General features: G+C 66.4%; 53 protein-coding genes (1 of these 53 running past the window's edge). 22 read left to right on the top strand and 31 right to left on the bottom strand.

Annotated features, from left to right (window positions below):
• The 5 genes from MKW15_RS19995 to MKW15_RS19975 form a co-directional block, all read right to left on the bottom strand.
• Positions 1-1,107 carry the 5' portion of an MCE family protein gene (locus MKW15_RS19995; protein WP_240861232.1) on the bottom strand. The gene continues 72 nt to the left of window position 1, outside the view, so only the first 1,107 of its 1,179 coding nucleotides appear in the window; its start codon is at positions 1,105-1,107; its stop codon lies beyond the left edge, outside the window.
• A 3-nt stretch (positions 1,108-1,110) separates the two neighbouring features.
• Positions 1,111-1,962, bottom strand: a complete 852-nt coding sequence (locus MKW15_RS19990) for an MlaE family ABC transporter permease (protein WP_240861230.1) — start codon at positions 1,960-1,962, stop codon at positions 1,111-1,113.
• A gap of 1 nt (position 1,963) precedes the next feature.
• Positions 1,964-2,728: an MlaE family ABC transporter permease gene (locus tag MKW15_RS19985; protein ID WP_240861228.1), complete on the bottom strand. Its 765-nt coding sequence runs from the start codon at positions 2,726-2,728 to the stop codon at positions 1,964-1,966.
• Positions 2,729-2,852: 124 nt separating this feature from the next.
• Positions 2,853-3,743: a 3-oxoacyl-ACP reductase gene (locus tag MKW15_RS19980; RefSeq protein ID WP_240861226.1), complete on the bottom strand. Its 891-nt coding sequence runs from the start codon at positions 3,741-3,743 to the stop codon at positions 2,853-2,855.
• A gap of 85 nt (positions 3,744-3,828) precedes the next feature.
• Positions 3,829-4,023, bottom strand: a complete 195-nt coding sequence (locus MKW15_RS19975; protein ID WP_240861224.1) for a ferredoxin — start codon at positions 4,021-4,023, stop codon at positions 3,829-3,831.
• Positions 4,024-4,158: 135 nt separating this feature from the next.
• On the opposite strand from MKW15_RS19975, the gene MKW15_RS19970 reads away from it, so the two are divergent.
• Genes MKW15_RS19970 through MKW15_RS19960 form a run of 3 tightly spaced genes read left to right on the top strand, consistent with a single transcriptional unit; the run spans position 4,159 to position 8,038 of the window.
• Complete coding sequence (locus MKW15_RS19970; RefSeq protein ID WP_240861222.1) at positions 4,159-5,361, top strand: acyl-CoA dehydrogenase family protein; 1,203 nt, start codon at positions 4,159-4,161, stop codon at positions 5,359-5,361.
• Between the two features lie 25 nt (positions 5,362-5,386).
• A complete protein-coding gene (locus MKW15_RS19965; protein WP_240861220.1) occupies positions 5,387-6,526 on the top strand; it encodes an acyl-CoA dehydrogenase family protein in 1,140 nt (379 codons plus the stop codon).
• The gene (locus MKW15_RS19960) at positions 6,527-8,038 is read left to right on the top strand and encodes a long-chain-fatty-acid--CoA ligase (RefSeq protein WP_240861218.1); all 1,512 of its coding nucleotides are present in this window, start codon (positions 6,527-6,529) and stop codon (positions 8,036-8,038) included.
• 298 nt (positions 8,039-8,336) lie between these two features.
• Here the strand turns inward: MKW15_RS19960 and MKW15_RS19955 are convergent, their stop codons facing one another.
• Positions 8,337-9,473 (bottom strand): NAD(P)H-dependent flavin oxidoreductase, encoded by a 1,137-nt coding sequence (locus MKW15_RS19955; protein ID WP_240861216.1) that lies wholly within the window; start codon positions 9,471-9,473, stop codon positions 8,337-8,339.
• A gap of 1 nt (position 9,474) precedes the next feature.
• Complete coding sequence (locus MKW15_RS19950) at positions 9,475-11,118, bottom strand: acyl-CoA synthetase (protein ID WP_240861214.1); 1,644 nt, start codon at positions 11,116-11,118, stop codon at positions 9,475-9,477.
• A gap of 69 nt (positions 11,119-11,187) precedes the next feature.
• Here MKW15_RS19950 and MKW15_RS19945 point away from each other — a divergent pair, with 69 nt between their 5' ends.
• From MKW15_RS19945 to MKW15_RS19935, 3 genes are all read left to right on the top strand, one after another.
• Positions 11,188-12,009 carry a crotonase/enoyl-CoA hydratase family protein gene (locus MKW15_RS19945; protein ID WP_240861212.1) on the top strand — a complete coding sequence of 274 codons (822 nt, stop codon included), beginning with the start codon at positions 11,188-11,190 and terminating at the stop codon, positions 12,007-12,009.
• A gap of 10 nt (positions 12,010-12,019) precedes the next feature.
• Positions 12,020-13,021, top strand: coding sequence for a TIGR03617 family F420-dependent LLM class oxidoreductase (locus MKW15_RS19940; protein WP_240861210.1), 1,002 nt, complete (start codon positions 12,020-12,022; stop codon positions 13,019-13,021).
• A 100-nt stretch (positions 13,022-13,121) separates the two neighbouring features.
• Positions 13,122-14,597: a cytochrome P450 gene (locus tag MKW15_RS19935; RefSeq protein WP_240861208.1), complete on the top strand. Its 1,476-nt coding sequence runs from the start codon at positions 13,122-13,124 to the stop codon at positions 14,595-14,597.
• A gap of 366 nt (positions 14,598-14,963) precedes the next feature.
• Here MKW15_RS19935 and MKW15_RS19930 read toward each other — a convergent pair whose 3' ends face one another.
• Positions 14,964-16,001 (bottom strand): LLM class F420-dependent oxidoreductase, encoded by a 1,038-nt coding sequence (locus tag MKW15_RS19930; protein ID WP_240861262.1) that lies wholly within the window; start codon positions 15,999-16,001, stop codon positions 14,964-14,966.
• 134 nt (positions 16,002-16,135) lie between these two features.
• Between MKW15_RS19930 and MKW15_RS19925 the strand changes: the two genes are divergently transcribed.
• The 3 genes from MKW15_RS19925 to MKW15_RS19915 are packed head-to-tail and all read left to right on the top strand — an operon-like array spanning position 16,136 to position 19,456.
• A complete protein-coding gene (locus MKW15_RS19925; RefSeq protein WP_240861260.1) occupies positions 16,136-17,215 on the top strand; it encodes a Zn-ribbon domain-containing OB-fold protein in 1,080 nt (359 codons plus the stop codon).
• Between the two features lie 16 nt (positions 17,216-17,231).
• Entirely contained in the window at positions 17,232-18,278 is a 1,047-nt protein-coding gene (locus MKW15_RS19920) for a thiolase domain-containing protein (protein ID WP_240861257.1), read from the top strand.
• On the top strand, positions 18,278-19,456 hold the full coding sequence (locus MKW15_RS19915; protein WP_240861206.1) for a thiolase domain-containing protein: 1,179 nt from the start codon (positions 18,278-18,280) through the stop codon (positions 19,454-19,456). The genes MKW15_RS19920 and MKW15_RS19915 overlap by 1 nt, the downstream gene beginning before the upstream one ends.
• 112 nt (positions 19,457-19,568) lie before the next feature.
• On the opposite strand, the gene MKW15_RS19910 is transcribed toward MKW15_RS19915, so the two are convergent.
• The 4 genes from MKW15_RS19910 to MKW15_RS19895 form a co-directional block, all read right to left on the bottom strand.
• Entirely contained in the window at positions 19,569-20,561 is a 993-nt protein-coding gene (locus MKW15_RS19910; protein WP_240861204.1) for a hypothetical protein, read from the bottom strand.
• A 159-nt stretch (positions 20,562-20,720) separates the two neighbouring features.
• Positions 20,721-21,272: a carboxymuconolactone decarboxylase family protein gene (locus MKW15_RS19905; RefSeq protein ID WP_240861202.1), complete on the bottom strand. Its 552-nt coding sequence runs from the start codon at positions 21,270-21,272 to the stop codon at positions 20,721-20,723.
• 30 nt (positions 21,273-21,302) lie between these two features.
• Complete coding sequence (locus tag MKW15_RS19900) at positions 21,303-21,752, bottom strand: nuclear transport factor 2 family protein (protein WP_240861200.1); 450 nt, start codon at positions 21,750-21,752, stop codon at positions 21,303-21,305.
• 2 nt (positions 21,753-21,754) lie between these two features.
• Positions 21,755-23,065, bottom strand: a complete 1,311-nt coding sequence (locus MKW15_RS19895; RefSeq protein WP_308221075.1) for a cytochrome P450 — start codon at positions 23,063-23,065, stop codon at positions 21,755-21,757.
• 274 nt (positions 23,066-23,339) lie between these two features.
• Between MKW15_RS19895 and MKW15_RS19890 the strand changes: the two genes are divergently transcribed.
• Positions 23,340-24,503, top strand: a complete 1,164-nt coding sequence (locus tag MKW15_RS19890) for a steroid 3-ketoacyl-CoA thiolase (protein WP_240861198.1) — start codon at positions 23,340-23,342, stop codon at positions 24,501-24,503.
• Positions 24,504-24,505: 2 nt separating this feature from the next.
• The gene (locus MKW15_RS19885; protein WP_240861197.1) at positions 24,506-25,015 is read left to right on the top strand and encodes a nitroreductase family deazaflavin-dependent oxidoreductase; all 510 of its coding nucleotides are present in this window, start codon (positions 24,506-24,508) and stop codon (positions 25,013-25,015) included.
• 6 nt (positions 25,016-25,021) lie between these two features.
• On the opposite strand, the gene MKW15_RS19880 is transcribed toward MKW15_RS19885, so the two are convergent.
• Positions 25,022-25,636 (bottom strand): TetR/AcrR family transcriptional regulator, encoded by a 615-nt coding sequence (locus tag MKW15_RS19880; protein ID WP_240861195.1) that lies wholly within the window; start codon positions 25,634-25,636, stop codon positions 25,022-25,024.
• A gap of 143 nt (positions 25,637-25,779) precedes the next feature.
• On the opposite strand from MKW15_RS19880, the gene MKW15_RS19875 reads away from it, so the two are divergent.
• Complete coding sequence (locus MKW15_RS19875) at positions 25,780-27,033, top strand: cytochrome P450 (RefSeq protein ID WP_240861193.1); 1,254 nt, start codon at positions 25,780-25,782, stop codon at positions 27,031-27,033.
• Between the two features lie 17 nt (positions 27,034-27,050).
• Here MKW15_RS19875 and MKW15_RS19870 read toward each other — a convergent pair whose 3' ends face one another.
• Both MKW15_RS19870 and fadD8 read right to left on the bottom strand, forming a co-directional pair.
• Complete coding sequence (locus MKW15_RS19870; protein ID WP_240861252.1) at positions 27,051-27,347, bottom strand: hypothetical protein; 297 nt, start codon at positions 27,345-27,347, stop codon at positions 27,051-27,053.
• A gap of 43 nt (positions 27,348-27,390) precedes the next feature.
• The gene (gene fadD8 / locus MKW15_RS19865; protein ID WP_240861191.1) at positions 27,391-29,028 is read right to left on the bottom strand and encodes a fatty-acid--CoA ligase FadD8; all 1,638 of its coding nucleotides are present in this window, start codon (positions 29,026-29,028) and stop codon (positions 27,391-27,393) included.
• Positions 29,029-29,209: 181 nt separating this feature from the next.
• On the opposite strand from fadD8, the gene MKW15_RS19860 reads away from it, so the two are divergent.
• Positions 29,210-29,866, top strand: coding sequence for a GNAT family N-acetyltransferase (locus MKW15_RS19860; RefSeq protein ID WP_240861189.1), 657 nt, complete (start codon positions 29,210-29,212; stop codon positions 29,864-29,866).
• 4 nt (positions 29,867-29,870) lie between these two features.
• Here the strand turns inward: MKW15_RS19860 and MKW15_RS19855 are convergent, their stop codons facing one another.
• Genes MKW15_RS19855 through MKW15_RS19845 form a run of 3 tightly spaced genes read right to left on the bottom strand, consistent with a single transcriptional unit; the run spans position 29,871 to position 31,951 of the window.
• The gene (locus tag MKW15_RS19855) at positions 29,871-30,242 is read right to left on the bottom strand and encodes a hypothetical protein (protein ID WP_240861187.1); all 372 of its coding nucleotides are present in this window, start codon (positions 30,240-30,242) and stop codon (positions 29,871-29,873) included.
• Positions 30,239-31,135, bottom strand: coding sequence for an SDR family oxidoreductase (locus tag MKW15_RS19850; RefSeq protein ID WP_240861185.1), 897 nt, complete (start codon positions 31,133-31,135; stop codon positions 30,239-30,241). The genes MKW15_RS19855 and MKW15_RS19850 overlap by 4 nt, the downstream gene beginning before the upstream one ends.
• 12 nt (positions 31,136-31,147) lie before the next feature.
• Entirely contained in the window at positions 31,148-31,951 is an 804-nt protein-coding gene (locus tag MKW15_RS19845; RefSeq protein ID WP_240861184.1) for an SDR family oxidoreductase, read from the bottom strand.
• A 79-nt stretch (positions 31,952-32,030) separates the two neighbouring features.
• Between MKW15_RS19845 and echA20 the strand changes: the two genes are divergently transcribed.
• Genes echA20 through MKW15_RS19825 form a run of 4 tightly spaced genes read left to right on the top strand, consistent with a single transcriptional unit; the run spans position 32,031 to position 35,575 of the window.
• Positions 32,031-32,819 carry a (7aS)-7a-methyl-1,5-dioxo-2,3,5,6,7,7a-hexahydro-1H-indene-carboxyl-CoA hydrolase gene (echA20, locus tag MKW15_RS19840; protein ID WP_240861183.1) on the top strand — a complete coding sequence of 263 codons (789 nt, stop codon included), beginning with the start codon at positions 32,031-32,033 and terminating at the stop codon, positions 32,817-32,819.
• Position 32,820: 1 nt separating this feature from the next.
• Complete coding sequence (locus MKW15_RS19835; RefSeq protein WP_240861181.1) at positions 32,821-33,723, top strand: CoA transferase subunit A; 903 nt, start codon at positions 32,821-32,823, stop codon at positions 33,721-33,723.
• Entirely contained in the window at positions 33,720-34,487 is a 768-nt protein-coding gene (locus tag MKW15_RS19830; protein ID WP_240861179.1) for a CoA-transferase subunit beta, read from the top strand. The genes MKW15_RS19835 and MKW15_RS19830 overlap by 4 nt, the downstream gene beginning before the upstream one ends.
• Positions 34,484-35,575 carry an NAD(P)H-dependent flavin oxidoreductase gene (locus MKW15_RS19825; protein WP_240861177.1) on the top strand — a complete coding sequence of 364 codons (1,092 nt, stop codon included), beginning with the start codon at positions 34,484-34,486 and terminating at the stop codon, positions 35,573-35,575. The genes MKW15_RS19830 and MKW15_RS19825 overlap by 4 nt, the downstream gene beginning before the upstream one ends.
• 12 nt (positions 35,576-35,587) lie before the next feature.
• Here MKW15_RS19825 and MKW15_RS19820 read toward each other — a convergent pair whose 3' ends face one another.
• Positions 35,588-37,180, bottom strand: a complete 1,593-nt coding sequence (locus MKW15_RS19820) for an acyl-CoA synthetase (protein WP_240861175.1) — start codon at positions 37,178-37,180, stop codon at positions 35,588-35,590.
• A 129-nt stretch (positions 37,181-37,309) separates the two neighbouring features.
• On the opposite strand from MKW15_RS19820, the gene MKW15_RS19815 reads away from it, so the two are divergent.
• Positions 37,310-38,362 (top strand): MBL fold metallo-hydrolase, encoded by a 1,053-nt coding sequence (locus MKW15_RS19815; protein ID WP_240861173.1) that lies wholly within the window; start codon positions 37,310-37,312, stop codon positions 38,360-38,362.
• 193 nt (positions 38,363-38,555) lie between these two features.
• On the opposite strand, the gene MKW15_RS19810 is transcribed toward MKW15_RS19815, so the two are convergent.
• The 5 genes from MKW15_RS19810 to MKW15_RS19790 all read right to left on the bottom strand — a co-directional run bounded on the left by MKW15_RS19810 (position 38,556) and on the right by MKW15_RS19790 (position 44,216).
• Positions 38,556-39,152: a TetR/AcrR family transcriptional regulator gene (locus MKW15_RS19810; RefSeq protein WP_240861171.1), complete on the bottom strand. Its 597-nt coding sequence runs from the start codon at positions 39,150-39,152 to the stop codon at positions 38,556-38,558.
• A gap of 96 nt (positions 39,153-39,248) precedes the next feature.
• Positions 39,249-40,772, bottom strand: a complete 1,524-nt coding sequence (locus MKW15_RS19805) for an aldehyde dehydrogenase family protein (RefSeq protein ID WP_240861169.1) — start codon at positions 40,770-40,772, stop codon at positions 39,249-39,251.
• A 168-nt stretch (positions 40,773-40,940) separates the two neighbouring features.
• Positions 40,941-42,098 carry an acetyl-CoA C-acetyltransferase gene (locus MKW15_RS19800; protein ID WP_240861167.1) on the bottom strand — a complete coding sequence of 386 codons (1,158 nt, stop codon included), beginning with the start codon at positions 42,096-42,098 and terminating at the stop codon, positions 40,941-40,943.
• 28 nt (positions 42,099-42,126) lie between these two features.
• Entirely contained in the window at positions 42,127-42,939 is an 813-nt protein-coding gene (locus tag MKW15_RS19795) for an SDR family oxidoreductase (protein ID WP_240861165.1), read from the bottom strand.
• Positions 42,936-44,216: an acyl-CoA dehydrogenase family protein gene (locus MKW15_RS19790; RefSeq protein ID WP_240861163.1), complete on the bottom strand. Its 1,281-nt coding sequence runs from the start codon at positions 44,214-44,216 to the stop codon at positions 42,936-42,938. The genes MKW15_RS19795 and MKW15_RS19790 overlap by 4 nt, the downstream gene beginning before the upstream one ends.
• A 60-nt stretch (positions 44,217-44,276) precedes the next feature.
• Here MKW15_RS19790 and MKW15_RS19785 point away from each other — a divergent pair, with 60 nt between their 5' ends.
• Entirely contained in the window at positions 44,277-45,863 is a 1,587-nt protein-coding gene (locus tag MKW15_RS19785) for a FadD3 family acyl-CoA ligase (protein ID WP_240861161.1), read from the top strand.
• Here the strand turns inward: MKW15_RS19785 and MKW15_RS19780 are convergent.
• Complete coding sequence (locus MKW15_RS19780; RefSeq protein ID WP_240861159.1) at positions 45,856-46,971, bottom strand: DUF2235 domain-containing protein; 1,116 nt, start codon at positions 46,969-46,971, stop codon at positions 45,856-45,858. The two genes, MKW15_RS19785 and MKW15_RS19780, sit on opposite strands and share 8 nt — an antisense overlap.
• A gap of 114 nt (positions 46,972-47,085) precedes the next feature.
• Between MKW15_RS19780 and MKW15_RS19775 the strand changes: the two genes are divergently transcribed.
• Positions 47,086-48,528, top strand: coding sequence for a bifunctional aminoglycoside phosphotransferase/ATP-binding protein (locus tag MKW15_RS19775; protein ID WP_240861251.1), 1,443 nt, complete (start codon positions 47,086-47,088; stop codon positions 48,526-48,528).
• Here MKW15_RS19775 and lysS read toward each other — a convergent pair.
• The 6 genes from lysS to MKW15_RS19745 form a co-directional block, all read right to left on the bottom strand.
• Positions 48,509-50,062 (bottom strand): lysine--tRNA ligase, encoded by a 1,554-nt coding sequence (gene lysS / locus MKW15_RS19770; protein ID WP_374247509.1) that lies wholly within the window; start codon positions 50,060-50,062, stop codon positions 48,509-48,511. The two genes, MKW15_RS19775 and lysS, sit on opposite strands and share 20 nt — an antisense overlap.
• A gap of 27 nt (positions 50,063-50,089) precedes the next feature.
• Positions 50,090-50,539 (bottom strand): rhodanese-like domain-containing protein, encoded by a 450-nt coding sequence (locus tag MKW15_RS19765; protein ID WP_240861156.1) that lies wholly within the window; start codon positions 50,537-50,539, stop codon positions 50,090-50,092.
• Between the two features lie 651 nt (positions 50,540-51,190).
• Entirely contained in the window at positions 51,191-51,994 is an 804-nt protein-coding gene (locus MKW15_RS19760; protein WP_240861154.1) for a type III pantothenate kinase, read from the bottom strand.
• Between the two features lie 14 nt (positions 51,995-52,008).
• Entirely contained in the window at positions 52,009-52,443 is a 435-nt protein-coding gene (gene panD, locus MKW15_RS19755) for an aspartate 1-decarboxylase (protein WP_240861152.1), read from the bottom strand.
• Between the two features lie 2 nt (positions 52,444-52,445).
• Positions 52,446-53,360, bottom strand: a complete 915-nt coding sequence (panC, locus tag MKW15_RS19750) for a pantoate--beta-alanine ligase (protein ID WP_240861150.1) — start codon at positions 53,358-53,360, stop codon at positions 52,446-52,448.
• Complete coding sequence (locus tag MKW15_RS19745) at positions 53,357-54,331, bottom strand: Rossmann-like and DUF2520 domain-containing protein (RefSeq protein WP_240861249.1); 975 nt, start codon at positions 54,329-54,331, stop codon at positions 53,357-53,359. The genes panC and MKW15_RS19745 overlap by 4 nt, the downstream gene beginning before the upstream one ends.
• A 281-nt stretch (positions 54,332-54,612) precedes the next feature.
• Here MKW15_RS19745 and MKW15_RS19740 point away from each other — a divergent pair, with 281 nt between their 5' ends.
• Positions 54,613-55,977: a serine/threonine-protein kinase gene (locus MKW15_RS19740; protein WP_240861148.1), complete on the top strand. Its 1,365-nt coding sequence runs from the start codon at positions 54,613-54,615 to the stop codon at positions 55,975-55,977.
• Between the two features lie 261 nt (positions 55,978-56,238).
• A complete protein-coding gene (locus MKW15_RS19735) occupies positions 56,239-57,624 on the top strand; it encodes an IS1380 family transposase (protein WP_240861146.1) in 1,386 nt (461 codons plus the stop codon).
• Positions 57,625-57,671: the final 47 nt, after the last annotated feature.

Raw genomic sequence — 57,671 nt, 5'->3', positions numbered from 1 at the left:
CTGATAGGGGTAGTTGGCGTTGTCGGTGACGTAGAACTTCGTGTGCTCGGTAGACGACGGGTTGCTCAGCCCGGTCTCGCACGTCGGGGGGCCCGCGCCGCGCACCTGCGGCAAGTCGTACGGGTACTGGTAGGGGTCCTTGCCGGGCAGGATACTGGCGTCGAGCATCAGGTTGCCGTTCTTTCCGCCCATGTACGGCGCGGCGATCTGTGCGGCCGACGCCGTCGACGTGATGAAGCACTTGATGCCGGGTGCGTTGTAGCCGAGCAGCCGGGCCACCGGACCGATGTCGGTGAGCGCCGAGATCAGCGTGGGTTTGGTGGGTGCGACGACCCCGTCGATCGTGTTGGCCATTCCGGTGGTGTTGATCAGCAGCGCGTCGAGGTTGCTGCTGTTGTCGACGAGGTTGTTGCCGATCGAGGTGAAGTTGTCGACGGTACGCAGCAGGTTCGGCATGCTGTCGGCGTACACGTTGGTCACGGTGGCGCCCTCGCGGAACAGCCGATTCAGTTCGGGCAGATGCGGATTGGTCTTGCCGAGCAGACCCGACAGCTGATCGAGCGCGACCCCGATCTCGGCCCCCTGGCCGGCGAGCGCGGTGTTGATGGCGCCGAGCGTGGCGTTGAGCTTCTCCGGCTGCAGGTCCGCGAGTACCGCGACGAGCTGCTGGTAGACGGTGTTGAGTTCGACGACGACCCGATCGGCGGAGATCTCGGCCCCGGCGGTCAGATGCCCCTGCGCCCCTTCCGGCGGGATGCTGAGGTTCACCGCCTTGGCACCGAAGATCGTGTTGGACTTGATGTCCGCGGTGACGTTGCCGGGGATGTGGGCCATCTGCGAGTCGTCGATGTTCAGGGTGAGGACCGCCTGGCCATCGGTCTCGGTGATGGTGTCGACACGTCCCACCTCGACGCCGCGCAGCTTCACCTTGGCGTCGGGATTCATCACCAAACCGGCACGCGGCGCCACCAGAGTGACCTGCTGGGTGCCCGAGAACCATCCGAGGAACTGCGCCGTCGCACCGACCACCAGGGCGACGATCACACCGACCATCACCACTGCTGCCGTCCGCCGCACCCCGCGGGAGCGCTCCTGCCTACGTGTCATCCCCTACCCCGCCAGGTTGAACTTGCCGTCGGCGCCGTAGATGGCGAGCGAGGTCAAAAGTGTGATCACGACCACAACAACGAGCGATGCCCGCACCGCGTTCCCGACCGCCACACCGACGCCCACCGGGCCGCCCGAGGCGTTGTAGCCGTAGTACGTGTGGATCAGCATCACCGCGACCGCCATGCAGATCGCCTGCACGAACGACCACAGGATGTCCGACGGTATGAGGAAGGTGTCGAAGTAGTGGTCGTAGACGCCCGGCGACTGGCCGTAGATGAAGACGGTCGCGAAGCGGCTGGCCAGGAACGAGGCGAGTGACGCCAGCGCGTAGAGCGGGATGATCGCCACGAGACCGGCCACGATCCGGGTGCTGACCAGGTACGGGATCGACGAGATCGCCATCGTCTCGAGCGCGTCGATCTCCTCGCTCACCCGCATGGCACCCAACTGGGCGGTCGCACCTGCGCCGATCGTCGCGGCAAGCGCGATACCGGAGATCACCGGCACGGCGATGCGCACGTTGATGAACGCGGAGAAGAATCCGGTGAGCGCTTCGACACCGATGTTGGCCAGCGAGCTGTAGCCCTGGACCGCGATGGTTCCGCCGGTGAACAGGGTGAGGAAGCCGACGACCACCACGGTGCCGCCGATCATCGCCAGCGCGCCGGTGCCCATGGAGATCTCCGCGATCAGCCGCAGCGTCTCCTTCTTGTAGAGGCGCAGCGCACGCGGGATCGCGACGATGCTGTCCCAGTAGAACAGCGCCTGATCGCCGATCTGATCCCAGTCCTCGCCGGCACGTTTGATGGCCACACGGGCCGTGTGGAATCGGGTGGTGAAGGGAAGGACCATCTCAGCCCGCCGTCGCCTTCAGACCAACGGCGGTCACGACCACATTGACCACGAACAGCGCCATGAAGGAGTAGACCACCGTCTCGTTCACGGCGTCGCCGACGCCCTTCGCGCCGCCCTTCACGTTCAGTCCCTGATAGCAGCCGACCATCCCGGCGAAGAGCCCGAACAGCGCGGCCTTGACCATCGAGATCATCAGCTCACCGAACCCCGTCAGCAAGGTCAGGTTGGCGACGAACGCGCCGGGGTTGACGTCCTGCAAGTACACCGAGAAGACGAAGCCGCCGCCGATGCCGATGGTGCAGACGAGGCTGTTCAGCAGGAGGGCCACCCCGGTGGAGGCGATGATCCGCGGGACCACCAGGCGGTGGATCGGATTGATACCGAGCACCTTCATCGCGTCGATCTCCTCGCGAATGGTGCGTGCACCGAGGTCTGCGCAGATCGCGGTCGCGCCGGCACCCGCGACGATCAGCACCGTGACGATCGGTCCGATCTGGGTGATGGTGCCGAGCGCCGCACCCGCTCCCGAGAGATCCTGTGCGCCGATCTCACGAAGAAGGATGTTGAGGGTGAAGCTCACCAGCACGGTGAACGGAATCGCGACGAGCAGGGTCGGCACCATCGACACCCGGGCGATCGCCCACGACTGCTCCACCGTCTCGCGCCACTGGAAGGGGCGATGGAAGAGCTCACGGGCCGACTCGACACCGAGAGCAACGAAATCTCCGATCCCCCCGAGTGGCGTCGCCAGCTTCCCTAACACCAGCACTCCTCACCGTCGCCGTAGGAACCGCCCCGTCGCTTCGCTCGCTCGTTGCAAGTACCCCGTCGCTTCGCTCGCCCAGACGACCACCGCGAAAATATCACGCAGATACCCGCCGGTTTGGTCAGTTGACCAAGGCGCTGGCCGAGAAGCCGCGCCCCGGGTCACGGCCCGCGAAGTAGCTGGTCAGCGTTTTCGACAGATCATCGGCATCCCACGCGTCACCGTCGGCGGCAAAGACCTCGTCGACGGTCGGTGCAGCCATCAGCGTCACCTGAGGACCGTAGACCACAAACACCTGTCCGGTCACGCCATCCGAATCCGGCCCGGCCAGATAGTTGACCAACCGCACCACGTGTTCCGGCGCGAGCGGATCGACGCCCTCGTCGGGCGCGTCGCCAAAGGTCGCTGCGGTCATCGCGGTCCGCGCGCGCGGACAGATGGCGTTGGCGCGCACCCCGTAGGACTGCAGCGCACGCGACGCCGAGATCGTCAGCGCGGTAATTCCCGCTTTGGCGGCACCGTAGTTCGCCTGCCCGGCAGGTCCGAGCAGGCCGGCCTCCGACGAGGTGTTGATCAGCCGCCCGTAGACCGGGCCACCCGCCTGCTTGGACGCCGACCGCCAGTACGCGGCCGCGTTGCGGTTCAGCAGGAAGTGACCGCGCAGATGGACATGGATCACGAGATCCCAGTCGTCGTCGGTCATGTTGAACAGCATCTTGTCGCGGACGACGCCCGCATTGTTGACGACGATGTCGAGCCCGCCGAGCTGTTCGGTGGCCGCGGCCATGATGGCGGTCGCGGTCGCCGAGTCGCCGATGTCGCCGCCGACCGCGATCGCCCGACCGCCGGCCGCGCTGATCTCGTCGAGCACATCACTGCTCTCGAGCGCGGCGGGCAGGTCGTTGACGACAACCGACGCTCCCTCGCCGGCGAGGCCGATGGCCTCGGCTCGGCCAAGGCCCGCACCCGCACCGGTCACGACCGCGACCCGTCCCTGGAGTGTTTGTCCCACCGCTGTTCCTCCCTGAGCTGAAAACTAGAACCTGTTCTAGCATGTTCGCTCCCGAGATGGAACCGAATGGACAAATGTCCCAGGTTCAGTCCTCCTCGATCGACAACGCAGACTTGGGACAGTTGGCGACCACCTGACGCAGTTCCTCTTCGCGCCCCTCGGGGACTTCGTCTTTGAGAATCACCAGGTAATCGTCGTCGTCGAGGTCAAAGATGTCGGGTGCCATCCCGACACAGATCGCATTGGACTCGCATAGGTCAAAATCAGCCTTGATACGCATGGCAACCATCTCCTCATCGACTCACGACCGGTTGACGGGCTGTAGCTCAACAGGTTAGAACGTGTTTCAGAAGTTGACGATACCGGGCCGGGTTGCGGCCCACCAGATCAACAAATGTCTACTGACGGAGTACCGATGCGCATCGCCTACACCGAACAGCAAGCCGAACTCCGCCGTGAGCTCCGAACGTACTTCTCCGCGCTGATGACCGACGAGCGTCGCGCGGCGCTGACGAGCGGTGATGGCGAACTCGGCCAGGGTGACGCCTACCGTGACGTCGTCCGCCAGATGGGGCGCGACGGATGGCTGGCGCTCGGCTGGCCCACCGAGTTCGGCGGGCAGAACCGCTCGATGATGGATCAGCTGATCTTCACCGACGAGGCCGCGATCGCCGGCGCCCCGGTCCCGTTCCTGACGATCAACTCGGTGGCGCCGACGATCATGAACTACGGCACCGACGAGCAGAAGGCGTTCTTCCTGCCCAAGATCGCGGCAGGCGAACTGCACTTCTCGATCGGCTACTCGGAGCCCGGAGCGGGCACCGACCTCGCCGCCCTGCGCACGACGGCCGTGCGCGACGGTGACGACTACGTGGTCAACGGCCAGAAGATGTGGACGTCGCTGGTCGCCTACGCCGACTACATCTGGCTCGCCTGCCGGACCGATCCGTCGACCCTGGAACCCGGCGCCAAGAAGCACCGTGGGATCTCGGTGCTCATCGTGCCGACCACGTCGGAAGGGTTCGGCTACACGCCCGTCCACACGATGTCGGGCGTCGACACCAGCGCCACCTACTACCAGGACGTCCGCGTCCCGGCATCGGCACTCGTCGGCGAGGAAGGCCGCGGGTGGGCACTGGTCACCAACCAGCTCAACAACGAACGGGTGGCACTGTGCAGCGCCGCACCCATCCAGACCGCTCTTCGCGAGACCATCGAATGGGCACAGCACACCAAGACCGGCGACGGCCAGCGGGTCATCGACGCACCGTGGGTGCAGACCAACCTCGCCCGCGTGCACGCCAAGGTGGAGTTCCTCAAACTGATCAACTGGAAGATCGCGTCGATCGCGGCATCCGGCGAGGCACCCAGTCCCGCCGACGCCTCCGCGACAAAGGTGTTCGGCACCGAGTTCGCCACCGAGGCCTACCGCTTGCTCATGGAGGTCGTCGGGCCGTCCGCCACCCTGCGCGCGAACAGTCCCGGCGCGCACCTGCACGGTCGGCTGGAGCGGTTCGCGCGGACGTCGCTCATTCTCACCTTCGGTGGCGGCACCAACGAGATCCAGCGCGACATCATCGCCATGCTCGCCCTCGGCCTCCCGCACCAGCGCCGCTGACCCCATCTGAGTCGAAGGATCACCCATGGATTTCACGCTCCCCGAGTCCGCCACCGATGTGCAGGGACTGGTGCGCGACATCGCCACCACCCTGAGCACACCGGAGCGCGCCGCCGAACTCGAGGCCGCAGCCGCACCCATCGACGCCGACCTCTGGCGCGAACTCGGGACGGCAGGCTTGCTCGGTCTCGAGATCCCGTCGACGCTCGTCGGCGAGTCGGGCGGCGACCTGTCCGCCGTCGAGAACTGTGTTGCCGCTGAGGAACTCGGCCGGACGCTGGCGCGGGTACCGTTCGGTCCGCACGCCATTGCCGCGCTGCCCGTGCTCGCCGCCCGGGCCGATGAGTCGTTGCGCGAACGCATTCTGGCCGCCGCAGCTGCCGGCACCACCGTGCTGACCGTGGCGTTCGAAGAGGACCTCGGGCCCGACGCCACCACGCCGACCGCGACCCTGTCGGCCGACGGACGGCTGAGCGGGGTCAAGGTCAACGTCCCCTACGCCGAGGCCGCCGATCTCTTCGTGGTCAATGCGATCGGACCCGACGGCGCTGTCGCGGTGGCGGTTCCCGCCGACGATCCCGGTGTCCGCGTCACCACGGCCGTCTCCACCGGACTGCTCCCGATCGCGGAGGTCGAGTTCGCCGACGTCGCAGTCACTTCCGATGCCGTGCTGGCCGGCGGGGTCGACGCGGTCACCAACATCGCGAATCGTCTGGCACTGGCTGTGTGCGCCGAGCAAACCGGAATCGTTTCGCGCGCACTCGAACTCACCGCCGAGTACGCACGCGAGCGCGAGCAGTTCGGCCGGGCGATCGGCTCCTTCCAAGCCGTCGCACAGCGACTCGCCGACGGCTACATCGACGTTCAGGGTCTGTCACTGACCACCACGCAGGCGGCATGGCTGTTGGCCAACGCCGACGACGACACCCACGGAGTGTCCGACGCCGACCTGCGCACGGCGATCGCCACCGCCAAATTCTGGGCCGCCGAGACCGGGCATCGGGTGGCGCACACCACGGTCCACGTCCACGGCGGCGTCGGCCTCGACACCAGCCATCCCGTGCATCGATACTTCCTGCGCGCCAAGCAGAACGAATTCACCGCCGGCAACCTGCCGGCCTCGCTGCGCACCATCGGCACCGCACTCGCGGCCGCTCCCGTCTGAGTGGACACAATCGCAGGACTCCTGCACGGGATCGGCGACGTCGACAACAGGGGCGTTCGCTGTGGCGATCAGTTCATCTCGTGGCGAGAGCATCTCGGTGCCTCCCGTACCCGGGGAGCCGCGCTGCGCCGTGTGTTGAGCCCGGATCGGCCACCGCACGTCGGGGTTCTGATGGAGAACTCCGTCGAATTCAGCCTGCTGCTCGGCGCGGCCGGACTCGGTGCGTTCGTCCTGGTCGGGCTGAACACGACACGACGCGGCGAAGCGCTCGCCGCCGACATCGCCCGCGCGGACTGTCAGATCGTGCTCGTCCACGCCGCTACCCGTCACCTGCTCGATGATCTTGCGTTGGACGCAGTTCGGGTGATCGACGTCGACGAGCCGGAGTGGCAGACGTTGGTCGGTTCGAGCGTTTCCTCCGACTTCGGCGTCGTGACTCCAGACGATCTGATGATGCTGATCTTCACCTCCGGGACAACCGGCGATCCCAAGGCCGTCCGCTGCACCCAACGCACGTTCGCCGTGAGCGGGCAGATGCTCGCCGAACGTTTCGACATCGGCGCCGACGACGTGGTCTACCTGTCGATGCCGATGTTCCACTCCAACGCGGTGATCGCCGGATGGTCGGTCGCACTGTCCGGCGGTGCGGGTGTCGCTGTCCGCCAACGATTCTCCGCATCGGGGTTCCTGCCCGATGTGCGCCGATACGGCGTCACCTTCGCCAACTACGTCGGCAAGCCGCTGCATTACATCCTCAGCACGCCCGAAGCGCCCGACGATGCCGACAACACGTTGCGGATCATGTACGGCAACGAGGCCACCGCATCCGATCGCGACCGCTTCGCCACCCGATTTGGTTGCCGAGTGGTCGACGGCTTCGGGTCCACCGAGGGCGGGGTCGCCATCACGCGAACACCCGACACCCCGGCCGACGCCCTCGGTCCGCTCCGCGCGCCGACCGCCGTCGTCGATCCCGACTCGGGTCTCCCGGTGGCCGTCGGGGAGGTCGGCGAGATCGTGAACTCCGCTGGTTCGGGCCTCTTCTCGGGGTACTACCGCGACGAGAAGGCGACCGCCGACCGGATGCGCGGCGGGATCTACCACACCGGCGACCTCGCCTGGGTCGACGACGCCGGCTATCTCCACTTCGCGGGCCGCCTCGGTGATTGGATGCGCGTCGACGGCGAGAACCTCGGCACCGGACCGATCGAACGAATCCTGTTGCGTCACCCGCGGATCGCCCAGGTCGCGGTGTACGGCGTGCCCGTGGAGATCGGCGACGAGATCGAGGCCGTCCTGGTTGCCCACGACCTCGACCCCGCTGAGTTCGGCCAATTCCTGTCCGCACAAACCGATCTCGGCCCCAAGCAGTGGCCGCATCGCGTTCGGGTGGTCGACGCACTACCGACCACCGCGACGTTCAAGACCCTCAAACGCGAACTCGCCGCCGAGCGCACACCGCCGACTTGGGTGCGCACCGGCCGGACGTATCACGCCCCCACTGCTGGTTGAGCAGCGACCAGCACAATCCGTTACCGCTGCCCGATTCGAAGAGGCCCGATCCGCTCCAACCACTGCCTGAGCATGAATCCGTGGAACGGAGCCAACCTACGCTGCCTGAGGTGCGACGAGCCCTTGCGAGGAGCCTCGAAGGCCTGGTGACGTCAGCTCACCAGGCCCTTCGAGGCTCGTCGCTTGCGCTCCTCGCACCTCAGGGAGCGGAACAGAACTCAGGAGCGGAGAGGGCTCAGGTAGCGGTGGGCCCCTCAGCGAGCGGGATGGCGTCCCGAGTGCGGAACGGAGCCGCGGGCTAACCCAGCGTCGAATCCAACCGCTTGACCGCCTCGTCGTATTCGGCGACCATCCCGGCGATCATGTCGGCGACCGGCACGATGTCGTTGCAGCGTCCGACGATCTGGCCGGCCGGCATCGCGACGACTTCCGGATCGTCTGCCTGCGAGATACGTGCATGCGCCTCGGCGACGAGCAGATTCTGCAGCGGCATCGGCAGCGGCTCGGGTGCGCCGGACGCATCCCAGGCGTCGGTCCACTTGGTCTTGAGCAGCCGCGCGGGTTTGCCGGAATAGATGCGACGACGCACGGTGTCGCGGGAGGTCGCCGACAGGAGCGCCTTCTGCACCGTCGACGGCCCCTCGGCCCCTTCGGCTATGCCCAACCGGTATTCGGCGGCGGTGAGCCAATAGGTACCCATCCACACCCCTTGTGCGCCAAGCGCGATCGCGGCGGCGATCTGACGACCGCTGCCGACACCCCCGGCGGCCAGCACGGGCGCCGAATCACCCACGGCGTCCACGAGTTCGGGCCACAGGATCATCGACGTGACCTCACCGGTGTGGCCGCCACCTTCGTAACCTTGGGCGATGACGATGTCCACACCCGCCTCAACATGATGCAGCGCGTGATCTTTCGCGCCCGCGAGAGCGGCGACGAGCACACCGTGGTCATGCGATGTCTGGATGACGTCGGCCGGCGGCGATCCCAGCGCATTGGCAATGAGCTTGATCTGGCCGTACTTACGCGCATGCTCCATCGCGACGTCGACGTGGGAGCGGGCCACCGAGTGCAACCAGCCCAGCACCCCGGCGTCGACCCGATCGCCACCCGGCAGTGGCGGCACACCGAGGTCGTCGAGCGTCCGTTCGACGAAGGCCCGATGCTCGGGCGGGATCATCGAATCGAGGTCGACCTTGCTTCCCTCCGTGGGAATCTTGGCCGGCATGACGATGTCGACGCCGAACGGTTTGCCGTCGGTGTTCTCGTGCATCCACTCGAGAACCTCGTCGAGCTCGTCGGCCTCGTTGAACCGCACGCAGCCGAGGACGCCCAGGCCACCGGCACGGCTGATCGCCGCGGCGACGTGCTGGCTCGGGGTGAAGCCGAAGATCGGGTAGTCGATGCCGAACCGGTCGGCCAATTCTGTACGCATGTCAGTGCCTTCCGGATGGAGCGTGCGCCTCGTCGGCGGGCCGTTCCGCGGTGATCGATGCGCCCCACCGATAGTCGGGTTTCCCGGCCGGTGATCTCTTGATCTCGTCGACGAACCACACACTGCGCGGGCACTTGTAGCCGGCGAGTTCCTTGCGGACGACGTCGTTGAGTTCGTCGAGCGTTGGGCGTGCGCCGTCACGAGTCGCGATGACTGCGGCCACCCGTTGTCCCCATCGATCGTCGGCGATCCCGACGACCACGGTGTCGAAGACATCCGGATGCGCCTTGAGTGCTCCCTCGACCTCTTCGGGGAATACCTTCTCGCCACCGGTGTTGATCGACACCGAACCACGGCCGAGCATCGTGATGGTGCCGTCGGCCTCGAGCTGCGCGAAATCGCCTGGTAGCGAATACCGTACGCCGTCGAACTCCTTGAATGTCTTCGCCGACTTCTCCGGATCGTTGTGGTAGCGCAGCGGAATGTGGCCCGTCCGCGCCAGCACGCCGACCTCACCGCTGCCCGGTTCGATCCGAGTGCCGTCCTCGCGCAGGACGTGAGTTTCGCTGTCGGCCTTGACCCGTGGGCCACCAGTGTGCGGCGCGCCCTTCGCGACAACCCCGAGTCCGCCGAAGCCGGTCTCCGACGACCCGATCGCGTCGATGACGATCGCATTCGGGAAGCGGTCCAGGAACTGCTCTTTCACGCTCGGCGAGAACAGTGCGGCCGACGACGCGACCGTCACCACCGAACTGAGGTCGAGGTCGGGATTCTCCGCGAGGGCCTCGATCATCGGGCGCCCCATGGCATCTCCGGTGATGAAGATGACGTTGACGCCATGGCGGGCGACGATCTCCCACGCAGCAGAACCACTGAACTCGGGATAGACGACCGCTTTGCCGCCGCCGAACAGCGACTGGAAGATCGCCCATTGCGACCCGCCGTGGATGAACGGAGGAATCGGGAACCGCACCAACTGACCGCCGTCGGCACCGTCGCGGGCCAGCTTCCACTCGTCGGTCACCGGCTCGCTGTTGAACCAGTCGATACCCCCGCCGAGCACGCGCCAGATGTCCTCCTGGCGCCACACCACACCCTTGGGCCGTCCCGTGGTGCCGCCGGTGTAGAGCATATAGAGGTCGTCGGAGGAGCGTTCCTCGAAGTCACGCTCGCCCGGCGATTCGGCGATGGCGTCCTCGAACCGAATCGCATCCGAGTACCCCGCGCACCGCAGATCGGTCTCGGTGCCGTCGTCTATGACGATCCGGTGCCGCAGATCGGGCGCTTTCGGCAACGTGTTGCAGACGCGTTCGCAGTACTGCCGCTCGTGGATGAGCACCGACATCCCCGAGTCGGTGAAGATGTGCTCGAGTTCGGACTCCACGTAGCGGTAGTTGACGTTCACCATCACCGCACGAGCTTTGAAAATGGCGACCATCGCCTCGACCGATTCGATGGTGTTTCGGCTGTACAGACCCACTCGGTCGCCGGGTTTCACCCCCAGTTCGCGGAGTTTGTGCGCGAGCGCGTTGGATCGTTGCTCAAGTTCGGAGTAGGTACGCGACGTACCGTCGGATTCCAGTGCGACGCGCTCGGGCATCAGGTCGACGGCATGCTCGATGAGATCGGCAATCGTATAGGCCATGGCAACAAAATTAGAACGTGTTATCGTTTTCGGCAAGCTGCTGTTTCACGCGATTTCCAGGAGACGACGATGACCGCACTCACCGACTCCACCGCCGACACCGACCACGCCCCGCACTGCCTGGTCGAGAAGCGCGGCCACGTACTGATCGTCACCATGAACCGGCCGGAAGCGCGCAACGCGCTGTCGGCCGAGATGATGAGCATCATGGTGGAGGCCTGGGATCGCGTCGACAACGACCCGGACATCCGGGTCGCGATCCTCACCGGAGCCGGCGGCGCTTTCTGCGCGGGCATGGACCTGAAGGCCATGTCGAAGAACGCGCCAGGTGACACCGTCGATCAGGGCACCTGGAATCCGGCAGCGCTGCCGGCCCTGCTCAAGGGTCGTCGGCTCACCAAGCCGTTGATCGCGGCGGTCGAGGGCCCCGCCATCGCCGGTGGTACCGAGATCCTGCAGGGCACCGACATCCGCGTCGCCGGCGAGACCGCGAAATTCGGTGTCGCGGAGGCACGATGGGGCCTGTTCCCGTTGGGCGGCAGCGCCGTTCGGCTCCCTCGGCAGATCCCGTACACCATCGCCGCCGACCTGTTGCTCACCGGACGCCACATCACCGCGGCCGAGGCCAAGGAGTACGGCCTCATCGGCTACGTCGTCCCCGACGGGACCGCCCTCGACACCGCACTCGACATCGCGGAGACCATCGCGGGCAACGGGCCGCTGGCGGTCCAGGCCATCCTCAAGACCATGCGCGACACCGAGGGTCTCCACGAGCTCGACGCCTTCGAGATCGAATCCAAGCTCGGCATCGCGGTGTTCAAGAGCAAGGACGCCAAGGTGGGGCCGCGCGCCTTCGCCAACAAGGAAAAGCCGGTCTTCACCGGCGAGTGAGCACCGGGTCGTGCGACTCCTCACGGCGCTCTTCGGCCCGCAGAACGCCGCCGAACGCACCGCCGCACTCCATAGTGCAGGCATCGACGGCGTGTTCACGTTCGAAGGACCGCACGACGTCTTCACGCCCTTGATCCTGGCCGCCGGCGCGGCACCGGTCAGCCTTCTCACCAATGTGGCGATCGCATTCCCGCGCAACCCGATTCACGTCGCGCACCAGGCCAACGACCTGCAACTCATCTCCGGCGGGCGCTTCACGCTGGGTCTCGGCACCCAGATTCGCCCGCAGATCGAGAAGCGGTTCGGCGCCGAGTTCGACCACCCCGTCGACCGGATGGTCGAGTTCGTCGCAGCGTTGCGGGCCATCTTCGACTGCTGGAGTTCCGGTACCCGCCTCGACGTCGATGGTCGTTTCTACCGGCACCGCCTGATGACCCCGGCGTTCAACCCGGGCCCCAATCCGTACGGCCCGCCACCGATCTACGTCGGCGCGCTCGGGCCGCGACTGACCCGGGCGGTCGCCACGCACTGCGACGGACTGCTGATCATGCCGTTCACCAGCGATCGATTTGTCCGAGAGTCCGTCATGCCCCTCGTCGCCGCCGGCCTCGCGGCGTCCGGGCGGACGCGATCCGAGTTCACGGTGATCCCCGAGATCATCGTCGCAACCGGCCGCGACGAGGCCGAGTACGACGTGGCCGTCGCCGCGGCACGCCGACTACTCTCCTTCTACGGTTCGACGCCGGCCTACCGCCCCGTCCTCGACCTGCACGGCTACGGCGACCTGCAGCCCGAGCTCAACCTGTTGTCGAAGCAGGGCCGGTGGGCCGAGATGGCCGACCTCGTCGACGACGGCCTGCTGGACACCATCGTCACTCGCGGAACGCCCGCCGAGGTCGCCGCGACCATCGCCGCGCGAGCTGCAGGAATCGCCGATCGGGTGGCCCTCTATCAACCGTTCCCGATGGCCGACGAGTGCCTCGCCGAGGTCAGCGCCTCGTTTCACGGCTAATCTGTCCGCCACCAGCGGATACAAGTGGGGCAAACGCCCGGCATAATAGGGCCCGGTCTCGACAAGGTATCGGGGCCGCGGACGACACGGGGGCGCGACGGTGGCAGGTAGGTTGGCGCAGGCCGCGCGGACACACTGGCTTCGTAACAGCTGGTCCGGTCAAGAGTTCCCCCATCCGGGCAAGCGCCGGCCGATCGTCGGTGACCTTGAGGTTTCCGATCCGCGCAACCCGATCCTCAGCGTCCTCACGCTGGGCAAGGAACTCGGCGAGATCTATGAACTGAAGATCTTCCGGCAGAAGTTCGTCTTCGTCGCCACCGCGGAACTCGTCGCCGAACTGTGCGACGAGACCCGATTCCAGAAGACCTTGCCGCCCGCGATCGACGCGCTACGCGAGTTCGGCGGAGACGGTCTGTTCACGGCGTACAACGACGAGCCGAACTGGCAGCTGGCCCACGACCTCTTGATGCCCGCGTTCACCAAGGCGTCGATGCGGTCGTATCACGAGATCATGCTGGCGGTGACTCGCGAACTGTTCGAGTACTGGGACGGACTGCCGACCTCGCGTGTCGACGTCACGCGCGACATGACGAAGCTGACCATGGAAACCCTCAGCCGGTCGGCCTTCAGCCGTGATTTCGGGTCGTTCACCAGCCCGACTCCCCATCCGTTCGTCGGCGCAATGATCCGCGGTCTGGCCACCGCGCGACGCAAAGGCGGTATCCGCACCGCACCCGGCGGGAAACTGGCCGGGAAGTTCCTCAGTCACAAGATGGCCAAGGACCAGGAATGGGCCGACGAACTGCTCGACGACCTGATCGCCGCCCGGGCCGATGACCGATCCCAACACGATCTGTTGGGCATCATGCTCAACGTCGCCCATCCGGAGACCGGGGAACGGCTGTCCCCGATCAACATTCGCTACCAGATCCTGACCTTTCTCGTCGCCGGCCACGAGACGACCTCGGGCGCACTGTCGTTCACCCTCTACTTCCTGGCCACCAACCCGGACTGCCTTCGCCGCGCACAGGAGGAAGCCGACGCGATCCTCGGCGACGACCCCGACGCGGAACCGACCTTCGATCAGGTGTCGAAGTTCCGTCATATCCGGCGGTGCCTCGACGAGTCGCTGCGCATCTGGCCGACGGTGCCGGCGTTCTCCCGAACCCCGTTGTCCGACACCGTACTCGGCGGACGGTACCCCATGCGCACCGACGACTGGGCACTGATCATGCTCGGGCAGGTACACCGCGATCCCGCGGTGTGGGACGAACCCGAACGCTTCGACCCCGACCGCTTCCTTCCCGAAGAGATCAAGAAGCGGCCGGCGCACAGCTACAAACCCTTCGGCACCGGCATGCGCGCCTGCATCGGACGGCAATTCGCGCTCCACGAGTCGGTTCTCGTCCTCGCCCGACTCGTACACCGGTACGACCTCACCCCCGACGCCGACTACGAACTCGACGTCACCGAACGACTCACCATGGTGCCCAGAAGCTTCTTTGTGACCCTCCGTCGACGCCGCGCAACCACACAGCCTGTCGAATCACACAGCCACGCAACCCATTCCGGATAGCCGACCGCTCCCGAGGCGCCCTTCCGCTGCCCGACCCGCCTTCCACTGCCCACCTCCGCGGCCTGGATTACCCCGCCGCCCACCTCCGCTGCCTGGATTACCCCGCTGCCCACCTCCGCTGCCTGGATTACCCCGCTGCCCACCTCCGCTGCCTGAGGTGCTCGAGGCGCTAGCCGAGAGCCTCGAAGGCCTGGTGACCTCACCTCTTGGTCGCCGACTTTCCTTGTCTCACCGGGCCTTCGAGGCTCCTCGCTAGCGCTCGTCGCACCTCAGGCAGCGGGGGTAGCCCAGGTGCGGAGGCACCTCAGGCAGCGGAAGTCGGCAGTGGTGGACCCCAGGGAGCGAACGGAGGTGTCAGGTTCAAACTCACACCAACGTCGCCAACTGACGAATCATCGCGGGGTCGCGTGCGGTGACCATGAGCATCGTGACGCCCGCAGCCTCCCACTGCTTGATCTGGTGGCGCACTTCGTCTTCGGTGCCCACGATCATCGTCTCGCGCACCATCTCGTCGGGTACCGCGGCGATGGCCTCCGCCTTGCGGCCCGCCAGGAACAGCTCGACGATCTCGTCGACCTGATCGCCATACCCCATCCGCCGATACAGTTCGGCGTGAAAGTTCTTCTCCTTCGCGCCCATTCCGCCCACATACAGCGCAGTGGACGGACGGTAGGCGTCGAGTACCGATCCGACGTCGTCGGTGACGACGACCTGTGCGGTGGCCGCCACCTCGAAGTCCTGCCGGCTGCGTCGGGCCCCCGGTCGCGCGAAACCCTCGTCGAGCCAGGCGTTGTATTGATCGGCGAGGCCGAGGCTGAAGAAGATGGCCAGCCACCCGTCGGCGATCTCCGCGGTCTGCGCGACGTTCTTCGGCCCTTCGGCGCCCAGCCAGATCGGGATGTCGGCGCGCAACGGGTGGGTGATCGGCTTGAGCGGCTTGCCCAGTCCGGTCGATCCGGGCGCATCGGGCGGATAGGGCAACGGATAGTGGTCGCCCGGATTGGTCACTCGCTGCTCGCGGGCGAGGACGTCGCGAACCACCTGGACGTAGTCGCGAGTCCGGGCCAACGGCTTGCCGAACGGCTGGCCGTACCAGCCTTCGACCACCTGCGGACCCGACACGCCCAGCCCGATGATGTGGCGGCCGCCGGACAGATGGTCGAGCGTCAACGCGGCCATCGCGAGGGACGTGGGCGGACGTGCGGACAGCTGGGCCACCGCCGTGCCGAGGCGCACCCGCGTTGTCGCGGCACCCCACCACGCCAACGGGGTGTAGGCGTCCGAGCCCCACGATTCGGCCGTGAACACGGCCTCGAAGCCGCTCTGTTCGGCGGCCGCGATGAGCTCCGGGGCGTTGGGAATGGGGTCGGCGCCCCAGTATCCGAGCTGTAGTCCGAGCTTCACAGTTCTCCAGTTCATCCTGCTCGCCGACACCGCGGGGCGAGTCCGTGACGTGCACCTTGTGCCCAATACTAGAACGTGTTCTACTCGTTGGTGTGAGCATCAGCGCAACCACCTCGCCTGGCCATGCGTCGCCTGTGGCCGTTGTCGAAGAACCGAAATCGCCGATCCTGACGGCTCCGCTGTCGAATTCCTTCGGGTACACCCGTTCCCTCGGTCCGGTCTTGAGCCAGTTCGCGCTGGCCCTGCGGGACGGGCGGATCGTCGGGTCGGCGAACAGCGACGGCACCGTGTCGGTACCGCCCGTCGAGTTCGACCCCACCACCGGATCGCGGACGTCGGAGCTCGTCGATGTGGCAAGCGTCGGCACGGTGACCACGTGGACGTGGCAATCGGAACCCACCGCCGCCCAGCCCCTCGATCGTCCCTTCGCGTGGGCCCTGATCAAGCTCGACGGCGCCGACACCGGACTGCTGCACGCCGTGGCCGTCGACTCCGCCGACGAGATGTCCACCGGCATGCGGGTACACGCGGTGTGGCGTTCCGCCCGAACCGGCCGCATCGACGACATCGCACACTTCGCTGCCGGCGATGCCACCGAAACGGCGCCGGCCAACACCGAAGAGGACTCGGGCGAGCGCAGCGACGGGGCGTTGGACTCGGGCGAGCGCAGCGACGGGGCGTTGGACTCGGGCGAGCGCAGCGACGGGGCGTTGGACTCGGGCGACACCAACGTGGTCATCACGACGCCGATCACCACCGAGATCATCCACTCCGCCAACGAAGAAGAGTCGGTCTACCTCGAAGGACTCAAGGCGGGCAAGCTGATCGGCAGCCGGATCGGTTCCGGCGTCGACGCGGGCCGCGTCTACTTCCCGCCGCGCGGGGTCAGTCCCGCCGACGGCGCGCGCAGCGTCGAACGGGTCGAACTCGCCGACACCGGCATCGTCACCACGTTCTGCATCGTCAACGTGCCGTTCCAGGGCCAGCGGATCAAGCCGCCCTACGTCGCCGCCTACGTCTTGCTCGACGGCTCCGACATCCCCTTCCTGCACCTCATCCTCGACTGCGAGGCGTCCGACGTCCGAATGGGCATGCGCGTCAAGGCCGTGTGGGCGCCCGAAGAGGAGTGGGAGTACTCGATCGGCAACATCAGCCACTTCGCACCCACCGGCGAGGACGACGCCGACTACGAAACCTACCGTGACCACCTCTGATAAGGGACCACCTCTGATGACCCTGCCCCGCATCGCGATCGTCGGCTTCGCGCACAGCCCCAACGTCGCCGGCACCCATGGCACCACCAACGGCGTCGAAATGCTGATCCCCTGCTTCGACAAGCTCTACGCCGAACTCGGCATCGCCCGCACCGACATCGAGTTCTGGTGCAGCGGCTCGTCGGATTACCTTGCCGGACGTGCCTTCTCGTTCATCTCGGCGATCGACTCGATCGGCGCCATGCCGCCGATCAACGAGTCCCACGTGGAGATGGACGGCGCCTGGGCGCTCTACGAGGCGTGGGTGAAGATCGCCACCGGCGAGGTCGACCTCGCGCTCGCCTACGGATTCGGCAAGGCGACCGCGGGCAACATGGATCAGACCTTGGCACTGCAGACCGACCCGTACACCGTCGCGCCACTGTGGCCCGATGCCCGCGCGCTCGGCGCCCTGCAGGCCCGCGCCGGGATCGATGCCGGCGTCTGGACCGAGGCCGACATGGCCGCCGTTGCGGCACGCACCACCGGAGCCTCCGTCGACGAGCTTCTCGCGTCCGACTACGTAGCGAATCCGTTGCGCGCCCACGACATCGCGCCATACACCGACGCCGCGGCGGCGGTCGTCATCGCCAGCGAACGTCGGGCCCGCGAGCTCGTCGCCAACCCGGCCTTCGTGACCGGTTGGGACCATCGCATCGACACACCCAACTTCGGCGCACGCGACCTCACCGTGTCGCCGTCGACCAAGCTGGCCGGCGACACGGCGTTTGCCGGCCGGAGCCGAGCCGTTGACGTGGCCGAGATCAATGCGTCCTACACGCATCAGGAGCTGATCGTGCGCAACGCGCTCGAATTGCCGGAGACCGTGCGTATCAACCCATCCGGCGGATCGCTGGCCGGCAACTCGCTCTTCTCGGCCGGCTTGCAGCGCGTCGGCTACGCGGCACACGAGATCCTCACCGGCAACGCGCAGACCGCGCTCGCCCACGCGTCGAGCGGCCCGCTGCTGCAACAGAACATGGTGGTCACCCTCGCTGCCGAGACCGCAGGAGACGAAAACTGATGGCACACAACAATCGCGCAGCGGTACTCGGGACCGGGCAGACCAAATACGTCGCCAAACGCCACGACGTCACGATGGCCGGCATGTGCCGTGAGGCCATCGACGCCGCGCTCGCCGACGCCAAGGTCTCCATCGACGACATCGACGCCATCGTGATCGGCAAGGCCCCCGACCTTTTCGAGGGCGCCATGATGCCCGAACTCGCCATGGCCGAGGCGATCGGCGCGGTCGGCAAGCGGCTGATCCGTGTACATACGGCAGGCTCGGTCGGCGGGTCGACGGCCAATGTCGCCGCGTCGCTGGTGTTCGCCGGCGTACACCGCCGCGTGCTGGCCGTCGCCTGGGAGAAGCAGTCCGAGTCGAATGCCATGTGGGCGTTGTCGATTCCCGTTCCCTTCACCAAGCCGGTGGGTGCCGGTGCGGGCGGCTTCTTCGCCCCACACGTGCGCTCCTACATCCGCCAGTCGGGTGCGCCCGAGCACGTCGGCGCGATGGTCGCCGCCAAGGATCGCCGTAACGGCGCGTTGAACCCCCTCGCCCACCTGCATCAGCCGGATCAGACCGTCGAGAAGGTGATGAGCTCACAGATGCTGTGGGATCCGATCCGCTACGACGAGACCTGCCCGTCGTCGGACGGTGCGTGCGCAGTGGTCATCGGTGACGAGCAGGCCGCCGACGATGCCGTCGCCGCGGGCGATCCGGTCGCGTGGGTTCACGCCACCGCGATGCGCACCGAACCGCTGTCCTACGCCCACCGCAACGTCGTCAGCCCGCAGGCGGGTCGCGATGCGGCAGCGGCACTCTGGAAGGCCGGCGGCATCAGCAACCCCCTCGACGAGATCGACGCCGCCGAAGTGTACGTGCCGTTCTCGTGGTTCGAGCCGATGTGGCTGGAGAACCTGGGCTTCACCCCCGAGGGCGAGGGCTGGAAGCTCACCGAGGCCGGCGAAACCGAGATCGGCGGTCGGATCCCCTTCAACCCGTCCGGCGGTGTGCTGTCGTCGAATCCGATCGGCGCGTCGGGCATGATCCGCTTCGCCGAGGCCGCGATCCAGGTGATGGGCAAAGCGGGCGATCATCAGGTCGCCGACGCGAGGAAAGCCCTCGGGCACGCGTACGGCGGTGGGTCTCAATACTTCTCGATGTGGCTCGTGGGTGCGGACAAGCCGCTGCACTGAAAGTAGGGGAAGAAGTTCCTCCCCTACCCTTGGTGTCCTCCCTGCTTATTTCCGCGGGGAGGGCTCCAACTCCCACGGACGAATCTCGGGGATGAATCCCGGGCGACGCCGCTCACGCGACGAGGCCGGCGCGCTGCAGCGCTTGCATGATCTTCTTGGCGAACTTGACCGGGTCCCTGAGGTCGGCCCAGGTCCACCGGACAACGATGATGCCGCAGTCCCGAATCGCGTCCTCGCGGAGCTTTTCGGCGTAGATGACCTCCTCGGACAGCCGGTGCCCACTTGCCGCCGACTCGCGGTGGTACTTGAACTTCCCGTCGAACTCGCCGACGACGAGCACGCGGCCCTCGGCGTCGCGCCATCCGAAGTCGCAGCGCTTCACCGACCCGTCGGCAACGGTCACCTCGACCTGGAGCTCGGGCTCCGGGATGCTGGGGTTCTCGCAGATGACGCACTTGCTCAACGATTCACCGATGCTCTCGGACCCTTTCGATGCGAAGGGAAGTGCCGCACGCAGCGTGGCGATCCCGTGTTGGCGACGCAGCGTCGAGGCGATCGCGTCGAGATCGATGTGCTCATTGCGTCGGCTCGCCTGATAGAGGCCGGAGTCCAAGGCGCACAAGGCTTGACGGGGAGTGCCGGTCATCGCGACATCGCACACCGTGCGACCGATGGATGTCATCGTCGTACCGTCGATCGTGACCAAATGCTCGTCCGGAACATCGGTTTGGTGAATTGCCAGGTTCGGCGACGTGCGACCTGAGCGTCGAGAGACGAAATGTACAGTCGACAAATCCGGTTGGAGCAACGGAATCTTGAGCATCGCGGCCGCGGACTGGTGGCTGAGAAACCTGTTCGGCCTGCCGGTCCGGAGTGCCGCGCGGATCATGTCGAGGTACCGCTCCTCGCGACGGGTGATCGTATCCTCGTCGTCGGACTCGGTGACGCGGACGTAAGTTCCCCACCAGACACGCTCGATGGTCTTGTCGCGCAGAGCTTGTCGGATCTCCCAGTCGGATGTCCCCTTGGGAACGATGTCGCGGCGGAAGACGAGTGGGTTGTCGGTGGGTGTGGTGCGGAAGTCGAACTCTTCGGGGTTGGTCATCGCCCGATCGTGCGCCACAATCGCGCCGTCCAGCGACGCTTATCCACAGGTGTGCACAACCGGCTTGACCTTCTTCCCCGAGATTCGTCCGCGGGAGTTGGAGTCGTCCGCGCGAAATTGGCGGGGAGGACACCAAGACTAGGGGAAGAACTTCTTCCCCTACTTCTTTCGGGCCTCCGGAAGTGCGCACGCAGCCCCGTCGGACATACCCGTCGGACGGACGCCGAGCCCCTGGTTGAGCCGCGCGCGCTGGTTCTCCCACGCGATCGTGGCAGCCAGCTCCGCCAACTGTTTGTCCGAAAGATGTTGCGACAGTTCGCGACGCACCTCGGCGAGATCATCGCCGACGGCGGGTGTGATCGTCATGGCCTCGGCGTAGGCGAGCACCAGCTTCTCGACGGCAGAGTAGGCGTCGCTGTCGCGGAAGACCGGTAGGTCCCGGATCTGACGCTCGGTGACGCCTGAACTGCGCGCGAGAGCAGAGCCGATGTCGAGACAGAACTCGCAACTCACCAGGCCTGCCGTCTTGAGCTCGGCGAGCTCCTTGAGCTTGGGGTCCAGCGCGTTGCTCAACAACAGCGCCGACTCGTAGACACCGGTGCCGACCAACAGCTGCGGCCGGCGTCCGAGCCACCCCACCAGGTCACCCCGGTGTCGGCGAGCCGACCTGAACGCCTTCACATAGCCACGAGTCCGATCCAGTGCACGCATCACTCCACCGTAGCAGCGTGCCCGGACCTCTCAGGCGCGGCGAACCGAGTTGATCGTCGCCTCAACCTCCCAAAATGCGCGTAGCGCAACGAGTTTGCCGTTGTCATCAGCACGGTAGGTGAACACTCCGCGGGCTTGCGAGACGTGGCCGGCGATGTGCGTGACGATCTTCCCGATGTAGGCGACCTCGTTGCCGCAGATGATCTCCTCGTCGAAGACGAAGTCGATGCTCTCCGTGGTGGCTATCGACTTGTCCCAGAAGTCGGCGATCTCGGCGTGACCGTGAAACCCCTTGCCCTCCGGATCGAACATCGACGGTCCGACCGGATCCTCCACCGACCCCTCGGCGGCGAAGTTCTCCACCCACGCCTGCTTGTCGCGGGTGGCGACAAACTCGCGCGAGCGTCGTCCGGCCACCACGGCCGGGTGGTTCTGACGATCGATGTTCAGGTATGCGGGAGTATCACTGGTTGCCGTCATCCTCACTTGGTCCCGTAATCGACCTGGAGTTCCTTGACGCCGTTGATCCAGCCGTGACGCAGACGACGCGGCGCCTCGAGCTTGGTGATGTCGGGCACCAGATCGGCGAGAGCGTTGAACATCAGGTTGATCTCCATGCGGGCCAGGTTGGCGCCGACGCAGAAGTGTGCGCCGTTGCCGCCGAATCCGACGTGCGGGTTCGGGTCGCGCAAGACGTTGAAGCTGAACGGGTCGTCGAACACGTCCTCGTCGTAATTGGCTGAGCCGTAGAACATTCCGACGCGTTCACCGGCCTTGATGTCGACGCCGCCGACCTGGGTGTCGTTCTTGGCGGTGCGCTGGAAGCAGTTGACCGGCGTCGCCCAGCGGACGATCTCGTCCACCGCGGTCGCGGGGCGTTCCTTCTTGAACAGTTCCCACTGGTCGGGGTGGTCGAGGAAGGCGTTCATGCCGTGGCTGATGGCATTTCGCGTGGTCTCGTTGCCTGCCACGGTCAGCAGGATGAAGAAGAAGCCGAACTCCGCCTCGTCGAGCGACTGTCCGTCGATGTCGGCGTTGACGAGGACACTGACGATATCCTCCACCGGGTTCTTCCGGCGTTCCTCGGCCATGTTGTAGCCGTAGCCCAAGATCTCGGCCGACGCCATCTGCGGATCGACGCCGAACTCCGGGTCGTCGTAGTTCATCATGTTGTTCGACCAGTCGAACAGCTTGGTCCGATCCTCCTCGGGCACACCGAGCAGGTCCGCGATGGCCAGGAGCGGCAGGTCGACGGCCACGTCGTGGACGAAGTCACCGGTCCCCTTGTCCGCGGCGGCCTTCACGATGGTGCGGGCAGCATCGTCGAGCTTCTCTTCGAGCGAGTGGACTGCCCGAGGGGTGAACGCCTTGGACACCAGCTTGCGCAGACGGGTGTGGTCCGGCGGATCGTGGTTGATCAGCAGCGCCTTGGTGACGTCGAGCTGATCCTGGGTCATCTCGTCGTCGAACCGCATGATGACGCCGTTGGTGGCGGTCGCCCAATCCGCGTTGTTCTTGGAGATCTCCCGGATGTGCTGGTGCTTGGAGATCACCCAGTAGCCACCGTCGTGGAAGCCGCCGCCCTTGCCTTGCGCCTGCGCATTCCACCAGACCGGCGCGGTCTTGCGCAGCTGCGCGAACTCCTGCACCGGAATACCCTTTTCGAGCAGGTCCGGATTCGTGAAATCCCACCCCTCCTGCTCCATGAACGGGCACTTCGCGACACTGTCCGAAGCACTCGCACCCGCGGTCACCGATTCGCTACCGATCGGGGCGCTCTGGGCCTGGGTCACGTCACACCACCTCGCTGTGAGATCTCGTTGAGACTAGAACCTGTTACAAATCTCATTGAAGCACATAGATTCCCGTCGCGCGAACACGAATGAGAACTTGTTCTAGTTTTGTCAATGTGACCTGGGTCTATGGTCCCCGTCACTCTAACTGAAACTGATCTCACGTGCTTCCAGTAGGTCCGCCCATCATCTCCGACCCTGGCCCATGGACGAGAACGAGAACATGTTCTACTTTCTAGGTATCCACGTGGAATAAGCCAAAGGGGTGTTGGGCATGGGTGTACCGGTGATCGTCGAAGCTGCCAGGACGCCGATCGGCAAACGTGCGGGCTGGTTGTCCGGCCTACACGCCGAAGAGCTGTTGGGAATCACGCAACGCGGGCTCATCGAGAAGGCCGGCATCGACCCTGCACTTGTCGAACAGGTCATTGGGGGGTGTGTGACCCAAGCGGGCGCGCAGGCCGGGAACGTCACCCGCAAGGGCTGGCTCTCGGCGGGCCTTCCCGAAACGACGGGCGCCACCACCATCGACTGCCAGTGCGGATCGGCGCAGCAGGCCAATCACCTGATCGCCGGACTCATCGCGACAGACGCGATCGATGTCGGCATTGCCTGCGGGATCGAGATGATGTCGCAGGCCGCACTCGGCGCCAACGTCGGAACCCAGGCCGGGCCGTATCACGCCGAATCCTGGCAGGTCGACATGCCCGACCAGTTCACCGCCGCCGAGCGGATCGCGCAGCGCCGCGGCATCACCCGCGCCGACGTCGACGAACTCGGCGTTCGGAGCCAGCAGCGCGCGCGTCGCGCATGGGACGAAGGACGATTCGACCGCGAAGTGCTCACCTTCAAGGCGCCCGAACGCACCCGCGAGGGCGAACTCACCGGCAACATCATCGACGTCAACCGCGACCAGGGACTCCGCGACACGACGCCGGAATCCCTTGCGGCGCTGAAGCCGGTGATCGAAGGCGGCATCCACACGGCCGGGACGTCGTCGCAGATCTCCGACGGCGCGGCCGCAGTCCTCATCATGGACGAGGCCAAGGCACGGGCCCTGGGACTCACTCCGCGCGCCCGGATCAAGGCCCAGGCACTGGTCGGCGCCGAACCGCATTATCACCTCGACGGCCCGGTGCAGGCCACCGAGCGGGTACTGGCGAAGTCGGGAATGTCGTTGTCCGACATCGACATCGTCGAGATCAACGAGGCGTTCGCATCCGTGGTGCTCAGCTGGGCGCGCGTCCACGGCGCTGACATGGACAAGGTCAACGTCAACGGCGGTGCCATCGCACTCGGACATCCGGTGGGCAGCACCGGATCTCGCCTCATCACCACGGCCCTGCACGAGCTCGAACGCAGCGACTCGCAGACCGCCCTGGTCACCATGTGCGCGGGCGGCGCACTGGCAACCGGCACCATCCTCGAGCGGATCTGAGCATGGCGAAGTCGGCCTTCGACCCCGACAGCCGGCCCAAACAGCTTGACTCGCCGTTTGTCTCACGTCTGATCAAGCTGGGCTCGCGGGCCAACACGGCGATGTACAAGGCGACCGGCGGACGGCTCGGCGGCACGTGGCGGGTGGGCGCCGGACTGCACAAACCGGCACCGGTCTGCCTGCTGACGACCATCGGCCGCAAGAGTGGCAAGCCGCGCACCGCACCGCTGATCTACCTACGACGCGGCGACGCGTTCGTGGTTGTCGCCTCGCAGGGCGGCAGCGCCACCCACCCGGCGTGGTATCTGAATCTGCGTGACAATCCCGATGTTTCGATTCAAGTGGGCAAGAAGACGTTCGATCTGCGCGCCCGCGTCGCCTCCGACACCGAACGTGCCGAGTTGTGGCCCGAACTGGTGAATGTCTATGCCGACTACGACACGTACGCCGCGTGGACCGATCAGGCACCCACCAAACGCATCATCCCGGTGGTGATCTGCGAACCGCGCTGACCGCTCTCAGCGCCGGTTGCGGGACAGCTCCCGGACCGCGGCGCCCGCCCAGGAATCCAGGAACGTCCGCAACTCCGGACCGGATCGGGGCGGAGCTCCCGGATCGAGAACCATCGACTGCAGCGTGCGCAGCACGATCTCGGTGATGATGTCCAGCTCGTCCGCGCCATAGCCCGCGCTCGCCCAGTCGACGTCGAACCGCCCCACCACCGAACCCGCGAACTGACGAGCGAGGTCGGAGGTGAACTCACCCACGACGGGGATGCTCAACCTGTCGGCCCGTAGGAGCAGGCCGACATAGTTGTCGGTGACGAGTTCCTCGAGCACCCCGGCGATGCCCTCGACGATCGCGGTGTCGGGCTCGGAGATCCCGCGCAGGCGGGCCGTCATGCGTTCGAGCAGTCCCTCGACGGCGTCGACCGCCGTGGCCGCGAGAAGTTCGTCGGTCCCGCCGAAGTAGCGGTACACGGTCTGACGTGTGACACCGAGTTCACGGGCAACGTCGGCCAGACTCGTCGCGGCCCCACGCCGGTCGATTGTCAGGCGGGTGGCGGCCAGGATCCGCGCCACCGCCTCCTCGTCGTTGACGGGAACACGGCCGCCCCATCCATGCGTACGCACCAGACGACCCTACGTCACCACGACACCTACTCTCCGGTAGACATCGCGGTCCGATCGACCATACGCATTGAGGCTTGGTGTATGGTGGTGTGACAACGCGCACAGCACGACGACGCGCGCGTTCCGACCTCGAAGGAAGCCATATGACCGCACCGACCGAGGTGTGTCCGTTCCGCAAGGGATTCGACTTCACCGACCCCGACCTGATCGAGCACGGGATGCCCATCGCCGAGTTCGCCCAACTGCGCCGCACCGAACCCGTGTGGTGGAACGAGCAGTTGCCCGGAACCGGCGGCGGTTTCCACGACGGTGGGTACTGGGTCATCTCCAAACACGCTCACGTGCGCGAGATCTCGAAGAACAGCCAGGTGTGGTCGACCAACGCCAACGGCGCGATCATCCGGCTACCGGAGTACGTCACCTCGGACCAGATCGAGTTCACCAAAGCGCTCCTGATCAATCACGATCCGCCCGAGCACACTCGGCTGCGCAAGATCGTGTCGCGGATCTTCACCCCCAAAGCAGTTGGCGCCCTTCATGAACGACTGAAGGAGTCGGCGGCGCGCATCGTGACCGACGCCGCCGCGAAGGCCGACGGCAACTTCGTCGACGACGTCGCGATCCACCTGCCCCTGCAGGCGATCCTGGACTTGATCGGCGTCCCCGAACCCGACCGCGCGCGGATTCACCTGCTCGTCGACGCGATCATCAACAGCGACGATCCGGATCAGTCCATCGACCCGGCCACCGCGAACGCCGAGTTGCTCGGCTACGCCTACAACATGGCCGAAGAACGTCGCAAGAACCCGACCGACGACATCGTCACGACCCTCGTGCAGGCCGACATCGACGGTGAAGCCTTGAACGAGTTGGAGTTCGGCTTCTTCGTCATCCTGCTCATCACCGCGGGCAACGAGACCACTCGCAACGCCACCACCCACGGGATGAACGCCTTCTTCGATCACCCCGACCAATGGGAACTGTTCAAACGCGAACGGCCCGCGACCACCGTCGACGAGATCCTCCGGTGGGCCACCCCGGTGCACGCCTTCCAGCGAACCGCCCTGTCCGACACCACAGTCGGTGGCGTGGAGATCGCCGAAGGCCAACGGGTCGGCCTGTTCTACAGCTCCGCCAACTACGACGAGGACGTCTTCGACGATCCGTTCACCTTCAACATCTCCCGAGATCCCAACCCGCACCTGGCTTTCGGTGGAAACGGCGCACACTTCTGCATCGGCGCCAACCTCGCCCGCCTCGAGTTGCGGCTGATCTTCGACGCGATTGCCGACACACTCCCCGACATCTCGCGCATCGGCGACATGCGTCGCGTGCGCTCGGGGTGGCTCAACGGCGTCAAGGAACTCGACGTCCGCTACGGCTGCCCGGTCGCCTGAGGCCGGCGGGAGGGGACTCAGGCCGCCGGCTTCAGCGCCCACGCCGGCACCCAGTGCGTCACCCTCTCCTCGCGCCCCTTGGCCTTGACGGTGTAGGAGACCCGGCCGAAGAAGTAGCCCCACTCATCCCGCATCCAAGCGGTGAGAACGGCGGTCTGCACGGCGCGGATCTGCAGGCCGTCGGGCTGGTAGCGCCCCACGAAGTGCGGTGGCGTCGGGAACAGCGCAGACAGGTCGATGAGAACGGCCCGGTGGCCCACCGGGTAGTAGACCTGACCGTGCCGCTGGCCGTTGTCACCACCGATCGCCTTCATGCCCACTATCGAACTCTAGTTCGATAGTGGGCATGAACTCAACTCATCCGACGCCGCGGTCGTTACCGGCCCAGTACTGGGCGCGCAGCGCCTTCTTGTCGGGCTTGCCCAGTGCGGTCAGCGGCAGTGCGTCGGCGAAGATGACCTGCTTGGGTGACTGCACCGCGCCCTTGCGTTCCTTGACCGCGGCCTGGATCTGCTCGGTGACGCGAGCCTTGGCCGCGTCGTCGGACTCCGCGTCGGCCCGCAGCACGACGACCGCTGTGACGGCCTCGCCCCACTTCTCGTCGGGCACCCCGATCACTCCCACCTGACCCACCGAAGGATGTTCGGCGACAACGTCTTCCACCTCACGCGGGAACACGTTGAAGCCACCGGTGACGATCATGTCCTTGGTGCGGTCGACGATGTACCAGTAGCCGTCCGTGTCTTCGCGAGCGACGTCGCCGGTGCGCAGCCAGCCGTCGCGGAAGGTGTCGGCGGTCTGTTCGGGCAGACCGAGATATCCGCCGGCCAACAGCGGTCCCGCGACGCAGATCTCGCCGGGTTCACCCTGCGCGACCGGCTTGTCGTCGGGCCCCAGAAGGGCCGTGCGCAGGAAGGCCGACGGACGACCGCAACTGCTGAGCCGGCGCTGATCCTGGCCCTTGCGGGGATGGGCGTCCTTGGGCAGATAGCTGATCACCATGGGCGCCTCGGACTGCCCGTAGTACTGGGCGAAGATCGGCCCGAACCGCTCGATCGCCTCGGCCAACCGGACCGGATTGATCGGCGACGCACCATAATACACGGTCTCCAGCGACGACAGATCCCGCGTGCGCGAGTCGGGATGATCCATCAGCGCGTACAGCATCGACGGCACCAGCATCGTCGCGGTGATCTTCTGTTCTTCGATGGTGCGCAGCACCTCGGCGGGATCGAACTTCGACAGCACCACCATCGACCCGCCCTTCATCAGGGTGGGGATGAAGAAGGCTGCGCCCGCGTGTGAGAGCGGGGTGCACAGCAGGAATCGGGGGTGTTCGGGCCATTCCCATTCGGCCAGTTGGATCTGCGTCATGGTGGCCATCGCGCGGGCAGTTCCGATGACGCCCTTGGGTTTTCCGGTGGTTCCGCCGGTGTAGGTGATCGACACGACATGTTCGGGCGGCAGCGGCGCGGACACCAGCGGCTTGGGCTGATAGGTGTCGGCCTCGGCGATCACGTCGCGGCCCTGGCCGGCGAGCGCCTCGGGCACCGGACCCAGGGTCAGGATCTGCTTGAGGCCGTCGACGCGCTCGAGCAAGGCGACGGCCCGCTCCACGAACGTCGGCACCGGGTCGATGACCAGAGTGGTGACGCCGGCGTCGGAGAGGACGTAGGCGTGGTCGTCGAGCGAGCCGAGCGGATGCAGCGCGGTTCGTCGCCAGCCCTGTGTCTGGCCGGCCCCGATGACGAACAGCACCTCCGGCCGGTTGAGGGCGAGGAGACCGACGGCGGTGCCGGTGCCCGCGCCGAGCGCCTCGAACGCCTGGATGTAGCGGCTGACCGCGGCGGCCATCTCGCCGCCGGTCATCTCGGTGTCGCCGAGGACGAGTACCTTGCGGTCGGCGTGGCGGCGAAGCGCAGCGACCATCAGGTCGCCCATGTGGGTGCCGCCGCGGAGATGGTCGAAGTCGGAGGTCTGCTGAACGTCGGTCATGGGTCCACACTAGGACGTGTTGCAACTTGAGGGAAGCACATCCGCTCGATATCCGGTTTCACATGCACATATGCGAAATTCAATGAAAGTAGAACCTGTTTCACTTCAGCCACACGGTGTGCGTTGCAGAGGTTGTGACGCAGTCGGGCGTGCGCACCGGCTGTGGCCTAGGATCACTGTCATGACTGATCTTGACCTGGCCACCGCCCGCCGCGACATCACCGACGCCCTGCTCACCGCGCTCGAGCGTCGGCACGAGGTTCTCGACGCGATCGTCGACGCCGAGAACCACGACGAGGCCGTCGACGCGATCGCGAGCCTGCTGGGCAAGTCGCAGTTGGGTGCGCAGGCGATCCTCGACATGAAGCTCGACGGCCTGACCAAGGATCAGCGTCGCAAGAATCAGGCCGAACTCTCCGATCTCAACAACGCACTGACCTTCACGCTGGCCGAGCGTCCCGCCAGCAGCGGCGACACCCTCGACCTCCGACCGTTCTCCGCCGACGGCGACGCCGACCTGTTCGCGGTGCGCACCGACGAACTCGGTGTCGCGGGCGACGGTTCGGGCGCACCTGCGGGCAACCTTGACGACGAGATCAGCAAGGCCACCGGCCGCGTCGACAACGAGGAAGCCGTCTGGCTCGTCGCGGTCGAGGGCGCCGACAAGGTCGGGTTCGTCTTCGGTGAACTCACCGACGGCGAGGTCGACGTCCGCATCTGGATCCACCCCGAGCACCGCAAGCACGGCTACGGAACCGCGGCCCTGCGCAAGTCGCGCTCGGAGATGGCCGCCTACTTCCCCGGCGTGCCGATGGTGGTGCGCGCGCCGGGCGCGTGAGGGCTCAGCCCTTGACGCGCCGCGGCACCCCGAACCGTGCGACGATGGCCCGGATCTGATCGCCCTCGTCGACGACGAAGGTCTCCGACACCTTGGCCGCCAGCCCGAGAAACTTTGGCGCGACGTGGACGTAGTACCGGGTTGACACGCTGTGTCCGTCGACCTCCGCCTCGAAATCGCTGATGCGGTGGATCAGACGGAACTGCGGGCCCCGCGCGAGACTGCGCGCGATGTGTGGGCCGTTGCGTCCGGTCTTCACCCCGAATTCCACTCGCGTGCAATCGGGATGGAGAGAGACGGCCGACGCGTCGTGGCTCACCAACGCATCGACGTAGGCCTTGGCGGCCGCGATGCGTGCCGCGTCGCGCTCGCTCACCGTGCGCCGTACACGGGCACGGGTTCGGGTGTCTTGGCCAGTAGCTCTTCGACGACGGGACCGAGTTCGGCAGGTTCCCAACGGGATCCCTTGTCACGTTCGACGCTGCGCTGCCACCCGTCGAGCGCGGTGATCCGCCCGCCTTCGACCTCGAAGACGCGGCCGGTGACCGACGCCGATTCGGGTGACCCCAGCCAGACCACGAGTGGGGAGATGTTGGCCGGGTCCATCACATCGAACGAGCCGTCGGCCGGTGCCGCCATCTGTGCGGCCATGTCGTCGCCGGCGCCCATCGTCATCTGCGTGCGAGCCGCGGGGGCGATCGCGTTGGCGGTGACTCCGTAGCCGCCCAGTTCCGCCGCTGCCTGGATGGTGAGACCGAGGATGCCGGCCTTGGCCGCCACGTAGTTGCCCTGGCCGACCGAACCGAACAGTCCCGCACCGGAACTCGTGTTGATGATGCGTCCGGCCGGCTGCCGTCCCGCCTTGGACTCGGCCCGCCAGTACGCGCTGGCGCTCCGCAGGGTGACGAAGTGCCCCTTCAGATGAACCCGCACCACGGCATCCCATTCGTCCTCCGACAGCGACACCAGCATGCGGTCGCGGACGAATCCGGCATTGTTGACCAGGATGTCGAGACGACCGAACTCGCTCACCGCCGTGTCCACCAGCGCGGCACCGTAATCCCAATCGGCGACGTCGCCGACCGAGGCCACAGCTTCCCCACCGGCGGCGCGGATCTCGTCGGCCACGGCCGCTGCCGCGTCGGCCGCATAGTCGTTGACCACGACCCGCGCGCCGTCGGCCGCGAAGGCCAGCGCATGCGCCCGTCCGATACCCTGCCCGGCGCCGGTCACGATCGCGACCCGACCCTCGTTCACCCTGTCACCCAAGACTTTTCCCTCTCAGCTTGCTGTTCCAACCGTCTCGTTGTTCACTGTGGCCGCATCCAGGAAGGCCGGCTTCTCGCCGCCGCCGTGCACCGTCAGCGTCGACCCGGTGACGTATCCGGCCAACGGGGACAGCAGGAATGACACCGCATTTCCGATGTCGGCGGGAGTGGCCATCCGACCCATCGGGATGGTCGCGCCGACCGCAGCGACCCCGTCCGCATCGCCGTAGTGCAGGTGCGACTGTTCGGTCTCGACCGGCCCGGCCACGACGGAGTTGACCCGCACGCGCGGCGCCCATTCGACCGCCAGCGACGACATCAGGTTGTCGAGTCCCGCCTTCGCGGCACCGTAGGCCGATGTCCCCGGCGATGGCCGGTGCCCACTGACGCTCGACACGTTGACGATCGCGCCGCCGTCCGCCTGGGTCTGCATGACGGCGTTGGCGTGGCGCGCGACGATCATCGGCGCCAGCAGGTTGAGTTCGACGATCTTGCCGGTAAACCGGGCCGACGCGTCGGCCGCCGGTACAAACGGCGACCCGCCCGCGTTGTTGACCACCCCGTCGATCCGGCCGTGCTCGTCGGCGATCTGCCGGATCATCGCCTCGACCGCCGCGTCGTCGCGCACGTCGCAGGCCACGAACTCGACGTCGCGCAGGTCGGCGACCACGTTGTCGGGGCTGCGGCCGCAGATCACCGGCACCGCGCCGAGCCCGACGAGCGTCCTGGTGATTCCCGCGCCAACCCCTCGAGCACCGCCGGTCACCAGGACGACCGTGCCTGTCAGGCCCAGATCGACCTGTGACTGCGTCTCCATGGGTGCTACCCTACCAAACAACCAAGCACTTGCTTGGTTCGATTTCTCTGATGTTCGATGCTCGACGAGAGGAGCACGAGTGCCGATCACCACCGACACCACCGCATCCGGGATCGTGACGGTGACCGTCGACTATCCCCCGGTCAACGCACTGCCCTCGGCTGCCTGGTTCGAATTGGCCGACGCGATCACCGCAGCCGGAGACGACCCCGACACCCATGTCGTGGTGCTGCGCGCCGAGGGCCGTGGGTTCAACGCGGGCGTCGACATCAAGGAGATGCAGGCCACCGACGGCTTCGACGCTCTCATCGGCGCCAATCGCGGTTGCGCCGCGGCCTTCTCCGCCGTCTACGACTGCGCGGTCCCGGTGATCGTGGCGGTCAACGGGTTCTGCGTCGGTGGCGGCGTCGGCCTCGTCGGCAACGCCGACGTCATCGTGGCCTCCGACGATGCGGTCTTCGGGTTGCCCGAGGTGGATCGCGGCGCACTCGGCGCGGCCACGCATCTGGCGCGCCTCGTTCCGCAGCACATGATGCGCACGCTGTACTACACGGCCCAGAATGTGACGGCACAGCAACTCGAGCACTTCGGCTCGGTGTATCGCGTCGTGCCGCGCGAGCAATTGCTCGACACCGCACTGGAAGTCGCCGAGATGATCGCCGCCAAGGACACCCGCGTGATCCGGGCGGCGAAGGAAGCGATCAACCACATCGACCCGGTGGACGTGAAGTCGAGTTACCGGCTGGAGCAGGGCTTCACCTTCGAACTCAACCTCGCCGGCGTCGCCGACGAACACCGCGATGCCTTCGTCGCCACCGGAAAGCCCAAAACCAGCGCTGCAGCTCACGCCAACGGAGGACCGGCCTGACATGACGACCGACAAGACCAGCACGCTCGACGACGTGGTGGCCGAGCTGCGCGATGGGATGACCATCGGCATCGGCGGCTGGGGTTCGCGACGCAAACCGATGGCCCTGGTGCGGGCCATCGCCCGGTCCGACGTCAAGGACCTCACGGTGGTCACCTACGGCGGGCCAGATCTCGGTTTGCTGTGCGCCGCAGGCAAAGTCCGGCGCGCGTACTACGGGTTCGTGTCCCTGGACTCGGCGCCGTTCTACGACCCCTGGTTCGCCAAGGCGCGCACGACCGGCGCGATCGAGGTGCGCGAGATGGACGAGGGCATGGTGAAGTGCGGGCTCGAGGCAGCAGCTGCGCGCCTGCCCTTCCTGCCGATTCGCGCGGGTCTGGGCTCGGACGTCCTGCGGTTCTGGGAGGGCGAATTGAAGACGGTCGAGTCGCCGTACGCCGACCCCGACGGGCGAACCCAGACGCTGATCGCCATGCCGGCATTGCGACTCGACGCGGCCTTCGTCCACCTCGACCTCGCCGACAGCTACGGCAACGCCGCCTACACCGGTATCGACCCGTACTTCGACGACCTGTACTGCGCCGCAGCCGATCGCCGCTATCTGGAGACCGACCAGCTGGTGTCCACCGAAGTGCTGGTGAAATCCGTTCCGCAACAGCGCCTTCTGCTGAACCGCATGAACGTCGATCGCGTTGTGCACACCCTCAACGGTGCACACTTCACGTTCGCCGGAGATTACGGCAGGGATGAGAGCTTCCAGCAGTTCTACGTCGAATCCGCCAAGGAACCCGAGACCTGGGAAGCGTTCTCGGAGCGCTTCCTTCGCGTCGACGAGGCAACCTATCAGCGCGAAGTCGCAGCCTGGCAGGCAGAGCGGGCCGAGACAAAGGAGGACGGCAAGTGACGACCACCGAGACCACCGAGACTGCGGTCACTCGGGCCGAGTACTGCGTGATCGCTTGCGCCGAGATCTTTTCCGGTGCAGGCGAGATCCTGGCGTCGCCGATGGCACCCACCCCCCTTCTCGGCGCGCGACTGGCTCGGCTCACCACCGAACCGGACCTGCTCATCACCGACGGCGAGGCGCTGATCTTCGCCGACACCCCGGCCATCGGACGCTCGGGTCCCATCGAGGGCTGGCTGCCATTCCGCAAGGTGTTCGACGTCGTCGCGTCGGGCCGTCGCCATGTGGTGATGGGAGCCAACCAGATCGACCGATTCGGCAACCAGAATCTGTCGGCCTTCGGGCCGCTTCAGCATCCGACGCGCCAGATGTTCGGTGCGCGTGGCGCTCCCGGCAACACCATCAATCACCCGACGAGCTATTGGGTGGCCCGGCACTCGGCACGCGTGTTTGTCGACACGGTCGACATCGTCTGCGGCGTCGGCTACGACAAGGCCGACCCATCCAACCCGGCCTTCGACGACCTCGACATCCACCGTGTGGTGACCAACCTCGGTGTCTTCGACTTCGGCGGGCCCGACCACACCATGCGCGCGCTGTCGTTGCATCCCGGCGTCACGGCCGACGAGGTGGCCGAGAACACGAGCTTCGAGATCGCGGGGCTTACCGACGCCCCCGAGACTCGTCGCCCCACCGATGAGGAACTCGGACTCATCCGGGACGTACTTGATCCCAAGGGTGTTCGGAATCGAGAAGTTCGATGACGGCATCGGCGCGGGCCGCCTCGCTGCCCACGAAGTTCACCGAGTTGGTCGGCGTCGAGTATCCGGTGGTGCAGACCGGGATGGGCTGGGTCTCGGGCCCGGCACTCACGTCGGCCACGTCGAATGCCGGCGGATTGGGCATCCTCGCGTCGGCGACCATGACCTACCCCGAGCTCGAGGCCGCAGTCGCCAAGACGAAGTCGTTGACCGACAAGCCCTTCGGCGTCAACATCCGTGCCGACGCCACCGATGCCGGGCAGCGGATCGATCTGCTGATCCGCGAGGGTGTCAAGGTCGCGTCGTTCGCGCTGGCACCCAAGCAAGAACTCATCGCCAAGCTCAAAGAACATGGTGTGGTGGTCATCCCGTCCATCGGCGCCGCCAAGCATGCGGTGAAGGTTGCTTCCTGGGGCGCCGACGCGGTCATCGTGCAGGGCGGCGAAGGCGGCGGCCACACCGGACCGGTGGCCACCACCCTGCTGCTGCCGTCGGTGCTGGATGCGTTGTCGGCCAAGGGTATCGACATGCCGGTGGTCGCCGCCGGCGGCTTCTTCGACGGGCGAGGACTGGCCGCCGCGCTGGCCTACGGGGCCGAAGGTGTCGCGATGGGCACGCGCTTTCTGCTCACCTCCGACAGCGCCGTCCCCGACACCGTCAAGCAGGAATACTTGCAACGAGGTCTCGGTGACACCGTGGTGTCGGTGAAGGTTGACGGCATGCCGCATCGGGTGCTGCGCACCCCGCTCGTCGAAGCACTCGAAGGCGGCAGCCGGGTCAAGGCACTGTACGCGGCGGCACGAAATGCCAACGAGTTCAAGCAGATGACCGGGATGCGGTGGACCACGATGCTGCGCGACGGACGGTCGATGCGCAAATCCGGTGAGCGCACCTGGCAACAGATCATCATGGCCGGCAACACCCCCATGCTGCTCAAAGCCGGGCTGGTTGAGGGCGACACCCGTGCGGGTGTGCTGGCGTCGGGCCAGGTGGTCGGCATGATCGACGACCTGCCCAGCTGCGACGAACTCATTCAATCGATCATGACGCAAGCGCATGAACGACTGAAGGCACTCGGCTCGTTGGGGTGAGCCCGGCGACCGTCACGTGGCGATGCCGGCATGCTCGGTGCGTAGGTCTTTCTTGAGGATCTTGCCGCTCGGGTTCTTCGGTAGCGCGTCGGCGAACACCACGTACTTGGGTCGTTTGTAGCCGGCGAGAATGTCCGAAAGATGTTTTTCGACATCGTCTTCGGTGATCGTTGCCCCCTCCTTGGGGACAACGACGGCGGTGACCGCCTCGATCCATTTGGGATGCGGCACACCGAACACCGCGACCTCGGCCACGCCGTCGAGGCGGTAGATCGCCTCCTCGACCTCGCGTGAGGCGACGTTCTCGCCGCCGGTCTTGATCATGTCCTTCTTGCGGTCGACCACTGCCAGGTAGCCGTCGGCGTCGATGACACCCAGATCGCCGGAATGGAACCACCCGTTGCGGAAGGCCGCCGCGGTTTTCTCCTCATCGTTGTAGTAGCCGAGGCACGCGTGCGGGCTGCGGTGCACGATCTCGCCGACCTCACCGGTGGGCACCGGGTTGTCCTCGTCGTCGACCACCCTGGTCTCTACGTTGAGCGCAGCCCGACCCGCCGAGCCTGCGTGCTCGATCTGTTCGTGCGGCAACAGGATCGTGGCGAGCGGCGACATCTCGGTCTGGCCGTAGAAGTTCCACAGCGACACCTGCGGAAGGCGTTGTGCCATCTCACGCAACACCTCGACCGGCATAGCCGACGCTCCGTAGTAGCCCTTGCGCAACGACGACAGGTCGCGACGGTCGAAATCGGGGTGACGCAGCAACGAGATCCACACGGTCGGTGGGCAGAACAGTTTGGTGACGCCGCGCGATTCGATCGTCTCGAGGACCGTCGCCGGATCGGGTCCCGGCAGGATGATGCTGGTCGCGCCCAGGTACACGTCGACCGACAGGAAACAGTCCAGCTGGGCGCAGTGAAACAGTGGGAGCGAATGGATTTCGATGTCGTCGGCGCTCATCCCGCCGTCGATGACACACGAAACATACTGATTGATCAGCGATTTCGAGGACAGCAGCACACCCTTGGGCCGCGATTCGGTGCCCGAGGTGTACATCAGCCGCAGCGGATCGTCGTCAGCGACGGACACCTGCGGTGGCGTCGCATCACCGTCGAGCATCCACGCGTCGACGTCCTCCCACTCGGTGTCGGGACGGTCGGGACCGGTGGTGATGAATCCTCCGACCACGTCGACACCGGCCTGCTGCACAGCGTCGGTGACGACCGGCGCCAGAGCGTCCTCGGCCACCACGGCCGACGCCCCTGAGTGTTCGAGAATGTAGGCGATCTCGGCGGCACCCAACCCGAAGTTCACCGGCACGAGGATGACGCCGAGCCGGGCGGTCGCGTAGTGGAGGACCGCGAACTGCCAGTTGTTGTGGCTGACGAGGGCCAGTCGTTGCCCCTTGTCGAGCCCGCGCGCGACAAGAGCGTTGGCACATCGATTGACCGCCGCGTCGAACTCGGCGAAGGTCAACTCGCGCGACCCGTTGATGATCGCGACCTTGTCCGGTAGTCGCGCGGCGGTGCGTCGAAGCAGGTCAGACAGGGTTTGCTGCCGTGCGACCTGAATTGCCGCATCGGTCTGGGGCGTGAACTGACCGACCATGCGTGAACCCCTTCGTCCGTGTTACTCACGTCACAGTAGCAACTTGTTGTTGAGCGCAACCAAGTGCTGTGATCGTATGGATTTGAGGCCGTCGTCAGCCCTGACGCGTGTCGGCCTTCAGGAGGTTTGATGCATACGATCGAGGTCACCGGTCACCACCAGCGCGAGGCGTGGGCCGCCAAACAGATGCCGCGGGTCGAGGAAGTCCGACCGGGCCTGTGGTCGATCCCGGTGCCGATGCCCGGCAATCCACTGCGCTACATCCTCGTCTACGCGCTCGCACTTCCCGACGGACTTGCTCTGATCGACACCGGCTGGAATGCCGACGAGTCGTGGCAGGCGCTCGTGAACGGCATCCATGCCACCGGTCACGACATCGCCGACGTGCGGCATGTGTCGATCACACACCTACATCCCGACCATTTCGGCCTGGTCCCGCGCCTCCTCGAACACGCCGATCCGGTGCTGGCGATGCACCGCAACGACGCACGGCACCTGCGGTATCACACCGATGCCGAGGTGGCCGCCGAGATCGACGCCGAGATCGCCGAATCCGAGACGCTCGGCGGCCCGCGCATCGATCCGTCTCGTAGTGGCCTCAACGTGTTCGTCCGACTGCCCGACGGACGCAAGGTCGACGTCGAACTCGAACACGATGAGCCGCTCGACCTTCCGGGCTGGAACGTCCGCGCGATGTGGACCCCCGGCCACACCGCCGGACACATGTGTTTCGCCGACGACGACGCCGGCGTGATGTTCACCGGCGATCATCTGCTTCCGCGCATCAGCCCGAACGTGTCGACGAGTATTTTCAGTTCGCCCGATCCGCTCGCCGAATACCTCGTGTCGCTGGCGAATACCGAGAACGTCGGCGATCTCGAAGCATTGCCGTCGCACGAGTACCGGTTCCGTGGGCTCGCCGATCGCGTCACCGACCTGTTGGGCCATCACGAGCAACGGCTCGACGAGATCACCGCCGCCGTGCGCAAGGATCCGGAGTCCACGCCCTGGGAGATCACCCGATCGGTCACCTGGTCCCGACCGTTCTCCGAACTCTCGGAAGGCCTGGCCTACATGGCGTTACGTGAAACCAACGCCCACCTCATCGTCCTCGGTGAGCGCGGTGTCCTCACCGCGACGCCGGGTCCGCCGATCCGGTGGTCGGCGGCGGTTCCGAACTGATCGGCAAGAGTGCTGCTTTCGGCCTCCTGAACTGAGGGGTATGCGGAGGCTTCGTGGCGGCCGTCCCACCGAAAGTAGGGGAGGAAGTTTCTTCCGCGAGGTTCGGAGTCGTCCCCCAGACAATTCGCGGGGAGGACTCCACGGTTAGGGGAAGAGTTTCTTCCCCTACTTTTGTGGCGCCCGGTGCGCGCCGCTACCGCGGGAGGATGCCGTCGAGGACGACGGACAGGTACTGATCGGCGATCGCCTCGACGGTGAGGGTTCCACCTGGGCGGTACCAGCGCACGGCGACCCACACGGTGTCGCGCATGAAGCGGTAGACGAGTTCGACGTCGAGGTCGGCCCGGAACTCGCCGTCGTCGACGCCGCGTTGCAGCACCGACTGCCAGAGTTGCCGGAACTCGGTGTTGAGTTCGCCGATGTAGGCGAAACGTGCTTGTCCGGCAAGGCGTTTGGCTTCGTCTTGGTAGATCGCGACGGCGTTGCGCTGGGCGTCGATCGACTCGAAGGACGCAATCACCAACTGGCGCAACGTCTCGGTGGCCGTGAGACCGGCAGCGGCGATCGCGCGGTAGCGGTCGAAGAGGTCGTCGAGGAAGCCACGCAAGATCTCGTCGACCATCGACTCCTTGGAGTCGAAATGGTGATAGAGGCTGCCCGACAGAATCCCGGCGGCGTCGGCGATGTCACGCACCGTGGTGGATCGCAGACCCTGCTCGGCGAACATCCGCCCGGCCGTGGCCAGCAACTCGTCGCGACGCGACGTCTGCGTGCTATTGCGTGGTGACACCACACCTCCTGAGGGTCTGACCCACCCTAGCAAGCGCTTGGCCGGGACCGTCTCACAACGGCCCCGGCCAAGGGGGTGTCACATCAGCAGAACAGGTCAGCGCAGGCGCTTGCGCACCTTCTTCATCGCACGCTTGTTGAAGAAGTTCCACATCTTCATCTGGTTGTTCGTCAGCTTCGTGTCCTTGGGCAGGAACGGCGGCGACATCATCTCGGCGATCGACACCGGCAGCGTCGAGAAGGCGATCGCACGTGCGTGGCTGAACGTCTCGAAACCGGTCTTGCCGTGGTAGCCACCCATGCCCGAGCGACCGACGCCACCGAACGGCAGGTCGGCGCCGAACATGTGTGCGGCGAAGTCGTTGCCGTTGATCGAACCGCTGCGCGTGCCGTCGGCGAGCGCGGCGAAACGGTCGTTGTCGTCGCCGCACCAGTACATGGTCAGCGGATGCGGATGCGACGTGATGTGGCTGATCACCTCACCGAACTCGCGGTAGGGGTACACGGTGAGGACCGGACCGAAGACCTCGTCCTCCTCGATCTTCATGCCGGCCTTGACCCCGGTCAGCAGCGTCGGCGGGATCTTGCGGCGCTCGGCGTCCGGCAGCGGCTCGCCACCCGGGATCACCTGACGCTTTGCCGCTCCCAGCGACTCGGCATCCTCGATCAGTCCGACGATGCGGTCGTAGTTCTTCTGGTTGATCGTCGACGTGAACTGCTCGTTGTCGTAGATCGTCGGGAAGTTCTTGGTCCAGCGTGCGACCACCTTGTCGGTGAACTCACCCAGCTTCGATTCGGGAACGAACACGTAGTCGGGGCACAGGCACACCTGGCCACCGTTGACCATGCGGGCGTCGGCCAGCATGTTGGCGGCCTTGTCGATGTCGGCATCGACGTCGACGACGGCCGGGTTCTTGCCGCCCAGCTCGAGCGTCACCGGCACGAGGTTCTTCGCGGCCTCCTGCGCCACCGACGCGCCGACGTCGGGCGACCCGGTGAAGAACATGTGGTCGACCTTGAGCTTGGCGAAGTCCGACCCCGAACCGTGCTTGGGTGTTATGACCGCCAACTCTTCGATCGAGAAGTACTTGGGCGCATGCTTGGCGACCACCTCGGTGCAGCGTGCGGTGATCGACGACGGACGCATGACGACGCGGTTACCCGCCGCGAAGGCCGAACCCGCCGGCACGAAGGTCAGCTGCAGTGGGAAGTTCCACGGGCCCATGATTCCGACGACGCCGAGCGGGTCGTGGCGCACCCGCTGCTTGAAGCCGAGCATTCCCTGCAGCTTGGCGGTGTTGGTCTCGGCCATCCACTCCTTGACGCCCCGGCGCTGGTGGGCGAGGTCGATCATGCAGCCGGCGACGTCGGTGGCCAGCGACAGCTCGCGCGGTCGCGAACCGAAGTCCTCGGCGAGCGCTTCCGCGATCTCCTCGGCGTTGTCGAGCAGCAGCGCCGACAGTCGAGTGATGCGGTCGATGCGAACGTCCGCGCTCGGGATGCCGTCGCGCAAGAACGCGGCCCGCTGGATCTCGACCAGCTCTGCCATCGTGTGTTCTTCAGATGACTCGCGGCGATCCGCGTTTGTCACCCCGGCGCCGGTCTCAGCAGGCTTGGTCATCGAGATCCTCCGATTTGGTCGTGATGTGGCGGTTGAAACGAATATGTCCGCCCGTTCCACACCATAGTATGCGCCAGATCACAGGCATGTGGCTACGCCTGTTGTCAGAAGGATCGGGACACGACGGCCACAGATCAGGCCATCGTCACCGGCTGAGACCGGCCCGGCTCAGCCCAGGCGCTCGATGATCGTCACGTTGGCCGTGCCACCGCCCTCGCACATCGTCTGCAGGCCGTAGCGGCCCCCGGTGCGTTCGAGTTCGCCCAGCAGGGTCGCGAACAGTTTCGCGCCGGTGGCGCCGAGCGGGTGGCCGAGCGCGATGGCGCCACCATTCGGATTGACCTTCGCGGGATCGGCGCCGGTCTCCTTCAACCATGCCAATACGACGGGCGCGAAGGCCTCGTTGATCTCCACGACGTCGATGTCGTCGATGCTCAGACCGGTCTTCTCGAGCGCGTACTTGGTCGCGGGGATGGGTGCGGACAGCATCATCACCGGGTCGTCGCCGCGCACCGACAGGTGATGGATGCGCGCACGCGGCGTCAGACCGTGCTCCTTGAGTGCCTTCTCGGACACGACGAGCGCGGCCGACGAACCGTCCGCGATCTGCGACGCGACCGCCGCGGTCAGCACCGACCCCTCGGCGAGCGGCGCGAGACCGGCCATCTTCTCCATCGACGTCTCCCGTGGGCATTCGTCGACGACGCAGTCGCCGAGCGGGACGTTCTCGTTGTCGAAGCGGCCGGCCGCGATGGCCGCGCGGGCGCGTTCATGCGACTGCAGCGCCCACCGCTCGAGATCTTCCCGGGACAGATCCCAGCGCTGGGCCATCATGTCGGCGCCGACGAACTGCGAGATCTGCGCGTCGCCGAATCGCTCCTGCCAGCCCACCGACTCCGCGGTCGGCGTGCTGTAGCCGAACTCCTTGCCCGCGATCATCGCCTGCGAGATCGGGATGGCACTCATGTTCTGCAGTCCACCCGCGACGACGATGTCCTGGGTGCCGCTCATGACGCCCTGCGCGGCGAAATGGATGGCCTGCTGCGACGACCCGCACTGCCGATCCACTGTTGTCCCAGGCACTTCCAGCGGCATACCGGCGGCGAGCCATGCGGTCCGGGCCACGTTGCCCGCCTGCCCGCCGATGGTGTCGAGGCAGCCGAACACCACGTCGTCGACGGCGGCCGGGTCGATCCCGGTGCGCTCGACGAGTGCGGAGATGATGTGGGCGCCGAGATCGGCGGGATGGGTCTTGGCGAGTGAGCCATTGCGTTTGCCGACCGGGGTGCGGATCGCGTCGACGATGTAGGCCTGCGGAGTGGACATGGTTGCTCCTGGTGGTTGTTGTTGTCGGTCAAGCTCGTTGGCTGGAGATGGAGACCACCTCGCCGGTCAGGTACGTGGTGTAGTCGCTGGCCAGCATGGCGATCGTCGCGGCAACCTCCCACACCTCCGCGGCTCGGCCGTAGGCCTCCCGGGACGCGAGTTCGTCGAGCAGGTCGTCGCTGGTCACCTTGGCCAGGAAGGGGTGTTTGGCGATCGATGGTGCGACCGCGTTGATGCGCACCCCCACGTCGGCGGCTTCCACTGCGGCACAACGGGTCAGCGCCATGACACCAGCCTTGGCCGCCGCATAGTGCGCCTGACCGCGTTGCGCACGCCAGCCGAGCACCGACGCGTTGTTGACGATCACCCCATTGTGTTCGACGCCGCCGAAGTAGCGCAGCGCAGCGCGCGTTGCACGGAAGGTACCGGTGAGGGTGATGTCGACAACGCGGTCCCACTCCTCGTCGGACATCTCGGCGACCGGCGTCTCCCCGCCCAGGCCGGCGTTGTTGACCAGCACGTCGATGCGGCCCAGTTCGGTTGCGGCACTGTCGATCAGCGCGTCGACCTGCGCGGTCTCCTGCACGTTGCAGGGAACCTGCGACACGGCGCGCTCGGGGAACTCATCGGCGAGTTTCCGGGCCGCCTCGCCGAGTCGGCGTTCGTGCCAGTCGCTGACGAGGACGTCGGCGCCCTCGAGCAGGGCACGGCGCGCGCTCGCAAAACCGATGCCGGTGCCCGCGGCCGCGGTGACCACCACCTTCTTGCCGAGCAGCAAACCGTGCCCGGGGATCTCGGTGGGGACAGCCGCGAGCGGTGAGCGCACTGGGGTCTGGGTCATGACTGCCGGGCCTCTCGGGGTAGGCCGAGCACGCGCTCGGCGATGATGTTGCGCTGCACCTCATTCGAACCGCCATAAATGGTGTCGGCGCGGGTGAACAGGAACAGTCGTTGCCAGTCGTCGAGTTCGACGTTCTCGGGATCGGTGATGTCGTTGACCACACCTTCGACGGTGGCCGCGGGAGCGATCAACGACGGCGCACCGACCACGTCCATTGCAAGCTCACCGAGATCCCGATGCCAGTTGGCCCACAACAACTTCGACACCGAGGCGGCCCCAGCCTGATTCGTTACGTCCCCATCGAGGGTGCGCTGAGCGTGCGCACCCATCACCTTCAGGCCGATCGATGCCCGCGCCAGCCGGCTCGCGATCTCCGGATCATCGATGGCGCCATTGCTTTTCGCGGTGTCGACGAGGTTGTCGAGTTCGCGGGCAAATCCCACCTGCTGCCCGAGCGTGGACACGCCACGCTCGAACTGCAAGAGCCCCATCGCGACCTTCCAGCCGTCGCCGGGTTCACCCACGATGAGGTCGGCGTCGGCGACGGCGTCGTCGAAGAACACCTCGTTGAATTCCGATGTGCCGGTGAGTTGTTGAATCGGCCGGACGGTGACGCCGGGCTGGTCGATCGGCACCAGCAAGAAGCTGAGTCCACTGTGCCGCGTGGAGCCAGGCTCGGTGCGGCACAGTACGAACACCCATTGGGCCACATGGGCGAGGGAGGTCCAGATCTTCTGTCCGTTGACGATCCAGCGTCCGTCGTCGAGCCGAGCGGTGGTCGACACACCCGCCAGATCCGACCCGGCGCCGGGTTCGGAATAGCCCTGCGCCCACAGCTCGGTGACGTCGACGATACCGGGCAGGAAACGCTGCTTCTGCTCCTCGGTCCCGAACTCGATCAGTGTGGGTCCGAGAAGTTCTTCGCCGAGGTGGTTGACGCGAGCGGGTGCGTTGGCGCGGGCGTATTCGCGGTGAAAGATGATGCGCTGTTCCAGCGTCGCACCGCGTCCGCCGTACCGGGCGGGCCAGCCCAGGCAGGTCCAACCAGAAGCGGCGAGATGTCGATCCCAGGCCAGCCGGCCGTCGAAGAACTCGTGCTCGCTACCCGGGCCGCCGCGACCCCTGAGGTACTCGAACTCACCGGCGAGATTCTCGTCGAGCCACGCACGCACGGCTGCGGCGAACTCGTCGGCGGCACGGGGCGTCGACTCTGCCGACCGACTCCGGGCCCATTCGCCGAGGTCGACGGCCCGATCCGCGAGGTTGATCGAGGTCATGACCGTCAGCATAGCCCACCAAGCAAGTGCTAGGTTGGGGCTGGTGCTAGGTTAAGGACCATGGAGCAGCCCTCGTCGACGCCCGCCGCGAGCTACCCGCAGACCACACCGGCCGCGCTGCATCGCGCCGCCGCCACCTGGCCCGACCGTATCGCCATCATCGACGGCCAGTGGCATCCCTCGACACATCCACACCTGGAATTGACGTGGGCGCAATTCCACGGCGTCGTCCGCGCATTCGCCGGTTCCCTGGTTGCGTCCGGCATCGAGCCCGGTGACCGGGTGGCGATCTGGGCGCCCAACAGCTTCCACTGGCCGATCGCCGCGCTCGGCTCGCACTACGCGGGCGCCACCCTGGTGCCGCTCAACACGCGCTACACCGTCGGGGAGGCCATCGAGATCATCGAGCGGTCGGCCGCTCGCGCGGTGATCGTGTCGGGCGAATTCCTCGGCTCCGACCATCTCGCCGAACTGCTGGCCGATCATGCCGATGCGATGCCCGACGTGATCATCCAGGTACCGCTCGCGCCCAAGGCCGTGCCACCCGAGCCGGCCACGTCGTGGCACGACTTCCTCGAACGTGGCACTGCGGAGTCGCTCACCGAGGCCGATCGTCGGGCCGACGCGGTGTGCCCCGACGATCTCTCCGACATCCTGTTCACCTCCGGAACCACCGGAAAGTCCAAGGGCGTCATGGCAACCCATCGTCAGACGCTGGCCGGGTCGCATGCGTGGGGCGCCAATGGCAGCCTGCATCCCGGCGATCGCTACCTGATGGTGAACCCCTACTTCCACACCTTCGGCTACAAGGCCGGCATCCTGCCGTGCGTCCTGTTCGGTGTGACGATGCTGCCGCTCGCGGTGTACTCACCCACCGCCGCGATGAAACTGGTCGACGACGAGCGCGCCACCATCTTCCCCGGCGCTCCCACCATCTTCCAGACCATCCTCGACGCCGTTGACCGCGATGGCTTCAACCTGTCGACCCTGCGACTCGTTGTCACCGGTGCCGCGATCGTGCCGGTGGTGCTCATCGAACGCATCCAGCGCGATCTCGGCGTCGACACCGTCGTCACCGCCTACGGCCTCACCGAATGCAGCGGCTTCGTGTCGACCTGCACGCCCGACGACGATGACGAGACCGTCGCCAACACCTGCGGACGCGCGTTCGCGGGTATGGAGATCATGCTCTCCGAGCAGGGCGAGGTGCTCGCCCGCGGCGACATGGTCATGGTCGGCTACCTCGACAACGAGGAGGCCACCGCGGAGACGATAGACGCCGACGGCTGGCTGCACACCGGCGACATCGGAACCATCGACGCCGGCGGCAATCTCAAGATCACCGACCGGCTGAAAGACATGTACATCTGCGGCGGCTTCAACGTCTACCCCGCCGAGATCGAGCAGACCCTCGCGCGGCTCGACGGTGTCACCGAATCGGCCGTCGTCGGGGTGCCCGACGAGCGGCTCGGCGAGGTCGGGCGCGCCTACCTCACCATCCGCAACGACGCCGGACTCGACGAGGACGCCGTGATCGCCTATGCGCGTGAGCATCTGGCGAACTTCAAGGTGCCGCGATCGGTGGTGTTCGTCGAGGCGTTCCCGCGCAACGCGGCCGGCAAGATCCTCAAGCGGGAGCTTACGTAAGCCGCTGCAGATCCGGCGCACGGTCCGGTCGGTAGGGCTTGCCCGCGTTGCCGTGGTCGATCCATTCATCCACGGTCGGATGGACGAGGTCGCCGGGTAGCGGACGACGAGATCGCCACCCGCCGGCCAGGATCCATGTGCGCCCGTTGGGGTGCAGCCAACCTTCGGTGGCATGCCCGGCCGGCAGCCCGGTGGAAAACGGCACCGACAGTAGTGACGAGTATTTCTGCTTGCTGAGGGCCAAACCTGCCTCGTGTGCCTCGCGCAGCATCCAGTCGAAGGCGACGTCGGACGCGTGGTGGTCGTCGTCGTACTGGCCGCCGACATCGCTGTGCACGCCAGGGAACCAGACCTCGAGGTGCCGGCCGTCAGACTCTTTGACTGTCGTCGCGTCGAACCGGTAGCAGCCGTACGGGCGTCGACGTTCGTCGAGCGCCATGGCATGACGGGCGATGTTGACGTTGGCGATCTTCGCGGTGTACGGCCAGCGCGCCTCTTCGAATCCTGCCCGGACATTCAACGCACCAACGGATTTGACCGTGTCCCAGACACCGAGGAAATGCACTTGCTTGGTTGACGTGTCGAAGGTGCTCGGAAAGTCCGGGTTCCCGAACCTGTTTCGGAACTTGTTGCGCGGCTTGAAGTATTCCTCGGTTCCGGCGTTGCCACTGTTCTGCGCATACAGCTTGACGGCATAGGGCGTGAGGTTCTCGGCACCTGGTCGGAGCAAACCGATCGTATTCAGCATCCCGGTGAGCGCCCGCGCGGTGTACGCGCCGCGGGAGAACCCGAACACGAAGATGCGGTCACCTTTTCGGTAGTTGTTGGCGAGGAAGTTGTAGGCCTCTTCGAGGTTGTCCTTGACGCCGTAGCCGGCGACGAGTCCCCATCCCCGCGTGAGCGCCTTGCCCACCTTGGTGACCGCGCCACGTGCGCCCATCGTTCCGACTCCCGGGTCGTAATAGGCCAGCTGCGCGTCGTTCTTCACGCAGACGTCGAAGAGTCGGGCGACGTTGGTGCTGCCCTGCTCGGGCTCATTCTTGGTGCCGTCGAGGCAGACGACGAGGTTGCGTCCGGCGCCGTTCTGCTGCTGCGGTGTCGCGGGCATCCCCGGAGTCTATAGACGACACTCGATCAGGACAGCCACCGCCACCTGTGGTGTGCTGTTCGGGTGACACGAACTGCCGCAGACGACGCCGTCGAACTGCTGACTGCTGCCGGCATGCTTGACCCGGACGCCGACACCACCCGCATCGACACCCACGGCGCGACCGTCCTGCTCAACGGCGACCGGGCGTGGAAACTCAAGCGGCCGGTTCGCTTGCGCTACTTCGACTTCTCCACCCCCGATCGTCGTCACGATGCGCTCGCCGCCGAACTGGAGCTCAACCGACGCACCGCGCCCGGCATCTACCGTGGACTGCACGCTATCCGGCGGACCGACGACGGATCGGTTTCCCTAGACGGAGAAGGCGACACCGTCGACTGGGTACTCGAGATGACCCGCTTCGCCGACGACGCACTCCTCGTCTGTAAGGCCGAGAACGGCGGGCTCGACGACGCATTGTTGCAACGTCTGGCCGAACGGGTCGTCGACCTGCACGACGGTGCCGAGGTGTGCGACGACCCGCACGGCGCGGCGCGGCTCCAGAACGTGGTCGACGGCAATCTGGCGAGCATGGCTGCCTTTCCGGACATCATCGAGCCGGATCAGGCCCAGCGTCTCACCGACCGGCTGACGGAGATGATCGCCTCGCACGCCGACCTCCTCGACGCCCGCGCCACTGCGAGCCGGGTGCGACGCGGACACGGTGACCTGCACCTGGGCAACATCGCCGTCGTCGACGGTGAGCCGATCCCGTTCGACTGCCTGGAGTTCGACGCCGAGCTGGCCACCACAGACGTGCTCTACGACATCGGCTTTCTCGTCATGGACCTGTGGGCGCGCGGGCTCCACCACGAGGCGAACGTAATGATCAACGCCTACCTCGACCTCTCCCCCGCCGACGAGGACGGCTACGCGCTCCTGCCGCTCATCCTCGGCATCCGCGCCACCGTCCGAGCGCATGTCGCGGCGGCCGAGGGTGCGCTCGAGCGTGCGCATCATTACCTCTCTCTCGCAATCGGTTTCACCGAGCCCGAGCCGCCGAGGCTGGTGGCCATCGGGGGCGGATCGGGCACCGGGAAGTCGACCATCGCACGAGCCGTCGGCGGCGACTTGGCGCCCGCTCCCGGCGCACGCATCCTGCGCACCGATGTCCTGCGCAAACGACTCGCCGGAGTGGCGATGACCGCACCGCTCCCCCGCTCGGCCTACACCGACGAGGCACGCGCGAAGGTCTACACCGAGTTGTACCGGCTCGCCGAAGCCGGCCTGCGAGGTGGCATGAGCGTCATCGCCGACGCGGTGTTCGGTCGGCGAACCCAATCGACGACGATCGCGGACATCAGTGTCGACTTCGCCGGAATCTGGCTGGAAATCGATGAGCAGGAACGTATCTCACGCATCGAGCACCGTCGGCCGGATGCGTCGGACGCGAACGCCGACGTCGCCCGACGGCAGACTCAGACGTTGGAGAAGCCCGATGAACGGTGGTCTCGCGTCGTAGCGGATGACGCTGCCGCCCAACGGGTTCGGCAGCTACTCAGTCGCGGATGGGCTTGACCAGCGGGAACAGGATGGTTTCGCGGATACCGAGGCCGGTCAGCGCCATCAGCAGGCGGTCGATGCCCATGCCGGTGCCGGCGGTCGGCGGCATGCCATGTTCCATGGCGGCGAGGAATTCTTCGTCGAGCACCATGGCCTCGTCGTCGCCCGCGGCAGCCAGACGGGCCTGGTCGACGAAGCGCTCACGCTGGATGACCGGGTCGACGAGTTCCGAATAGCCGGTGGCCAACTCGAAGCCGCGGACGTACAGGTCCCACTTCTCGACGACGCCCGGGATGGTGCGGTGCGCCCGGACCAGCGGCGAGGTCTCGACCGGGAAGTCCCGCACGAACACCGGGGCGTCGAGCTTGTCCCCGACCATGTGCTCCCAGAGTTCCTCGACCAGCTTGCCGTGGCCGTAGCCCTTGTCCTTCGGGATCTCCAGTCCCACACGGGAAGCGATGGCCAGCAACTCGTCGACGGTCGTGCCGCCGCTGTCACTCAGGGGAATGATCTCCTGGCCCAACGCCTCCGACAGCGACGGATACATCGAGAGCGATGTCCACTCGCCGGACAGGTCGTAGGTGGACCCGTCGGGCATGGTCGGGGTCAGTGTGCCGAGCGCGCCCTGGCAAACCTCTTGGACGAGTTCCCGAGTCATCACCGCGGCGTCGTCGTAGGTGCCGTAGGCCTGGTAGGTCTCGAGCATCGCGAATTCGGGCGAGTGCGTGGAGTCGGCACCCTCGTTGCGGAAGTTGCGGTTGATCTCGAAGACGCGCTCGATACCACCGACGACGCATCGCTTGAGAAACAGCTCCGGCGCGATCCGCAGGAACAGATCCATGTCAAAGGCGTTGGAGTGCGTCACGAATGGGCGTGCCGCTGCGCCACCGTGCAGGGTTTGCAGCATCGGCGTCTCGACCTCGAGAAACCCTCGCGCGTCGAGTGCCTTGCGGAGTTCGGCGATCACCGAGATGCGGGTGCGCGCCATCTGTCGCGCCTCGGGGCGCATGATGAGGTCGACGTAGCGCTGGCGGACGCGGGTCTCCTCGTTCATGTCCTTGTGCGCGACCGGCAACGGCCGCAGCGACTTCGACGCCATCTCCCAGCTGTCGGCCATCACCGACAGCTCGCCGGTGCGCGAACTGATCACCTCGCCGTGCACGAAGACGATGTCGCCCAGGTCGGTCTCGGCCTTCCACCGCGCCAACGACTCCTCCCCGACGCCGTTGAACGAGATCATCGCCTGCAGTTGCGTGCCGTCGCCCTCCTGCAAGGTTGCGAAACAGAGCTTGCCCTTGTTGCGTAGAAAGATGATGCGCCCGGCCACCCCGACGATCTCGCCGGTCTCGGTACCGGCCTCGAGATCGGGGTAGTTGGCGCGGATCTCCGACAGCGCATGCGTGCGCGCGATCGACACCGGGTACGCCTCACGGCCGTCGGCGAGAATCCGTTCCCGCTTCTCGCGGCGGATTCGCAGCTGTTCCGGGGTCTGGTCGTCGGTGCTGGTCGCGCTGTCACTCACGCTGTGCACACTATCGGGGCCGGTCACCGACTCCCAAACTCGTATCAGCGGGGCTCAGTTGTCGTGCGATGAGATGACGGCGAGTTCGTCGGCACGGATGCGGCCGTTCACGCCCGCCCGACGCAGACGACGATGACCGCCGACCACGAAGACGGCACCGTGCACGCCGCGGGCCTGCAGATGCCACGCCAGCCATTCGGCCTCGTGGCCATCCTCGCTGACCAGAATCCAGCGGGCATCGGCGGTCGCCGATCGCAATGCGCCGGATGCACCGGGCGTGAGGCGTTCGAGCACCTCGACGGCCTCGATGGCGAGCGCGCCGAACAGAGCACCGTCGGCCTGGCGGCGGCGGTGTCCGCGCACGTCAACGGGGGTTGCGCCACCTGCGACAGCGGCAGCGTAGTCGCTGACCTGCAGCGACAGCGGAACGGAGTCGGTCGGGGCGGCGACCCGGACTGGAACGACACTGACAGGAATGGGGGTATCGACAACCGAAGCGGTCATGGTGAGGAATCCTCGAAGTGATCTGAAATTGAGCGGGGAGCGCGAAGGAGGGCGGCCGCAGATGCGGACTCAGCCCTGACAACACTCCTGACAGCTCTTGATCACGGCAGGAATTGTGCCACAGATGCCCCGGGATGGCCAGGGGTCCCGCCTGCTGGTTGACGAGTTCGGTGATCGACCCCGCTGAGCTGGGAAATGCGCGAGCGTCGTGCCCGCAAAATCTAGGGGAAGAAGTTTCTTCCCCGAGGTTCACAGTCGTCCCCTACAAATTTCTGGGGGAAGACACCAAGGGTCGGGGACGAAGTTTCTTCCCCGACTTTTTGTGGGCGCATGTTCCTGGCGTCGCCGTCGGCGGAACGCGACGACCGACAATCGGTGACTGAGATCGGGCCCGTCAGCGTCCGCTTCCGGGACATACCCGGAGGACCACCCTCAGGGGCCCGATCCTGGCCACCGGCCCGACCCACCTTCCCCCTCCACGATCGCCGACGCCGTCGGCGGGCGGATCGCTGATCGCCGTAGTCCTCGCTGTCACCAATGCTGTTGTCTCGCCTGCCCTTCGAGGCTCGTCATCGCGCCTCGAGCACCTCAGCGAGCGGAGGGGTGCTCGCCAGCGGGGGCGCCACAGGGAGCGACTGGCAGCGACGTTGGTCAGCGAGCGCGGCGCGGTCCGGCCTTCGAGCGTTCGTGGACCAGCCGCAGCCCTTCGAGGGTGAGGTGGGTGTGGTGGTCGGTGAGCGAGCGGCATTCGTCGAACATCAGTGGCGCGAGATAGCCGGTGGCAACCACCGGGACGTCGTCGTCGCCGAAACCGTCGACGGTGTCCCGCACGCGTTCGACCAGGCCGTCGACCTGGCCGGCGAACCCGTACAGGATGCCCGACTGGAGTGCCTCGACGGTGTTCTTGCCGAGCACACTGCGGGGTGGCATCAGCTCCACCTTGCGCACGGTCACGGTGTGCTCGGAGAGCGCCTCGACCGCGAGGTTCACACCCGGCGCGATGGCTCCGCCAAGGAACTCGCCCTTCTCCGACACGGCGTCGACGACGGTCGCGGTACCAAAAGCGACCACGATGCACGGACCACCGAACTCATGGTGCGCGGCAAGGCAGTTGGCGACACGGTCGGTGCCGACCTCCTTGGGATTGTCCACGAGTAGGGGCACACCGGTGCGGACACCCGGTTCGAGCAGGACGTGCGGCCCGGATCCGAAGTAGCGGGGCACCATCACGCGCAGTTCCCGCAGCAGTGACGGCACGGTGGACAGTGCCGCAACACCGGTCACCTGCTCGATGTCGGGGCCGAGCATTCCCCGGAACGCCCAGGCGAGTTCGTCGGCGGTGTAGTGGGGGTCGGTGTGGATTCGCCAGTCCCGCACGAGTTTCGCGTGGTCACCGACGCCCGCGAAGACGCCGAGGTGGATGTTGGTGTTCCCGACGTCGACGGTCAGCAGCATGTGACGGCCGGCGATCAGGCGTCGACGAAGGCGTGGTTGTCGGCGTGCCGGGGGTCGAGCAGACCCGACCCCTCGGGGGCGCGCGCCGGATCGGTGCCGGACTCCTGGACGCGGTTGTGATCGTCGACGAACACGACGTGCGGCGCGTACTCGCGCACTTCCTGCTCGTTGAGAATGCCGTAGGCGATGATGATCACCAGGTCGCCCGGGTGGACCAGATGCGCTGCGGCACCGTTGATCCCGATGACACCGGAACCGCGCTCACCGGCGATCGCGTAGGTTTCGAGCCGGGCACCGTTGGTGATGTCGACGATGGTCACCTGCTCGCCTTCGAGCAGGTCGGCCGCGTCGAGCAGGTCGGCGTCGATGGTCACCGACCCCACGTAGTGCAGGTCGGCCTGGGTCACGATGGCCCGGTGGATTTTCGACGTCATCATGGTGCGAAGCATCGTCAGTGTCCCTCTGTTGTGGCTGGAGCTGTTGGGGTGGGGTCTGTTTCGGGGTAGCCGCCGATCATGACGCCCACGTTGTCGATCAGGCGTGCCGGCCCGAGCCGTGCGGCGACGAGGAGTCGGCCCTGCCCGGCACTCGGCGGTTCTTCGAGCTGACGTCCGCGCAGCGCGAGGTACTCGACGGCGATGTCCGGCGCGGTGTCCAGAACCGATTGTGCGGCAGCCAGAATCGCGTCCTGGCCACCGGGCGCGGCATGGGCGCCGGCGACGAGAGCGGCGGAGAGCGTGGTGGCCAGCTCGCGCTGTGCGGGGTCGAGGTAGCGGTTGCGTGACGACATGGCCAGGCCGTCGGACTCGCGCACCGTCGGGACGCCCACGATCTCGACGTCAAGGTTCAGGTCGGCGGCCATCTGGGTGATGAGAACCAGCTGCTGGTAATCCTTTTCGCCGAAGTAGGCGGCGTGCGGGCCGACGATGTTGAGCAGCTTGAGCACCACGGTGAGCATCCCGGCGAAATGGGTGGGGCGCGAGATCCCGTCCAGGACTTCGCCAACCGGCCCGGGACGCACCATGGTGCGCTGACCGTTGGGGTACATCGCGGCGGCAGTCGGAGCGAACACGAGCTCGACGCCGAGCGGCTCGAGGAGTGCGCGGTCGGCGTCGAAGGTGCGTGGATAGGCGTCCAGATCTTCGTTGACCCCGAATTGCAGCGGGTTGACGAAGATCGACACCACCACCACCGCATTGCCTTTGGCCTTGGCGGCACGCACCAACTGCAGATGTCCGGCATGGAGGGCGCCCATGGTGGGCACCAGCACGACTCGCTTGCCCGCCGAGCGCAGCGCCCGTGTGACGCGTCGTAATTCGGCCGGATCGCGGTGCACGGTGAGCTGTCCCGGCGTGTAGCCCGTCATCGTGCCTCCTCCAGGACGTCGAGCAGATCCGACGGTGCGTCGGTGTATGTCGCCGCGCGGCGCGCCAGGGTGCGGTACGCCTCCGCCAGACCATCACGACCGGATCCGCCGGAGATCGCGCGGACGGCGTCGAGATGGCCGGCGACGGCGTGCGCGTCACCGCGCGCGACCGGGCCGGTGAGCGCCGACGGTCCGAGTTCGAGGACGTTCTGCAACGACGCGGTGACCAGCGGCCCGAGGATGCGTTCGGCCAGCAGCACCGCGTTGCCGTCGATGGTCGCGGTCTCGCGCCCGGATTTGTCGATGGCGGCGTTGAGGATCGCGACGGCGTCGGAGATGAGCGCGACCAGATGATTGGCCCCGTGCGCGAGTGCCGCGTGATACAGCGTGCGGTCGTCTTCGGCGATCCGGACGGGTTCACCGCCCATCTCGAGCACCAGCGAGCTGACGATTGCCGCGCCGACCTCGTCGGCAGCTGTCACCCCGAAGCAGGCATGCGCCAGACGAGTGGTGTCCTCCTCGGTACCGACGAAGGTCATCGCCGGATGCAGTGCCATCGGCACCGCTCCGAGGGCGGTGAGTGGTTCGAGGATGATGACGCCATGCGCCCCGGCGGTGTGCGCGACCAGCGTGCCAGGGCGCAGTGCACCAGTGGCGGCGATGTCGTCGATGACCCGGGTCAGAGCCGCGTCGGGCACGCTGATCAGCAAGAACTCCGATCGGGCGACGACGGCGGCGAGATCGAGGATCTCGGACTCGGGAAGCCTACGACGCGCGCGGGCGCGAGAATCAGCCGAGCGCGCGACCACCCCGCCGACGATGTGACCGGCCTTCTCCAACGCCTCGCCGAGTGCGGTGCCGACACGACCCGCGGACACTATGCCGACGGTCAGCCGAGCGGGGGCGGGGAGGTTGGAAACGCCAGGAAGATCTGCGGACGCACGGCTGCCGGGTCGCCGGCCCGACGACATGGGCCCCGACGGCATGGGCATATCACCGCTCGGTGAGGTCACCGCTGTCCTCCAAAAAGTTCGTTCCAGTCCCGGCAGTAGGCGCGGGTACCAGACGTTGCAGTCCAAGGGTAGGTGCTGGCGTGCCGCCGTGGCCATTTCCTGTGACGCGGCTCACCGCGCAAGTGTCGTCAGACACCGGTCCAGGGGGTCGTTCGACCGATCGGCAGGCCTCGTGACCTGCGCAAAACCGGCGTACTCTGAGGTTCGCGCCGTCGGTGCGCACCATCGTGGAGGTCCCCATGAGCCTCACCCAGGGCACAGAGTTCGCCGGGTACACGATCGTGCGCAAGATCGGTGCGGGTGGCATGGGTGAGGTCTACCTCGCGCAGCATCCCCGGCTCCCCCGACGCGACGTGATCAAGGTCCTCAGCGAGCACTTCACCGACGACGCGATGTTCCGTGCGCGCTTCGTCCGGGAGGCCGAGCTCGCCGCGCGACTCGACCACCCGTCGATCGTCAACGTCTACGACCGCGGCGAATCCGACGGCCGGCTCTGGATCGCCATGCAGTACGTGCCCGGCACCGACGCGGCCGCGCTCGTCGAACGGTCGCCGAACGGACTCGGCGTGGAGAATGTGGCCTCGGTGGCCGACGCGATCGGCGGCGCCCTCGACCACGCTCACCGGCACGGTCTGCTGCACCGCGATGTGAAGCCGGCCAACATCCTCGTCAGCAGCGTCGACGACGAGCCAGCTGAACGACGAATCCGGTTGGCGGACTTCGGAATAGCCCGCCAAAACGACGTCGGAACCGCTCTCACGTCGGCGAATGCCGTGATCGGGTCGTACCCGTACTCGTCACCCGAGCAACTGTCGGGCGAGGCGCTCGACCGCCGCAGCGACGTGTACTCACTGGCCTGCACCGTCTACGAACTGCTCGCCGGGACACCGCCATTCATGGCACGCAGCCCGGCCGTGTTCATCCACCATCACCTCAACGAACGCCCACCACCGATCACCGATCGTCGCCCCGACCTCGACCCGGCCATCGACGACGCCGTCCAGCACGGCCTGGCCAAGAATCCCGCCGACCGCCCAGCCACCGCCGGCGCGTTCGCAGCCGAATTCCGCGCTGCCTGTGCCGTCCGGACCGCGAGCACCGCGCGGGTCCCAGTGCCCGACACCCTCCGCATCCGCGCAGCGGCACCAGCACCGACCCGACCGCCGCAACCGCATCCCGGCCACCAACCGCGGACCACCCGCAGTGCCGGATTCCGTCCGGCGCCGCCCCCCGTGACACCGCCGCCACCCTCCTACGAGTCGACGATGCGGGCATCGTTCGACCGGCACACCCCGCACTACGACGACCCCACCATCCGGCACGCGACACCGCACGTCGTGGCTCCCCCGACCGGATTCCAGCCCGACGCGTCGGCCGCCACCAAGGCACTGGCGTGCGGCATCCTCGCGATCCCGCTCAGCGTCGTCGCGGGCATCGGCGTTCCGGTGGGTGTGCTGGGTTTGCACCTCGCCGGACGGTGGCGCCGGTTGTCGGGCGGTCTCCCACCGGCCGCAAGGCTCGCTCAGACCCTCAACCTGCTGGCCATCATCATCGGCGTCGCCTGCGTCGCGTTCGCCATCGGATACGCGCTGACCCTGCACTGATCCCTGCCGCCCACCATCTCCCGGCGCCGGCTGAGGAACCCCCTCCCCGCCGGCTGAGGTGCTCGAGGCGCCAGCCGAGAGCCTCGAAGCCCCTGGTGAGAGGACATTGTCGGCTCACCACGACCCTTCGAGGCTCGCAGGCTCGCACCTCAGCCTGGATCCGTGGAGGTTTTTGGGTGTCGGTGACGTAGAAATGCCCTCTGAGCTGGGATGATTAGTGGTGTTGAAACACAAAACATCCCAGCTCAGAAGGCACTTTCAGTGAAAGTATCACACACGTTCTCTGCCGAAGCCGCGGTCTTTGACGACGACAATTTGGTGTCGCACGCCGGGTTGGTGCCGGTGATGGAGTTGGCCGAGTCGATCGGGTTGACGACGGTGCTCGCCGAGCGGGTCGAACTCAAAACCACCCGCGTCGCCTCGGCCGCCGCCAATCTCGACGCGAAATTGATGACCGTGATCGCCGGATTCTGTTGCGGCGCTGACAGTATCGATGATCTGGGGGTGGTGCGTGCTGGTGGGCACGCCCGCGTGTTCGATCGGGTATACGCCCCGGTCACGGTGGGGCAGACGTTGCGCGAGTTCACCGCCGGGCATGCCCGTCAACTCACCGCTGTGTTGACCCGGACCTTGCCGGCGATGTGTGCCCGCGCGAATCTGCTGCCCGATGCCGATGCCCGGGCGTATATCGACATCGATTCGTTGCTGCGCCCAGTCTATGGCTACCAGAAACAAAGCGCCTCCTACGGGCACACCAAGATCGCTGGGCGTGAACTCAAACGCAAAGGCCTCTCCCCGTTGGTTGCGACGCTGTCCACGCCCGGGCATCCACCGGTGATCGCCAACGCTTGGCTACGCGCCGGGAGTGCTGCTTCTGGTGCCGGGGCGGCGCGGATGATCGCGGAAACCCTCACCACCGCACGGGCGTGCGGGGCCAGCGGGGAGATCGTCGTGCGCGGCGACTCGGCCTATGGGGCCGCAGCAGTGATGCGCACCTGCCAACGCCTGGACGCCAGGTTCTCACTGGTCCTGCGAAAGAACACCGCGATCAACCGGGCCATCACCGAGATCGACGAACACGCCTGGACCCCAGTGCATTACCCCGGTGCGGTCACCGACCCCGACACCGGCGAACTGATCTCCGATGCCGAGGTCGCCGAAGCCACCTACACCGTGCGACCGAACTCCCGCCACCCGGTCACCGCCCGTCTGATCGTGCGTCGGGTCAAAGCCCGCCACCCCACCGACACCAACACCCTGGTGTCGGCCTGGCGCTATCACCCGTTCTTCACCAACACCACCGACGACACCGTCACCGCCGACATCAACCACCGCCGCCACGCCATCATCGAGACCGTGTTCGCCGACCTCATCGACGGACCCCTGGCCCATCTGCCCTCTGGCAAGTTCGGCGCCAACGCCGCCTGGCTGGCCCTGACCGCCATCAGCCACAACCTGATGCGCACCCTGGCCGCGCTCACCACCCCCGCCCTGCGCGCCGCGCGGGGCGCTACCCTGCGCCGCACCCTCGTAGCGGTCCCTGCCCGACTGGCCCGACCAGCACGAACAGCGGTCCTGCACCTACCCCGACACTGGCCCTGGCAACACGCCTTCACCACCCTCTGGACCGCCCTACACACCACCTGACCCAGCCACCCCTCCTGCCCACCCACTACCAAGGAATCCCAGTGAAA

This window comes from Gordonia gummivorans (assembly GCF_022513585.1).
Taxonomy (GTDB): domain Bacteria; phylum Actinomycetota; class Actinomycetes; order Mycobacteriales; family Mycobacteriaceae; genus Gordonia.
The sequence above is the reverse complement of the archived record's forward strand: the minus strand, read 5'-3'. Positions and strand labels throughout refer to the sequence as shown.

Bases quoted from the DNA above. Each gene is read 5' to 3' on its own strand.
- MKW15_RS19990 (WP_240861230.1), bottom strand. From the start codon at position 1,962: ATGGTCCTTCCCTTCACCACCCGATTCCACACGGCCCGTGTGGCCATC.
- MKW15_RS19975 (WP_240861224.1), bottom strand. From the start codon at position 4,023: ATGCGTATCAAGGCTGATTTTGACCTATGCGAGTCCAATGCGATCTGT.
- MKW15_RS19970 (WP_240861222.1), top strand. From the start codon at position 4,159: ATGCGCATCGCCTACACCGAACAGCAAGCCGAACTCCGCCGTGAGCTC.
- MKW15_RS19965 (WP_240861220.1), top strand. From the start codon at position 5,387: ATGGATTTCACGCTCCCCGAGTCCGCCACCGATGTGCAGGGACTGGTG.
- MKW15_RS19955 (WP_240861216.1), bottom strand. From the start codon at position 9,473: ATGCGTACAGAATTGGCCGACCGGTTCGGCATCGACTACCCGATCTTC.
- MKW15_RS19950 (WP_240861214.1), bottom strand. From the start codon at position 11,118: ATGGCCTATACGATTGCCGATCTCATCGAGCATGCCGTCGACCTGATG.
- MKW15_RS19945 (WP_240861212.1), top strand. From the start codon at position 11,188: ATGACCGCACTCACCGACTCCACCGCCGACACCGACCACGCCCCGCAC.
- MKW15_RS19920 (WP_240861257.1), top strand. From the start codon at position 17,232: ATGACCCTGCCCCGCATCGCGATCGTCGGCTTCGCGCACAGCCCCAAC.
- MKW15_RS19915 (WP_240861206.1), top strand. From the start codon at position 18,278: ATGGCACACAACAATCGCGCAGCGGTACTCGGGACCGGGCAGACCAAA.
- MKW15_RS19910 (WP_240861204.1), bottom strand. From the start codon at position 20,561: ATGACCAACCCCGAAGAGTTCGACTTCCGCACCACACCCACCGACAAC.
- MKW15_RS19905 (WP_240861202.1), bottom strand. From the start codon at position 21,272: ATGCGTGCACTGGATCGGACTCGTGGCTATGTGAAGGCGTTCAGGTCG.
- MKW15_RS19900 (WP_240861200.1), bottom strand. From the start codon at position 21,752: ATGACGGCAACCAGTGATACTCCCGCATACCTGAACATCGATCGTCAG.
- MKW15_RS19890 (WP_240861198.1), top strand. From the start codon at position 23,340: ATGGGTGTACCGGTGATCGTCGAAGCTGCCAGGACGCCGATCGGCAAA.
- MKW15_RS19885 (WP_240861197.1), top strand. From the start codon at position 24,506: ATGGCGAAGTCGGCCTTCGACCCCGACAGCCGGCCCAAACAGCTTGAC.
- MKW15_RS19875 (WP_240861193.1), top strand. From the start codon at position 25,780: ATGACCGCACCGACCGAGGTGTGTCCGTTCCGCAAGGGATTCGACTTC.
- MKW15_RS19870 (WP_240861252.1), bottom strand. From the start codon at position 27,347: ATGAAGGCGATCGGTGGTGACAACGGCCAGCGGCACGGTCAGGTCTAC.
- fadD8 (WP_240861191.1), bottom strand. From the start codon at position 29,028: ATGACCGACGTTCAGCAGACCTCCGACTTCGACCATCTCCGCGGCGGC.
- MKW15_RS19860 (WP_240861189.1), top strand. From the start codon at position 29,210: ATGACTGATCTTGACCTGGCCACCGCCCGCCGCGACATCACCGACGCC.
- MKW15_RS19845 (WP_240861184.1), bottom strand. From the start codon at position 31,951: ATGGAGACGCAGTCACAGGTCGATCTGGGCCTGACAGGCACGGTCGTC.
- MKW15_RS19835 (WP_240861181.1), top strand. From the start codon at position 32,821: ATGACGACCGACAAGACCAGCACGCTCGACGACGTGGTGGCCGAGCTG.
- MKW15_RS19825 (WP_240861177.1), top strand. From the start codon at position 34,484: ATGACGGCATCGGCGCGGGCCGCCTCGCTGCCCACGAAGTTCACCGAG.
- MKW15_RS19820 (WP_240861175.1), bottom strand. From the start codon at position 37,180: ATGGTCGGTCAGTTCACGCCCCAGACCGATGCGGCAATTCAGGTCGCA.
- MKW15_RS19815 (WP_240861173.1), top strand. From the start codon at position 37,310: ATGCATACGATCGAGGTCACCGGTCACCACCAGCGCGAGGCGTGGGCC.
- MKW15_RS19805 (WP_240861169.1), bottom strand. From the start codon at position 40,772: ATGACCAAGCCTGCTGAGACCGGCGCCGGGGTGACAAACGCGGATCGC.
- MKW15_RS19800 (WP_240861167.1), bottom strand. From the start codon at position 42,098: ATGTCCACTCCGCAGGCCTACATCGTCGACGCGATCCGCACCCCGGTC.
- MKW15_RS19795 (WP_240861165.1), bottom strand. From the start codon at position 42,939: ATGACCCAGACCCCAGTGCGCTCACCGCTCGCGGCTGTCCCCACCGAG.
- MKW15_RS19790 (WP_240861163.1), bottom strand. From the start codon at position 44,216: ATGACCTCGATCAACCTCGCGGATCGGGCCGTCGACCTCGGCGAATGG.
- MKW15_RS19785 (WP_240861161.1), top strand. From the start codon at position 44,277: ATGGAGCAGCCCTCGTCGACGCCCGCCGCGAGCTACCCGCAGACCACA.
- MKW15_RS19780 (WP_240861159.1), bottom strand. From the start codon at position 46,971: ATGCCCGCGACACCGCAGCAGCAGAACGGCGCCGGACGCAACCTCGTC.
- MKW15_RS19775 (WP_240861251.1), top strand. From the start codon at position 47,086: ATGCTTGACCCGGACGCCGACACCACCCGCATCGACACCCACGGCGCG.
- MKW15_RS19765 (WP_240861156.1), bottom strand. From the start codon at position 50,539: ATGACCGCTTCGGTTGTCGATACCCCCATTCCTGTCAGTGTCGTTCCA.
- MKW15_RS19760 (WP_240861154.1), bottom strand. From the start codon at position 51,994: ATGCTGCTGACCGTCGACGTCGGGAACACCAACATCCACCTCGGCGTC.
- panD (WP_240861152.1), bottom strand. From the start codon at position 52,443: ATGCTTCGCACCATGATGACGTCGAAAATCCACCGGGCCATCGTGACC.
- panC (WP_240861150.1), bottom strand. From the start codon at position 53,360: ATGACGGGCTACACGCCGGGACAGCTCACCGTGCACCGCGATCCGGCC.
- MKW15_RS19745 (WP_240861249.1), bottom strand. From the start codon at position 54,331: ATGTCGTCGGGCCGGCGACCCGGCAGCCGTGCGTCCGCAGATCTTCCT.
- MKW15_RS19740 (WP_240861148.1), top strand. From the start codon at position 54,613: ATGAGCCTCACCCAGGGCACAGAGTTCGCCGGGTACACGATCGTGCGC.